The sequence below is a fragment of the Bilophila wadsworthia ATCC 49260 genome (genome assembly GCF_000701705.1).
Classification (GTDB): Bacteria; Desulfobacterota; Desulfovibrionia; order Desulfovibrionales; family Desulfovibrionaceae; genus Bilophila; species Bilophila wadsworthia.
This window is the reverse complement of record NZ_JNJP01000016.1, coordinates 1-57061: the sequence shown is the minus strand read 5'-3', so window position 1 is coordinate 57061 and position 57061 is coordinate 1. Positions and strand designations below refer to the sequence as shown.

At 59.4% G+C, this 57061-nt stretch carries 52 protein-coding genes and 1 rRNA gene (1 of these 53 cut by a window edge); 36 read left to right on the top strand and 17 right to left on the bottom strand.

Going from position 1 to position 57061, the window contains the following annotated elements; all coding sequences use genetic code 11:
* On the bottom strand, positions 1–702 hold the 5' portion of the coding sequence (gene rpsB, locus T370_RS0108615) for a 30S ribosomal protein S2 (protein WP_005025537.1). It extends 84 nt beyond the left edge of the window; only the first 702 of its 786 coding nucleotides appear in the window; the start codon lies at positions 700–702; its stop codon lies beyond the left edge, outside the window.
* Between the two features lie 354 nt (positions 703–1056).
* Here rpsB and T370_RS0108610 point away from each other — a divergent pair, with 354 nt between their 5' ends.
* The 8 genes from T370_RS0108610 (at position 1057) to T370_RS0108570 (ending at position 7440) form a co-directional block, all read left to right on the top strand.
* Positions 1057–2007 carry a prenyltransferase gene (locus tag T370_RS0108610; protein ID WP_005025538.1) on the top strand — a complete coding sequence of 317 codons (951 nt, stop codon included), beginning with the start codon at positions 1057–1059 and terminating at the stop codon, positions 2005–2007.
* A 381-nt stretch (positions 2008–2388) separates the two neighbouring features.
* A complete protein-coding gene (locus T370_RS0108605) occupies positions 2389–2907 on the top strand; it encodes a DUF1269 domain-containing protein (protein WP_005025540.1) in 519 nt (172 codons plus the stop codon).
* A 75-nt stretch (positions 2908–2982) separates the two neighbouring features.
* On the top strand, positions 2983–3933 hold the full coding sequence (locus T370_RS0108600; RefSeq protein WP_029435478.1) for a polysaccharide deacetylase family protein: 951 nt from the start codon (positions 2983–2985) through the stop codon (positions 3931–3933).
* Between the two features lie 132 nt (positions 3934–4065).
* Positions 4066–4365, top strand: a complete 300-nt coding sequence (locus T370_RS24970; RefSeq protein ID WP_156034385.1) for a hypothetical protein — start codon at positions 4066–4068, stop codon at positions 4363–4365.
* Between the two features lie 314 nt (positions 4366–4679).
* Complete coding sequence (locus T370_RS0108590) at positions 4680–5075, top strand: hypothetical protein (RefSeq protein WP_029435476.1); 396 nt, start codon at positions 4680–4682, stop codon at positions 5073–5075.
* 277 nt (positions 5076–5352) lie between these two features.
* Positions 5353–6795, top strand: coding sequence for a putative sulfate exporter family transporter (locus T370_RS0108580; RefSeq protein WP_005025545.1), 1443 nt, complete (start codon positions 5353–5355; stop codon positions 6793–6795).
* A 33-nt stretch (positions 6796–6828) separates the two neighbouring features.
* Positions 6829–7002: a hypothetical protein gene (locus tag T370_RS0108575; RefSeq protein WP_005025547.1), complete on the top strand. Its 174-nt coding sequence runs from the start codon at positions 6829–6831 to the stop codon at positions 7000–7002.
* A gap of 216 nt (positions 7003–7218) precedes the next feature.
* The gene (locus T370_RS0108570) at positions 7219–7440 is read left to right on the top strand and encodes a hypothetical protein (RefSeq protein WP_029435475.1); all 222 of its coding nucleotides are present in this window, start codon (positions 7219–7221) and stop codon (positions 7438–7440) included.
* A gap of 364 nt (positions 7441–7804) precedes the next feature.
* On the opposite strand, the gene gdhA is transcribed toward T370_RS0108570, so the two are convergent.
* Positions 7805–9163: an NADP-specific glutamate dehydrogenase gene (gene gdhA, locus T370_RS0108565; protein WP_005025551.1), complete on the bottom strand. Its 1359-nt coding sequence runs from the start codon at positions 9161–9163 to the stop codon at positions 7805–7807.
* A gap of 459 nt (positions 9164–9622) precedes the next feature.
* On the opposite strand from gdhA, the gene upp reads away from it, so the two are divergent.
* From upp to T370_RS0108545, 4 genes are all read left to right on the top strand, one after another.
* Positions 9623–10249, top strand: coding sequence for a uracil phosphoribosyltransferase (gene upp, locus T370_RS0108560; protein ID WP_005025553.1), 627 nt, complete (start codon positions 9623–9625; stop codon positions 10247–10249).
* A 116-nt stretch (positions 10250–10365) separates the two neighbouring features.
* Positions 10366–11625, top strand: coding sequence for a uracil-xanthine permease family protein (locus T370_RS0108555; protein ID WP_029435474.1), 1260 nt, complete (start codon positions 10366–10368; stop codon positions 11623–11625).
* Between the two features lie 263 nt (positions 11626–11888).
* Positions 11889–13172, top strand: a complete 1284-nt coding sequence (locus tag T370_RS0108550; RefSeq protein ID WP_029435473.1) for a competence/damage-inducible protein A — start codon at positions 11889–11891, stop codon at positions 13170–13172.
* A gap of 13 nt (positions 13173–13185) precedes the next feature.
* Positions 13186–13953: a GGDEF domain-containing protein gene (locus T370_RS0108545; protein ID WP_029435472.1), complete on the top strand. Its 768-nt coding sequence runs from the start codon at positions 13186–13188 to the stop codon at positions 13951–13953.
* Between the two features lie 308 nt (positions 13954–14261).
* On the opposite strand, the gene T370_RS0108540 is transcribed toward T370_RS0108545, so the two are convergent.
* Together T370_RS0108540 and T370_RS0108535 are read right to left on the bottom strand one after the other, a co-directional pair.
* Entirely contained in the window at positions 14262–14684 is a 423-nt protein-coding gene (locus tag T370_RS0108540; protein WP_029435471.1) for a hypothetical protein, read from the bottom strand.
* Positions 14685–14845: 161 nt separating this feature from the next.
* The gene (locus T370_RS0108535) at positions 14846–15814 is read right to left on the bottom strand and encodes a 4Fe-4S binding protein (RefSeq protein ID WP_029435470.1); all 969 of its coding nucleotides are present in this window, start codon (positions 15812–15814) and stop codon (positions 14846–14848) included.
* A gap of 597 nt (positions 15815–16411) precedes the next feature.
* Between T370_RS0108535 and T370_RS0108530 the strand changes: the two genes are divergently transcribed.
* From T370_RS0108530 to T370_RS25680, 6 genes are all read left to right on the top strand, one after another.
* Complete coding sequence (locus T370_RS0108530; RefSeq protein ID WP_005025567.1) at positions 16412–17416, top strand: TRAP transporter substrate-binding protein; 1005 nt, start codon at positions 16412–16414, stop codon at positions 17414–17416.
* Between the two features lie 104 nt (positions 17417–17520).
* A complete protein-coding gene (locus T370_RS0108525) occupies positions 17521–18093 on the top strand; it encodes a TRAP transporter small permease (RefSeq protein WP_029435469.1) in 573 nt (190 codons plus the stop codon).
* A 10-nt stretch (positions 18094–18103) separates the two neighbouring features.
* Entirely contained in the window at positions 18104–19393 is a 1290-nt protein-coding gene (locus tag T370_RS0108520) for a TRAP transporter large permease (RefSeq protein WP_005025570.1), read from the top strand.
* Positions 19394–19697: 304 nt separating this feature from the next.
* Positions 19698–20618 (top strand): DUF1848 domain-containing protein, encoded by a 921-nt coding sequence (locus T370_RS0108515; RefSeq protein ID WP_029435468.1) that lies wholly within the window; start codon positions 19698–19700, stop codon positions 20616–20618.
* A gap of 235 nt (positions 20619–20853) precedes the next feature.
* The gene (locus T370_RS0108510; protein WP_005025575.1) at positions 20854–21324 is read left to right on the top strand and encodes a methylated-DNA--[protein]-cysteine S-methyltransferase; all 471 of its coding nucleotides are present in this window, start codon (positions 20854–20856) and stop codon (positions 21322–21324) included.
* Complete coding sequence (locus tag T370_RS25680; RefSeq protein WP_248604238.1) at positions 21290–22519, top strand: DNA-3-methyladenine glycosylase family protein; 1230 nt, start codon at positions 21290–21292, stop codon at positions 22517–22519. Before T370_RS0108510 ends, T370_RS25680 begins: the two co-directional genes overlap by 35 nt.
* Positions 22520–22723: 204 nt before the next feature.
* Here the strand turns inward: T370_RS25680 and T370_RS0108500 are convergent, their stop codons facing one another.
* Together T370_RS0108500 and T370_RS0108495 are read right to left on the bottom strand one after the other, a co-directional pair.
* A complete protein-coding gene (locus T370_RS0108500; RefSeq protein ID WP_029435466.1) occupies positions 22724–23500 on the bottom strand; it encodes an inositol monophosphatase family protein in 777 nt (258 codons plus the stop codon).
* Positions 23501–23867: 367 nt separating this feature from the next.
* Positions 23868–24152, bottom strand: coding sequence for a sunset domain-containing protein (locus tag T370_RS0108495; protein WP_005025582.1), 285 nt, complete (start codon positions 24150–24152; stop codon positions 23868–23870).
* A 219-nt stretch (positions 24153–24371) separates the two neighbouring features.
* On the opposite strand from T370_RS0108495, the gene T370_RS0108490 reads away from it, so the two are divergent.
* From T370_RS0108490 to T370_RS0108470, 4 genes are all read left to right on the top strand, one after another.
* Positions 24372–25328, top strand: coding sequence for a C40 family peptidase (locus T370_RS0108490; RefSeq protein ID WP_029435465.1), 957 nt, complete (start codon positions 24372–24374; stop codon positions 25326–25328).
* 277 nt (positions 25329–25605) lie between these two features.
* Positions 25606–26718 (top strand): ABC transporter substrate-binding protein, encoded by a 1113-nt coding sequence (locus T370_RS0108485; protein WP_016360748.1) that lies wholly within the window; start codon positions 25606–25608, stop codon positions 26716–26718.
* 687 nt (positions 26719–27405) lie between these two features.
* Positions 27406–28416 carry a TRAP transporter substrate-binding protein gene (locus T370_RS0108475; protein WP_029435463.1) on the top strand — a complete coding sequence of 337 codons (1011 nt, stop codon included), beginning with the start codon at positions 27406–27408 and terminating at the stop codon, positions 28414–28416.
* A 75-nt stretch (positions 28417–28491) separates the two neighbouring features.
* Positions 28492–30357 (top strand): TRAP transporter large permease, encoded by a 1866-nt coding sequence (locus T370_RS0108470; protein WP_005025591.1) that lies wholly within the window; start codon positions 28492–28494, stop codon positions 30355–30357.
* 487 nt (positions 30358–30844) lie between these two features.
* Here the strand turns inward: T370_RS0108470 and T370_RS0108465 are convergent, their stop codons facing one another.
* The gene (locus tag T370_RS0108465) at positions 30845–31669 is read right to left on the bottom strand and encodes an ABC transporter substrate-binding protein (protein ID WP_029435462.1); all 825 of its coding nucleotides are present in this window, start codon (positions 31667–31669) and stop codon (positions 30845–30847) included.
* 228 nt (positions 31670–31897) lie between these two features.
* Here T370_RS0108465 and metA point away from each other — a divergent pair, with 228 nt between their 5' ends.
* From metA to secF, 7 genes are all read left to right on the top strand, one after another.
* On the top strand, positions 31898–32827 hold the full coding sequence (gene metA / locus T370_RS0108460) for a homoserine O-acetyltransferase MetA (protein ID WP_029435461.1): 930 nt from the start codon (positions 31898–31900) through the stop codon (positions 32825–32827).
* A 308-nt stretch (positions 32828–33135) separates the two neighbouring features.
* On the top strand, positions 33136–34413 hold the full coding sequence (locus T370_RS0108455; protein WP_029435460.1) for an O-acetylhomoserine aminocarboxypropyltransferase/cysteine synthase family protein: 1278 nt from the start codon (positions 33136–33138) through the stop codon (positions 34411–34413).
* A 36-nt stretch (positions 34414–34449) separates the two neighbouring features.
* A complete protein-coding gene (locus T370_RS0108450; RefSeq protein WP_029435459.1) occupies positions 34450–34956 on the top strand; it encodes an RrF2 family transcriptional regulator in 507 nt (168 codons plus the stop codon).
* 11 nt (positions 34957–34967) lie between these two features.
* On the top strand, positions 34968–35567 hold the full coding sequence (locus tag T370_RS0108445) for a hypothetical protein (RefSeq protein WP_005025602.1): 600 nt from the start codon (positions 34968–34970) through the stop codon (positions 35565–35567).
* 131 nt (positions 35568–35698) lie between these two features.
* Positions 35699–36040: a preprotein translocase subunit YajC gene (gene yajC, locus T370_RS0108440; RefSeq protein WP_005025604.1), complete on the top strand. Its 342-nt coding sequence runs from the start codon at positions 35699–35701 to the stop codon at positions 36038–36040.
* Between the two features lie 196 nt (positions 36041–36236).
* The gene (gene secD, locus T370_RS0108435) at positions 36237–37823 is read left to right on the top strand and encodes a protein translocase subunit SecD (RefSeq protein ID WP_005025606.1); all 1587 of its coding nucleotides are present in this window, start codon (positions 36237–36239) and stop codon (positions 37821–37823) included.
* A 65-nt stretch (positions 37824–37888) separates the two neighbouring features.
* On the top strand, positions 37889–38995 hold the full coding sequence (secF, locus tag T370_RS0108430; RefSeq protein WP_005025608.1) for a protein translocase subunit SecF: 1107 nt from the start codon (positions 37889–37891) through the stop codon (positions 38993–38995).
* Between the two features lie 189 nt (positions 38996–39184).
* On the opposite strand, the gene T370_RS0108425 is transcribed toward secF, so the two are convergent.
* The 5 genes from T370_RS0108425 to T370_RS0108405 form a co-directional block, all read right to left on the bottom strand.
* On the bottom strand, positions 39185–40639 hold the full coding sequence (locus tag T370_RS0108425; RefSeq protein WP_029435458.1) for a cation diffusion facilitator family transporter: 1455 nt from the start codon (positions 40637–40639) through the stop codon (positions 39185–39187).
* A gap of 61 nt (positions 40640–40700) precedes the next feature.
* On the bottom strand, positions 40701–41276 hold the full coding sequence (locus tag T370_RS0108420; protein WP_029435457.1) for a manganese efflux pump MntP: 576 nt from the start codon (positions 41274–41276) through the stop codon (positions 40701–40703).
* A 277-nt stretch (positions 41277–41553) separates the two neighbouring features.
* Positions 41554–42387 carry a DMT family transporter gene (locus tag T370_RS0108415; protein WP_005025614.1) on the bottom strand — a complete coding sequence of 278 codons (834 nt, stop codon included), beginning with the start codon at positions 42385–42387 and terminating at the stop codon, positions 41554–41556.
* Positions 42388–42585: 198 nt separating this feature from the next.
* A complete protein-coding gene (locus T370_RS0108410) occupies positions 42586–43131 on the bottom strand; it encodes a DUF305 domain-containing protein (protein ID WP_009733651.1) in 546 nt (181 codons plus the stop codon).
* Positions 43132–43451: 320 nt separating this feature from the next.
* Complete coding sequence (locus T370_RS0108405) at positions 43452–44126, bottom strand: carbonic anhydrase (RefSeq protein WP_005025620.1); 675 nt, start codon at positions 44124–44126, stop codon at positions 43452–43454.
* Between the two features lie 111 nt (positions 44127–44237).
* Between T370_RS0108405 and T370_RS0108400 the strand changes: the two genes are divergently transcribed.
* The gene (locus T370_RS0108400; protein WP_029435456.1) at positions 44238–44597 is read left to right on the top strand and encodes a hypothetical protein; all 360 of its coding nucleotides are present in this window, start codon (positions 44238–44240) and stop codon (positions 44595–44597) included.
* Positions 44598–44651: 54 nt separating this feature from the next.
* Positions 44652–45791 (top strand): glycoside hydrolase family 3 protein, encoded by a 1140-nt coding sequence (locus tag T370_RS0108395; RefSeq protein WP_029435455.1) that lies wholly within the window; start codon positions 44652–44654, stop codon positions 45789–45791.
* 137 nt (positions 45792–45928) lie between these two features.
* Here T370_RS0108395 and T370_RS0108390 read toward each other — a convergent pair whose 3' ends face one another.
* On the bottom strand, positions 45929–46312 hold the full coding sequence (locus tag T370_RS0108390; protein ID WP_005025626.1) for a hypothetical protein: 384 nt from the start codon (positions 46310–46312) through the stop codon (positions 45929–45931).
* A 184-nt stretch (positions 46313–46496) separates the two neighbouring features.
* Positions 46497–48635, bottom strand: coding sequence for a Tex family protein (locus T370_RS0108385; protein WP_029435454.1), 2139 nt, complete (start codon positions 48633–48635; stop codon positions 46497–46499).
* Between the two features lie 211 nt (positions 48636–48846).
* On the opposite strand from T370_RS0108385, the gene T370_RS0108375 reads away from it, so the two are divergent.
* Complete coding sequence (locus T370_RS0108375; RefSeq protein ID WP_005025630.1) at positions 48847–49290, top strand: hypothetical protein; 444 nt, start codon at positions 48847–48849, stop codon at positions 49288–49290.
* Between the two features lie 277 nt (positions 49291–49567).
* Here the strand turns inward: T370_RS0108375 and T370_RS0108370 are convergent, their stop codons facing one another.
* The 3 genes from T370_RS0108370 to T370_RS0108360 form a co-directional block, all read right to left on the bottom strand.
* Positions 49568–50248 (bottom strand): DUF3298 and DUF4163 domain-containing protein, encoded by a 681-nt coding sequence (locus T370_RS0108370; protein ID WP_005025633.1) that lies wholly within the window; start codon positions 50246–50248, stop codon positions 49568–49570.
* 71 nt (positions 50249–50319) lie between these two features.
* Entirely contained in the window at positions 50320–51480 is a 1161-nt protein-coding gene (locus T370_RS0108365; RefSeq protein WP_029435453.1) for a polysaccharide deacetylase family protein, read from the bottom strand.
* A 242-nt stretch (positions 51481–51722) separates the two neighbouring features.
* On the bottom strand, positions 51723–52526 hold the full coding sequence (locus T370_RS0108360) for a M23 family metallopeptidase (protein WP_029435452.1): 804 nt from the start codon (positions 52524–52526) through the stop codon (positions 51723–51725).
* Positions 52527–53053: 527 nt separating this feature from the next.
* Between T370_RS0108360 and T370_RS0108350 the strand changes: the two genes are divergently transcribed.
* The 4 genes from T370_RS0108350 to T370_RS0108330 all read left to right on the top strand — a co-directional run.
* Positions 53054–53776 (top strand): septal ring lytic transglycosylase RlpA family protein, encoded by a 723-nt coding sequence (locus T370_RS0108350; RefSeq protein WP_005025640.1) that lies wholly within the window; start codon positions 53054–53056, stop codon positions 53774–53776.
* Positions 53777–54186: 410 nt separating this feature from the next.
* The gene (locus tag T370_RS0108340; RefSeq protein ID WP_005025642.1) at positions 54187–55146 is read left to right on the top strand and encodes a TerC family protein; all 960 of its coding nucleotides are present in this window, start codon (positions 54187–54189) and stop codon (positions 55144–55146) included.
* A 237-nt stretch (positions 55147–55383) separates the two neighbouring features.
* Positions 55384–56262, top strand: a complete 879-nt coding sequence (locus T370_RS0108335) for an AMIN domain-containing protein (RefSeq protein WP_029435451.1) — start codon at positions 55384–55386, stop codon at positions 56260–56262.
* Positions 56263–56876: 614 nt separating this feature from the next.
* Positions 56877–57061: ribosomal RNA gene (locus T370_RS0108330) — 16S ribosomal RNA — on the top strand; the annotation flags it as partial.

The window sequence follows — 57061 nt, the reverse complement described above, 5'->3', positions numbered from 1 at the left end:
CTTGTTCTTGGAATCCTTGCGCATGGCTTCGCCTTCGAGGCAGGCTTCGGCCATGGCGGTGACGAAAAGCTTAATGGCGCGGATGGCGTCGTCGTTGCCGGGGATGATGTAGTCGATGACGTCGGGATCGCAGTTGGTGTCGGTGACGGCCACGATCGGGATGCCGAGCTTGCGGCATTCCTTGACGGCGATTTCTTCACGGTTGGGGTCGATGATGAAGGCGAGCTGCGGGAGGCGATCCATGTCCTTGATACCGCCGAGGGTCAGCTCAAGCTTGGCCATTTCGCGCTGCAGGGTCAGGATTTCCTTCTTCTGGTAGCGGTTCACGGAACCGTCGGCGAACATGGCTTCGAGCTTCTTGAGGCGTTCGATGCTCTTCTGAATGGTGGCGAAGTTGGTGAGGGTGCCGCCCATCCAGCGGTTGGTCACATGGAACTGACCGGCGCGGCCGGCTTCGGCGGCGACGGCTTCCTGAGCCTGACGCTTGGTACCGATGAACAGCACGCGGCCGCCGTTGGCGACGGTTTCCACGATTTTGTCGTGGGCGGTGCGGTACAGCTTCACGGTCTGCTGGAGGTCGATGATATGGATACCGTTACGGGCGCCGAAAATGAACGGGCGCATCTTGGGGTTCCAACGGCGGGTCTGGTGACCGAAATGGACGCCGGTTTCCAGCATCTGCTTCATGCTAACGTATGCCATGGTATGTCTCCTTCGACATGGGGGTTTGCTTCCACCCCGGCCCTGACCCTTCTACCCGTATGCGTTCCGCGGACCCATGCCGCGGGGCGAAACGAGCACCCCAGGCCGCTGCCAGAGTGTGCTTGATAAAAAGCTGCTTATCTTTACGGCAGCAAGGGGTGCCTGTCAAGGGGACATAGGATTTTCCTTGTTTCGCGGCCCGGTTCCGTCTGTGGGGCGGGCGTCCCTCTTTCCGCTTGAGGGGGCGGTTGCGCTTCCGGATTGAACCTCCGGCGTTCCCGGTGTACAACCGCGCCGGTGCGGTACAACGATTCGACGAGGGCGCGGTGCGTCCGATCTTTTTATGGAGGGTTCATGGAAAGCAAGCTGAGCCGTGCGCTGGCTCCGAAACGTCCGGATGCGCCCACGCTGACTTCCCGTCAGCTCGTCAAGGCGTGGTGGCAGGCGTTGCGTCCGCCGTTCTTCATCGTGGATCTCATCCCCGTAGGGCTTGGGGGGGCGCTGGCGGCCCGGGATCTCGGGTATTGGCCCTGGGGGATTTTCGCGGTTGTGATGGTGGGGTGTTTTTGCCTGCATACGGTCGCCAACATAGCCAATGATCTTTTTGATTATCTGGAAGGCGTGGATACCGACGAGACAATCGGGGGCACGAAAGTCATCCAGAACGGCTGGATCAGCCCGCGCCAGATTTGCCTGACCATCATCGGGCTGTTGCTGTCCACGGTACTGATCGGCTGGTGGCTCATCGGGCACAGCGGACAGGAATGGCTGTGGGGGCCTGTGGTCTTTGCCGTGCTCTCCGCCGTCTTTTACGTCGCGCCGCCCATACGCTACGGGTGCCGGGGATACGGCGAGCTGTTCGTATGCCTGAATATGGGATTTATCATGGTTATGGGCTCCTATGCGGTAATGGCGAACGGCTTTTCGGCGCAGAGCCTTGCCCTGGCGCTTCCCGTGGGGCTCATGGTGGCGGGGATTCTCTATTATCAAAGCCTGCCTGAGATCGAGACGGATCTCGCGGCCGGGAAGCGGACGCTGGCGAACATCCTCGGCAAGGCCAAGGCGGAGCTGGTCTTCAAGCTTTGGTGGCCCGCCGTTTGGGTTCTCATGGCGAACCTTTGGGCCTGCGGGCTCGTCGGGTGGCCGGTGTTTCTCGGGCTGCTGACGTTCCCCTTGTACTGGCGGGCCTGCCGCCTTATCCACGAGGCCGTGGAGTGGCTTGATCTCGACCAGCACGGGCACCTTGTGCGCAAGCTGTATCTCATCAACGGCGCGCTGCTGATCGCCGGGGTTGTGTTGAAGTGAAGACGAGATTGGGGAGGGAGGAGGGCGCTTTCTTTAGAAAGCGCCCTCCTCCCTCCCCAAACCCCACCCCTCCACCCGCAAAGACTTTTGATCTTATCGAATCCCTCTTGTTGGGGGTGACGATGTTGTGAAGCCGTTCCTGTGAATGGCTTTTTTGTTTGGAAAAGAGGAGGCAACACTTGGGTAACGTCATGCAACGGTACTTCCGTTGCGTAACCTCCCCACCAGTCGAAGTTTTTGCAGAAGGGGGTCCAGGGGAGGGCGCTTTTTTCAAAAAGCGTCCTCCCCCGGTGCGTATCCCCCATCCCTCAATGATAATCACAGCGCTCTCAGACGGACCCAAGTAGTTTATCCGGAATCAACAAAGTAAGGAGTGTTGCCATGCAGAGCCTCATAGCTGTGATTTTCAAGGAAGACATGGATCGGGCGGAAGCGTACCGGGTGGAGCTGCGGGGCCGGGAAGAACTCGCCGGGCTGGTGGATTGCTCCAAAATGGTAGCCGCGGTCTGCGATAAGGAAGGAAAGGTACACCTCCAATATACGCACGCCCTCGCCAAGGACGGCGCGCTGATCGGCGGCGTGTGGGGCGCGCTGATCGGATTCCTGTTCCTCAACCCGCTGCTCGGCATTGTCGCGGGGGCCGGGCTCGGCGCGGCGACCGGCGAGGTGGGCGATTTCGGCATCAGCCACCGCTTTATGAACGAACTGGCGACGCACCTGAAACCCGGCAGCTCGGCGCTGTTCATCCCTCTGAAGAAGGAAGCCGTCGACGAAACGTTGCGTGCGCTCGGCAATTCCGACGGCGTGGTCCTGAGTACCGACCTCAAGCTGGAGGACGAGTACCAGATGGAAAAGCTCTTTGAGGAAATGACCGCGGAACGTGCCAAGAAAACGTCCTGAGCCCTGCCTATCTTTCGAAACCTGATGCTGTTACTGTGGGGGCCCTTCCAACAGTCAACACATCAGGTTTTTTTCATGCTGCACAAGATCATTGTCTGTTGTCTGGTTGTGGTTGCGCTGGCTTTTCCGGCACGGGCGTCGTCGTTGTGGCATCCCGAACCCGGCTTTCTGCCCGAGGACGCCCGGCACGCCGTTCCCAACAATCCCGCTCCGCCGGAACGCACGGTTCCCGAACAGGTTCTTCCGCCTCTTCCGGTTCAAGATGAAGGCACCATACGCCGCGTGGCCACCAAGGAAAAAGTGGCGGCCTTGACGTTTGATCTGTGCGAACTGTCCACCATGACTACAGGATACGATGCTGAAATCATCGATTTCCTGCGTGAGAAGCGGATCCCCGCCACCCTGTTCATGGGCGGCAAGTGGATGCGGTCCCACAGCGAGCGGGCCATGCAGCTTATGGCCGATCCTCTTTTTGAGATCGGCAATCACGGGTGGTCGCATGGCAATTTCGGCATTATGAGCGAAAAGGCCATGTTGGAGCAGATCCGCTGGACGCAGGCGGAATATGAGCTGTTGCGCGAGGAGATCCTGAAAAGGGCTCGGGCGGAAGGGCGCAGCGTCGAGCTGCCGGAAGCCGTAACGTTGTTCCGCTTGCCTTACGGCAGATGTACGGACAAGGCGCTTGCACTGCTTGCGCGCGAGGGCCTGCAGGTGATCCAGTGGAGCGTGGTTGCGGAAACGCCGCAGGACAACGCGGTCCACGGTATGGGTGCGCGGGTGGCCGGGCAGGTGCGGCCCGGCGCGATTATCCTGTTCCATGCCAATCGGGTGCCCAAGGGATCGGCATTCATGCTCAAGGAAACCGTTGGAGAGCTCCAGCGGAAAGGGTATCGTTTCGTGACCGTCGGAGAACTGCTCAAGCTCGGGGAACCGCAGCGCACGCGGGACGGTTACTTCAACAAACCCGGCGACAACCTGAGCCTTGATACGCATTTTGGAATCGACGGTACGGGACGCAGGAAGTAAGCCCTTACAGGGATGAGAGGGCGGCAGGCACGGCGTTTCCGATACAACGGGGCTCCCGTCACATGTTATTCCGGCCAGCTATAGGAAACCCCCGGCAGGCATCGATGCCGTTCAGCGCAATCAAGGGAAGCTGTGCAAATCCGCCAAGGGGCTCTGCATCTGGCCGTGCCGATGCTCTACATCTCTACTAAAGGTGGCGCACCGTATCGCGGTGAGGGCGGATTACATGGGGCTAACCATAACGAAGTTGAAGGCAATAACGTAACCATAAGTAAAGATGAAATGTTTTCTTTTTGGGAGAAAATGCTCATTGTTCAGCGTAACCCTGAACCTTATCCTTACTTGAGAAAGCCCGCTGAAATGACTTTTTATCCAGCAAGAAAGGACGGTTGGACATTCTATTATGCTTTTTGTCGACATGCGGCGTTATAAAGAGAATCATCTTTTTTTCAGCAACAGTCCGCATTGTCAGGAAAAAGGCTTTCAGCGAGGATGACTGTCGAAAATCCAAGCTCCGGCCAGCTTGAATAAACATCCTCCAACTATTTGTCTCTATTCCTTATTGTGAAAAACAGCAAAAGGGAATGGAACGCTTGTCATGAAAAGGCCTCCGTGCTATTATTCTCACAATGCTAGGTATCCGTAACGGCAATATCGCTTCCGGAGTGGAAGCGGGAATGCAGCGCGCGAGTGTTGTGCCGTCATGGACGCCCCGTCACAATGAAGCTTTTCGTATCGGAAGACGTATGACTCTTTTGGAAAGACAGCGCCGTGAATCCTTCATGAAGGGAATGTTCATTCCTTTCATGTTGCTGGCGCTTGTCTGTTCCCTGTTTGGCGATACGAATATCCTTCACGCGGATGTGCAGAAGGTCGTCGTGTACGATTCGGGCAGTGCCCTTACCGACATGCAGAAGCAGTCTCCGGTCATCCTGGAATCCTTTGAGGAATACATGGAGACGTCTGCTTCGAAGGCCCCTCTGAAGCATCTCGTCCCGTTGATGGCCCTCTTCATGCTCCAGCTTGGGCTTGCCGTTTCTTCCGTAGTGCGGCTGTTCGTGCGGCATTATGTGCCCACGCTCCGAAAGTCCGACTCTTGGGGCCTGCGTCCCTTTTCTCTCGCTCCCCCCTGCTTCGCGTAGCCGTCAGCGGATCGTCTGATCCGTCATGACGCGCGTCCTCACGGCTTCCTTTCTTTTGGAAGCTGCGTTTGTTTGCGCCCGTTCCGTATCGGGCTGGTTCTTCCCAAGCAATTCTTTATAAAAGCAGTTCCTTTTTCAGAGGGATGGTCTTTCACAACGGTTTCCTGTCAGGTTGCGGTTCGGCTAGGGATCGCGTCGCCTGCTCGGATACAGATGGACGCTTTCGCCATGGTGGCGAAGTCAGCCGTCCGGTACAGTTTTACAAGAGGATATGGCTATGGCAAAGACCAATCTGAACGAAGATAAGATAGCCCTGTTGACGGGTTGTTTCATCTTCCTTTTGGCCGCGTTGAATCTGGCGCATCTCGACGTGTTGGGCTGGGTAGTCAGCACTAATATGTGGACCAGCATGGACAAGGCCTTCTCTGCCACCACCGGCGCATACAAGGGAACGATCTCTGGTGTCGTTTCCCTGCTGTGCACGTATGTGGCTCTGACGGCGATCCTGTCGTTCGGCATCAAGCTGCTCGGCGGCAATGTCGCTCGGTTCGTCAAGTCGTTCACGGTCGTCTTTTTCATCAGCGAAATCTGCTACATGTTCGGCGCGAACGCCCATATCGCGGCTACGCCCGACGCGCAGGCCAAGTTCGGTATCGACTGGTCGATCGGCCTGACTACGGAAGCGGGTTTCATTGTGGCGCTTGTCGCCGGTATTTTCATCAGCAACGCGTTCCCGCGCATTGCCGAAAGTTTGCATGACGCCTGCCGTCCCGAATTGTTCGTCAAGATCGCCATCGTGGTCCTCGGCGCCGAACTCGGCGTGAAGGCCGCCGCGGCTTCCGGCATGGCCGGGACGATCATTTTCCGAGGCCTGTGTGCCATCGTGGAAGCCTATCTTCTGTACTGGGCCTTCGTGTATTACGTAGCCCGCAAGTACTTCAAGTTCAGCCGTGAATGGGCTGTCCCGCTGGCTTCCGGCATTTCCATCTGCGGCGTGTCCGCCGCCATCGCTACGGGGAGTTCCATCCGCGCCCGGCCTGTGGTGCCCATCATGGTGTCCTCGCTGATCGTGGTGTTCACCTGCATCGAAATGCTGATCCTGCCCTTCATCGCTTCCCACTTCCTGTACAGCGAGCCCATGGTGGCCGGCGGCTGGATGGGCCTCGCGGTGAAGTCCGACGGCGGCGCCATCGCTTCCGGCGCCATCGCCGACTCCCTGATCCGCGCCCGTGCGCTCGAACTCCTCGGCGTCCACTGGGAAGCCGGGTGGGTCACCATGGTCACCACGACCGTGAAGATCTTCATCGACGTGTTCATCGGCGTGTGGTCCCTGGTTCTCGCCTGGGTGTGGACCGCGAAGTTCGACAAGACCAACAGCGGCCGTACCATGAACTTCGGCGACGTGCTCGCCCGTTTCCCCCGCTTCGTGCTCGGCTATCTGCTGACCTTCGTGATCATGCTGTTCATCTGCGTGAACGTGGAATGGCAGCCCCTCGGCAAGAGCGTGATCAGCACCCTCGGACCCCTGCGCACCATTTTCTTCACCCTGACCTTCTTCACCATCGGTATGGTGTCCAACTTCCATAAGCTTATGGAAGAAGGCATCGGCAGGCTCGCCATTGTGTACGTCGTATGTCTCTTCGGCTTCATCATTTGGCTCGGCCTGTTCATCTCGTGGCTGTTCTTCCACGGCATGACGCCTCCGGTTATCGCTGGCTAACCTCTTCCATTTTCAGCTATAAAGGAGACTGACATGGCAGAAGATACTAAGAACGTGAAGTTTCACGAAGAAGTGCAGAAGATGGAGTATGAGCCGCTGGACGCTACCGAACTGAAGCTCATCCATTGGAGCTGGGCTCTCGGCGTGTTCCTGCTCGTGGCTCTCTATTTCCTCAGCGACTTCATTGCTCCCGGCGCCCACGGCTAAGCCGTCGGCGTAGGGAAGGGCGGACGGAACTTTTTACGGGGGTTCCGAAGGATTCACGGGGCGCGCACACGCCTTTGCGTCTCGCCGTCGCCGCCCATGCAAGGGTAAGCCACTCGGAACGCCTTCCCGGAGACTCCTCCTTCGGGAAGGCGCAAGGAGAACCCGGCCCCCTCCGGGTTCTCCGAATTTCGCCTCACAGGATAAATGGAACGCATCATGGGCCGCTACAGAGTCCACTACATCGAGGGTTCCGGCGAGAATCTCAGGATTCGCAAAGAGCAGACTGTCGAAGCCCCTTCGTTTCAGGACGCGCTGGAACGGTTCACGCATTGGCCTGCCGCCGAGGCCTGCGAGCAGAGCCCGGCCTGTGCCCAACATCTCGGCGCCAACCTTTGCCATATGGAGGCGTGGGAAGTTTTTCCTGTTGGGGAGAGTTGATTTTGGGGAAGGAGGGCTTCAACGCTGTTTGCGGTGTCCCCCCTTTTTTCCCAATACCCCGTATCTCCTGATGCCAACGCTGTGCGTATCCGCCGCCCCTCCCTGCCAAACGGAAGCGGCGGGACCGGTGTTGCATAAGGAGAGAGGGGGAATGGCATGTGGATTGTGGAAAAAACCGGAAAAGAGCCCGGATGCGTTGTGCATCCGGGCTCTTTTCTTTTGCGGAGAGGAGGGAGGGTTTGGGGCAATGGCGTTTCGGAACTGCCGTCGCGCCGCCTCCCCATCAGTCAAAAGCCTTTGGGAAGGGGGCCGGGGGAGGACCTTTCTGAAGAAAGGTCCTCCCCCGGTATTCACGCACTCTCTTTTAATACAGGCCCTGCTCGATCATGGAGTCGGCCACCTTACGGAAGCCGGCGATGTTGCCGCCGAGGACGTAGTTGCCGGGCACGCCGAATTCCTCGGCGGTTTCATGGGCGGCCTTGAAGATGTTGGCCATGATGTTCTTGAGCTTGGCGTCGACTTCTTCAAAGGTCCAGGACTGCATACTGGCGTTTTGAGCCATTTCGAGCTGGCTGGTGGACACGCCGCCCGCGTTGGCGCACTTGCCGGGCCCGAAGGCGAGCCCGGCCTGAAGGAAGGCTTCCACCGCTTCGGGGGTGGAGGGCATGTTGGCGCCTTCGCATACGAGGACACAGCCGTTCTTGATGAGGTTGGCCGCGTCGGCGCCGCTGACTTCGTTCTGCGTGGCGCTCGGGAAGGCGAGCTTGCAGGGCACGTTCCACACGGGATGTTGATCTTTGGGGTATTCCTTCGCGGGGATATACTTGGCGTCTTTGCAGAGCTCGGCGTAGCGGGCGAGGGACGCGCGCTCGACTTCCTTGACCTGCTTGAGGGCGTCGAGGTTGATGCCGCCCGGATGGTAGATGCAGCCGCGCGAGTCGCTGGCGGTCACGGGTTTGGCGCCGAGCTGGTACAGCTTTTCGATGGTGTAGATAGCCACGTTGCCGGAGCCGGACACGGCGCAGGTGGCGCCTTCCAGATCCATGTTGCGGGCCTTGAGCATGTTGGAGGCAAAGTAGACGCTGCCGTACCCGGTGGCTTCCTTGCGGGCCAGCGAGCCGCCCCATTTGAGGCCCTTGCCGGTGAGCACGCCTTCAAAGCTGGAGGTCAGGCGCTTGTACTGGCCGAACATGTAGCCGATTTCGCGGGCTCCCACGCCGATGTCCCCGGCGGGCACGTCGATGGTGCTGCCGATGTAGCGGAAGGCTTCCGTCATGAAGGCCTGGCAGAAACGCATGACTTCGGCGTCGGACTTGCCCTTGGGATCGAAGTCGCTGCCGCCCTTGGCGCCGCCGATGGAGAGGCCGCTCAGGCTGTTCTTGAAGATCTGTTCAAAACCGAGGAATTTCAAGATGCTCAGGTTGACGCTGGGGTGGAAGCGGAAGCCGCCCTTGTAGGGGCCGAGGGCGGAGTTGAACTGGACGCGGTAGCCGCGGTTCACCTGCACGCGGCCCTTGTCGTCCGTCCATGCCACGCGGAACATGATCTGGCGTTCGGGTTCGACGATGCGTTCGAGAATGCCGTTCTGCTGGTACTTGGGGTCCTTCAGAAAAAGCGGTTCCAGCGAGTGGAGGACTTCTTCCAGCGCCTGAATGAACTCCGGCTGGTGGGGGTTGCTCTTCTTCACACTGCGGATAACTTTCTGCACGTAGCTCGAAGCCATGACGTAAGCTCCTTGGCGGGGACCCCTCCCTTTCTCAGAGGGAGAGAACTCCTGTTTTGACAATTTGAGAAACACACAATCCCGTGGCACGCCCTGAAACAGGATTTCAAGGAAATGTGTGCCGTTTTTATGCCTTTTTAGTCCTTCTGGCAAGGCGTTTTTGCCGTTTTTCGCATAACTGTGCCTATCTCAAAGGGAATATTGTTATTTACAAAAATGTTAACTACGATTTTGTAACCCCCCTTCGCAGTGAGCCGGAGGCCTTTGCCCAAATCCGCGGAGGCCGCGCGCGGGGCGTGTCGAGGGCGGCCGTTCGGAGCGTGATTTTGACAAACCCTCGGCCTCGGCATAAGGTCTTCCAATTTATTTGGCCTGTTGGATGGGGTTGGCTTCCCGCTTCGGCGGCCCCATGCGTTTTGGAAGCGTTTCGGGAATCCTTTTATTCAGAGGAGAATGGGTATGGCGGTTCATGTAGTTGATCATCCTCTCGTGCGGCACAAACTGGGCATCCTTAGGAAGGAATCCACCTCCACCAGCGAATTCCGTATGCTGGCCAAGGAAATCGCCCGGTTGCTCATGTATGAAGCCACCAAGCAGTTCAAGACCGAAAAGCGGACCATCAAAGGCTGGGCCGGGCCCGTGGAAGTGGAATCCATTTCCGGCAAGATGGTGACCATCGTTCCCATTCTCCGGGCCGGGCTCGGCCTGATGGACGGCGTGCTGGACATGGTCCCGGGCGCGAAGATCAGCGTCGTCGGCCTGTACCGGAACGAAGAGACGCTGGAGCCCGTAGAGTACTACGTGAAGCTCGCCAAGGAGATCGACCAGCGCATCGCCATTATCCTTGATCCCATGCTGGCGACCGGCGGCTCGCTCATCGCCACGATCGATCTCCTCAAGAAGCGCGGCTGCAAGCGCATCCTCAGCCTCAATCTCGTGTGCGCTCCCGAAGGCATCAAGCGCGTCGAGGAAGCGCATCCCGACGTGGACATTTATACGGCCGCCGTCGACTCCCATCTCGACGAGCACGGCTACATCATCCCCGGCCTCGGCGACGCCGGGGACCGCATCTTCGGAACGCGGTAGCGGGCAGGCGGCGAGGCGCTGCCTCCGATCCGGCTGAGGGGAGCCGTTCCCCTCAAGCCCGGTATGCGGGAGCCGCCAGAGGACAGGGAACATACATTTTTTTCTGAGGAGTGGAGATGGAGTCGGATACGACGTATTCTTTTCGGTTGAAAGATTCCCTGCTCGGTGCGCAGATGCTTTTCGTGGCATTCGGCGCGCTGGTGCTGGTGCCGATCCTGACGGGCATGAGCACCAACGTGGCCTTGTTTACGGCCGGCGTGGGCACGTTGATTTTTCAGATTTGCACACGCGGCAAGGTGCCCGTTTTTCTCGCGTCGTCCTTCGCGTTCATTGCGCCGATCATCTATGGCGTGCAGACTTGGGGGCTTCCCGCGACGCTGGGCGGCATGGTCGTGGCCGGTGCCGTCTATGTGGTGCTGAGCTTCATCATCCGTTGGCGCGGCACGGAGATCATCATGCGCCTGCTGCCGCCCATCGTGACCGGGCCGGTGATCATCGTCATCGGCCTTGTGCTGGCCCCTGTCGGGGTGAACATGGCCCTCGGCAAGGCCGGGGACGGCAGCGCGGTGCTTGTCCCCGAGAACACGGCGCTGATCATTTCGATGGCGGCGCTGGCGACGACGGTGCTCGTTTCTCTGCTCGGGCGCGGCATGATACGCCTTATCCCCATTATGTCGGGCATCGCCGTAGGCTACCTGTGCGCCATCGGGCTCGGCATCCACGATTTCAGCAAGGTGGCCGCCGCGCCGTGGTTCGGCGTTCCGGATTTCGTGTTCCCCGAGTTCCGCTGGGAAGCCATCCTGTTCATCATCCCCATTACCCTCGCCCCGGCCATTGAGCATTTCGGGGACATCATCGCCATCAGCTCGGTGACGGGGAAGGACTTCCTCAAGGACCCCGGCATCAAGAGTACCATGCTCGGCGACGGCATCGCCACGATGCTGGCGAGCTTCATCGGCGGGCCTCCGAATACGACCTACTCGGAAGTGACCGGGGCGGTGGCCCTGACCCGGGCGTTCAACCCCGGCGTCATGACGTGGGCCGCCATTTGGGCCATCGTGCTCTCGTGCGTCAACAAGCTCGGCGCGTTCTTGAGTTCCATCCCCGTCCCGGTCATGGGCGGGATCATGATCCTGCTGTTCGGGGCCATCATGGTGGTGGGCCTGAACACGCTGGTCCGCGCTGGCGAAGACTTGATGGAGCCCCGCAACCTCGCCGTCGTCGCGCTGATCATCATCTTCGGCGTGGGCGGCATGACCTTTAATATCGGCTCGTTCCGCCTCGGCGGCATCGGGCTTGCCGCCGTCACCGGGGTGCTGTTGAATCTCTTCCTTCCCAGAGCGGTTCATGTCCACAAGAAAGTGAAGTCCGAATAGCAAGGATGGAGGCTGGGGAGGGATGTCCGGCAACAGCATTCCTCCCTGTTTTCCTCCATAACCCTTTCGAGCGGCGGGAATGCCCGCCGATTGGCCCCTCATTTCCGATATCCCCCCGGAAACTTTTGTTGTAACCGTGAGGGAAAAGTTTTAGGGGGATGGGGTGGCGCGAGCCGCGCTGGCAGGTTTTGGAAGGGGTTTCTTCCAAAGGGGGCTTTCCCCCAAAAAAGTCATTTCCGCTCATCTCCGCAACCGAGTTTGCCATGAATGCTGAAATCATTTCGGTAGGGACCGAGCTCTTGCTTGGGCATACGATCAACACGGACGCGGCGTTTGTCGCGCGCGAGCTCTCCGCCATCGGGGTCAACCTGCTTTTTGCCTGCACCGTGGGCGATAATCCGGGGAGGCTGCGGGACGCGCTGGAAGAAGCGCTGGGCCGCAGCGATGTGGTTATTACGACGGGCGGCTTGGGCCCCACGGACGACGATCTGACCAAGGAAACCATCGCCAGTGTGGCGGGCGCTCCGCTGAAGATCCATGAGGACAGCCTGCGCCGTCTGGAAAGCTACTTCAAGGGACGCCCGGCGATGGGCGAGAACCAGCGCAAGCAGGCCATGCTGCCCGAGGGCGCGACCGTCTTCCCCAACGACATCGGGACCGCGCCGGGCTGCGGCGTGCGGACGGCGTCCGGCAAGGTGATCGTCATGCTGCCGGGGCCGCCTTCCGAACTGGTCCCCATGTTGCAGCATTATGTCGTCCCGTTCCTGAAAGAAGGGAGCCACGCCGTCATCCACTCGTGCATGATCCGCACGTTCGGTCTCGGCGAGGGGGCGGGCGCGTTGAAGATTGCCGATCTGACCGATGCGGCGAACCCGACGGCGGCGACCTATGCGAAGGAAAACGAGATGTTCGTGCGGGTGACGGCACGGGCTGAGAGCGAAGAAGCCGCCGAGGCGCTGTGCCGTCCGGTGGTCGAAGAGATTTGCCGCCGGTACGGGGATGTGGTCTACGGCGTGGATGTGGACAATCTGGAAAGCGTGGTCGTCCGGCTGCTCAGTGAAAAGGGGCTGCATCTGGCTACCGCAGAATCCTGCACGGGCGGTCTGGTGGCGAAGCTCATCACGGACGTTTCCGGCGCGTCGGAAGTCTTCGGCATGGGCCTTGTGACCTACGCCAACGAAGCCAAGATGAAGCTGCTCGGCGTGCCTGCCGCCATGCTTGAGGAACACGGGGCCGTAAGCGAACCTGTGGCCCGGGCTATGGCCGAAGGCGTGCGCGAAGTATCGGGCAGCGAGCTCGGCATCGGCATCACCGGGGTTGCCGGGCCGACCGGGGGGACGCCGGAAAAGCCTGTGGGGCTCATCTATATTGCGCTCAGTGACGGTACGCGGACGTGGGTCCGCAGGATAACGCCTCCCGGCCGGGTTCATGGCCGCGGCTGGCTTCGGGATCGCGCCGCGGGCACCGCGCTCGATATGGTGCGGCGGTATTTGTCCGACCTGCCGCTGGAACCGGTTCAGAGTGCCGGACCGGCGACAACGCTGTAGCTGCGGGGCCGATGTGAAGCACGATTACGAAGCTTGCCTCAATGACATAACCCGGATCGTCAAAGACATCGTCTGGGGGGATGCCGAACAGGTGCGCGCCTTGTTCCGGTATACGAACGACCCGTCCGTCCCTGCGTCCGTGGGGCGGCTGGCTGAGCAGATCGGCACGCTCATTGTGCAGAAAGAGGTCCGGGAATTCCAGTTGGAAAACCTGATTGAAGACCTGTTTTCAACCAGAACCGCTCTGGCGCAGGCACGCCATGATCCCCTGACCGGGCTGCCGAACCGGGCCATGTTTGAGGAGATGCTCCACAAAGCCTGTGGGAGCGCACTGGAATGCGGCTCGGGGCTGGCCTTGCTGCTGGTCGACTTTGATCGGTTCAAGGAAGTCAACGACTCGCTTGGACATGCCGCGGGCGACGAACTGCTCGTACAGGGTGCGGCCCGGTTGCAGGGATGCGTCGGCGATCGGGGGCTCATCGGGCGCATGGGCGGGGATGAATTTGCCGTGCTGCTCATTGAACAGGCGGAAGGGGATGTACTCCGGACGGCCGAATGCATTCTTGAGGCAATCCGTGCCCCATTTCCGCTGCAAGAGGGAGAGGCCCGCATCAGCTCGTCCGTGGGTGTTGCGTTTCATTCGCTGGAGGCCGCTACCCCCGCTCGCCTGCTCAAGAACGCCGATGTCGCCATGTATCGCGCTAAGGGGGAAGGACGGGATCGGCTGTGGCGCTATCGCCCGTCAACGTTCACCGATAGCGGATATGGCCGAGTGTTTTAGCGGGTAGGCGGTGCCCCTGTCGGTAAAGTCCTTTTTTGATGTCCGGCTATGCTGAAAAAGCCCCGGAGTGACGGCTCCGGGGCTTTTTTCGATTAGGGTAGGTAGCGCTATCGGGAGTAGGCAGCATTGCTTGGCGTCATCCTTCCTTATAGAAGGAGGGCGGCGCTTCTCCATTCCGGCACACCATCCCGGCAGGGAATGGCTTCCCAGCAAAGAGAGAACAGGCTGGCGTTGCGGCCTGCCTCCTTTGTGCGCACTGAGGTCCCGCCCCGATTGGGGAGGGGCTGTTCGACACTCCGTTCCGGGCGTTATTTCGCGGCGGACGCGGCGGCCTCGCCAAGGCGGGCGAGGATATAGTCACGCATGGCGGGATCATCTTCCTCAAGGTTGAGGCAGCAGGCATCCTTCCCCATGAGCCCGGACGGGACGAAGTCGCCCAATTCATCGGGATCGTTGACCATATCTGCGTAAAAGCAGACGGAAAGCCAGCGGGCTTCGGGTTCGTCGTCCACCACGTCCACGAGCACGAACAGCGGGCGTTCGTCGTTCTTGGCATTGGCGGCACGCAGGGAGTAGCTCACGCCGGGGCGGGCCTTGAAATCAAAGCGCACGTCCGGGGTGGTGAGCAGGAAATCCTTGAAGCGGACGAAGGCGTCCTTCGCGTTGTTGGGGTCGGTCGTCCAAGTCTCGAGGAAGGTTGCCAATTCGTTGGGGAGCTGTGCTTGCGACATTGAAAGCATCCTTGTTGCGATCTGAAGGAAAGGGCCGTTTTGTGTGGCAGTGTCGCACAATCCGCCGATAGAATCCAGCGGAACGCCGTTTCCGGTTTGGGATTACGGAAGGGGAGGCCGGATGAAGGCGTTTGTGTGCCTCCTCATGTTGTCCGTACCGGTCAGTTGAGGAACATACGGATCATCTGCGGGGGCAGATCCGCTTCCCAGTGGCCGGTGAAAACGGCGGCGGCATAGCCGATCAGGAGGATGAGCAGCGTCCCGGCGGCGATGCCCCACGCCGGAAGGCGGAGGGCTCCGGTCCCGTAGCCGAACCGTATGTCGAGGCAGCGGGAGGGGCAGGCGCTTACGCATTCCGTACAGCCCACGCACTCGGGGCCGGAGAGTCGTTTGCGCTCGTCGACGGGAATCCGCGACGGGCAGGCCGCGGCGCAGCGCCCGCAGCCGGAGCAGGAGGCGGGGTTACGGTTGACCGCCATCGGTGAGAGCAGCGATAGGAGGCCGAGCAGGGCGCCGTAGGGGCAGAAGCCCCGGCACCAGAAGCCCGGCAGGAAGATCGAGCCCAGAACCATGACGACGATCACTCCGAGGGTCAGCGTCCCGGGGGCAAGGAAATACTGGAGCATCTTGATGTCGGCGACGAGGTTGTAGGGCGACTTGAGGAACCATTCGATGCTGGGGAGGTCCATGCTGACCACGAAGCTGTACAGGATGGCGGCAAGAAGCACGTATTTGGGCGCGGAGAGGAGCCATTCGAGCCGCCTTCCGGGGCGGCAGCTCACGCCAAGCCGTGTCCCCAGACGGGCGAGGAGGCCGGAGAGCCAGCCGACGGGGCAAAGGTAGCCGCAGAACCCCCGGCGGCACAGGATGGCCGTACACAAGGCGACAAGCAGGATGGTCAATCCCGCGGGATGGATGGGATCGTATTGCCCGGTGAGCAGGAGACGCTTGAGGCCGAGCAGGGCGCTCAGGGGGAGGAAGGCTTCCGCGGCGGCGGGGCGGGGGACGAATGCGCCGTTTCCGGATACCCCTTGGGCATACTCATGGAGCCGCCACGCGACCCAGGAGAGAAAGAGGACGAAACCAAGCTGGATAAGGCGGTGCAGGCGCGCCGAAGAGAAAGGATGCATGAAAATACTCCAAAAAAGGGAACGGTCCGAAAGGATGCCGGAATTCCTGTCGATCTTGCGGGCCGCTTTGTCAACAGTCGAAACATCCGGCTGGAGGGGGGAATCCGAGGTCTCGCGGGGCAACATCCCCAAAGATTTTTTCTTTTTTATTATCCACTGAATTATTAAGAAAAATCTTGGAAAGAGCGCGAATGTTACAAAAGAATGACAAAGAAGAGGCCCGTTACTCTATTCCCAACAAAAAGATTTCAGATTAGTATAATTCTCGCTATCGAACGGGGCTTGCCTTTCGCTTCCTGATAGTTTTTATCCTCTTTCGGCTGAGGAATGACGTAAGAGAGACATGGGGGTGTCCGTCAATCCCGGCCGAACTCCGTTTATGCCGTACGCCGTTTTCACAGGGGTGAAACGGAATGGAAATGAACCGGTTCCCAGCATTGTTGTGCGTTTCCGGTTCTCAGAGTGATGTTGCGGAGGAGGGCGCACAGGCGCGAAAGGCAGGAGATCTCCCCATGCGGCACGTCAGGAATGTTTTTCCTCACGAAAACGCAGCCGGGGAGAAATGTTCACATTCGAACCGTAAAAAGGTGGAGAAACATGAAACGTGCATTGGCCTTGCTCATCGCTTGCGGTCTGTTGCTCGGCGTTACCGCGACTTCCAGCTTCGCGGCCGACAAAGTTGTCATCAAAATGGCCGGTATGAAGCCCGACGGGGAACCTGAAACCCTCGGTATGCGTAAATTCGGTGAAATCCTGAAGGAACTGTCCGGCGGCAAATACGACGTGCAGGTGTTCCCGAACAGCCAGCTCGGCAAGGAAGACGCCTACATCGCCAGCACCCGCAAGGGCATCATCCAGATGTGCGCCACCGGAACCCAGACGTCCGCCATCCAGCCTTCCATGGCCATGCTCGAAACGCCCATGCTGTTCGACGACTACGCCCACGCCCGCCGTGCCATGAACGGCGGCAAGACGTTCGAACTGATCACCAACGGCTTCACCGAAAAGTCCGGTATGCGCGTGCTGAACGCCTTCCCCCTGGGCTTCCGCCATTTCTACACCAAAAAGCCGGTGGCGACCATCGACGACATGAAGCACCTGCGTATGCGCGTGCCGAACATCCCCTTGTACATCAACTTTGCCAAGGAATGCGGCATCAGCGGCCAGCCCATGCCTTTCGCCGAAGTGACCGGCGCGCTTGATCAGGGCGTTATCGACGGCGGCGACAGCCCCCTGTCCGATATCGTGAGCATCAAGATGTACGAGACCACGCCTGAGATCACCCTCACCGGCCACCTGCTCGTCATCCACTCCCTGTACATCAACGAAAAGTTCTACCAGTCCCTGCCCGAACAGGACAAGAAGTGGATCGACGAAGCCGCCAAGCGTTCCGCCGACTACGTGTGGGATCTCGTGGAAAAGGTCGATGCGGACGCCGTGAAGACCATCACCGAAGCCGGCGGCCATGTCAGCGAACCTTCCCCCGAACTGCACAAGTTCATGCAGGACGCCGGCAAGCGCAGCTGGAAGCTTTTCTATGACACCGTCCCGAATGCCAAGGAAATCCTTGACAGCGCGGACTCTTATCGTCAGGCGAAGTAACGTTTGCGTTCTCAACAGGGCTTCCGGCGCAGGCCGGAGGCCCTTTTTTTCCCTCAAGCCCATGTCTGTCGCATGGGCCCGACCATCACGCCCAGGGGTACATCATGAGCAGTGAAAACAAACCGGTCATGCCGCCGGAACGTATAGAGGAAACCGAAACCGAGGAGGAAATCCGCCGGGAAGAAGCCGCGAAAGGCAAAGGCGAACGGGCCTTTGAAGTCTTTTGCGCCGCTATTTTCTTGGGGATGATCGGCCTCGTGTTTTTCAATGCCTTCCTGCGGTACGTGTTCCGCTCGAGCTTTGCGCCGAGTGAGGAATGGGCCCGGTTCCTTTTCATCTACATCACGTTCATCGGCGGCATTGAAGCTTTTTACCGGCACAAGCACATCGCGGTGGACATGTTCGTCAACATGATCAGCGGCGCGTCGCGCAAGGCCGTGGACATCGTCGCCTCCCTGTTCATGCTTGCGGCTCTGGTGCTGCTGCTTTTCGGCGGTATTTCCGTGGTGCTCCAGACGCTGGACACCTATTCCGTCGCTACCGACGTGAACATGGCCTTCATCAACGGGACGCTGCCCGTCATGGCCTTTGCCGTGATCATCATCCACCTGCGGGACATCGTGCGGCTGATCCGCACGCCCGCCGGCGAGTTCAACACCGCGCCCAAAACGGAATAGGGGAGAGAACATGGAACTTGTCGTCTTTTTGGTCAGCCTGTTCGGCTTCCTCGCGTTGGGCATTCCGATCGCCATCGTGCTTGTCCTGTGTTCTATGGTCCTGATGTATTACGGCGGCATGTGGGACAGCATGTTCGTCATGATCATCCCGCAGTCCATGCTGGACGGCGCGAACAACTATCCCTTGATGGCCATCCCCTTCTTCGTGTTCGCCGGTGAAATCATGACCGAAGGCGGCCTGTCGAAGCGGGTGGTCAAGCTTGCGCAGCTCATCATCGGCCGCGTCCGCGGCGGCCTCGGCTATGCCGCCATCGTGTCCAGCGTGATTTTCGCGGGTCTGATGGGCAGTTCCGTGGGCGAAGCCGCTGCCCTCGGCAGCCTGCTCCTGCCCATGATGGCGCAGGCTGGGTATAAGCCCGGCCGCGCGGGCGGCGTCATCGCCTCCGGCGCCATCCTCGGCCCCATCATCCCCCCGAGCACCAACTTTATCCTGCTCGGCGCGACCGTGGGCCTCTCCATCACCAAGCTGTTCATGATCGGTCTGGTCCCCGGCCTGATCATCGGCCTCTGCCTGATGGTCACATGGTTCTTTATCGTCCGCATTGACGGCTATAAGGAAAAGATCGAGTTCAAAAAGGGTGAAGCCTCGAAGATCGTCCGGGACGCCATGCCCGCATTCATGATGCCCGTGCTGCTGCTTGGCGGCATCCGGTTCGGCGTCTTCACGCCCACGGAAGGCGGCGCGTTCGCCTGCGTGTATGCCATTGCCGTGTGTACCCTGTATTACCGTGAGCTGACCTTCAAGGGCCTGCTCGCCGTGAGCGCCCGCGCGGCACGTACCACCTCCGTCGTCATGCTGATCGTGGCCACGGCCACGGCGGTGGGCTGGTTCATCACCTCGGCGCAAATCCCCATGCAGGTGGCGGAACTCTTCCAGCCGCTGGTGGATTCCCCGATCCTTCTGCTGCTTTCGATCAACGTCTTCCTGTTCCTTGCGGGCATGGTGATGGACCTGACGCCGAACGTGCTGATTTTCGCGCCGGTGTTCTATCCCCTGATCCAGCAGGCGGGCATCGATCCGTACTTCTTCGGGCTGCTGTTCATCCTGAACCTCGGCATCGGCGTCATCACGCCGCCCGTGGGCACGGTGCTCTATGTGGTCTGCGGCATCGGGAACATCAAGATCGGCAATCTGGTGCGGAACATGGCTCCCTTCCTTATCGTGGAAATGCTGGTGCTGTTCCTGCTTCTGTTCTTCCCCTCGCTGTCCATCGAACCCATGAAGTTCCTCATGAAGTAGCGCCGGGAAACCAGGTAACTAAAGGGCGGGCTTGCGGGCCTGCCCTTTTTTGTACGTGGGTGAGGGGAGCGGAAGAGCGGGGGAGGCCGTGCGGCGGGAGTTCCTGCCGTGCGGAAGGCGGGAGTTGTTTGGGGATGGAGGGCGGGGAGTTGGCTTTCGGGCATGGCCGCATGAAGGCGTTTTCGGTGCGTGGGGGGGAAAGGTGAAGCGTCGCGGCCCGGCGGGGCAGGTCTTCCTTGCATACACGGGATGGGGGGAGCGGTGCCCGTTGCGGAGAACCGGGAAATACGGCAAGGAAAAAGATATGCTTTTCAGCGCGAGCCGTCGTACGGATATTCCCACCTATTACTCTGAGTGGCTTTGCAATCGGCTGGAGGCGGGCAACGTATGCGTGCGCCATGATGCGCGCCGCGTCACCCGGTATGTGTTCTCCCGCGAAGCCGTGGACTGCCTTGTTTTGTGGACGAAGAACCCGCTGCCTTTGCTGGATCGGTTGGCGCTGCTGCGTGGCTGGCCTTGTGTGTTTCAATTCACGCTGACGGGGTATGGGCGTGATGTTGAGCCGGGGCTTCCGGACAAGCTGCAATTGGTCGAAGCTATGAAGCGGCTGTCGGAAGCTTTTGGGAGCGAACGGGTGATCTGGCGGTATGATCCCATCTTTTTCAGCGGGGCCTATTCCCTTTCATGGCATGTGCGCTGTTTTGATGCGCTGACGGAACGGCTTGAAGGCGTTACGCGTACGTGTGTCGTCAGTTTTCTGGATATGTACCCGAAGCTCCGCCGCCGGATACCGGCTCTTGGGCTCTGCGGGGACAGCGGGCAGGCTCGGAAGGGGTTGCTTGCCGCGTTTGCGGCGATGGCGGAGCGCAGGGGGATACGGCTTTCCCTGTGTGCGGAGGACGTGGACGTCCCCGGTGTCGTCCACGCGGGTTGCCTCAGCCGTGAGCTTGTCGAGCGGGTGGCCGGATGCCGCCTTGATGTCCGTCCCTCGCAACAGAGGGCCGGGTGCAAGTGTGTGGCGAGTGTGGATGTCGGCGTGTACGGCACCTGCGGGAACGGATGCCTCTATTGTTACGCCAACCAGGACGGCGTCCCCGTGGGGCGGGGCTCGGCGCTGCACGATCCCGCTTCGCCGCTGCTTGTAGGGAGGCTTTCCGCTGACGATGAAGTGACGGATCAACGTTGCGCCAGCCTGAAGAGCCGCCAGTTCTCCCTGCTGGGATAGAAAGGAAGACAACGGTGGAGACGGGTCTGCCGCTTTTGTTTGTGTTTCGCCAATCCGCTTTTAGTACGGACGGAGCCATTGGTTTTTGCCGGATGCCGACGGATTGAGGAAAGGCTGGAGATGGGGGAACCGGCGGTATGGCACTGGATGAAGCCGTCATTTTTGATAAAAAGGCTTTGAAGAGAGGAGCAAGACAAAGCAATCCATGCTATGTGGAAGTCATAAGGGAGCTTGTATGTTGTGTTTTCGGGAAACTGCCTTTGGGCGGGTGGGCATAGAGGACAAAGAGGGTTCCATCACGCGTCTTTATTTGCCGGGCCGGAGTGATGCCGTTTCGGAAGGTCCTGAAACGGCGCTGCTGGGCGAGGCGTTTGCGCAGTTGGAGGCGTATTTCGCCGGTCGGCGCAAAACGTTTGACCTGCCGCTGCGGTTTGATGAGGGAACGCCTTTCATGAAGCAGGTTTGGCAGGCCCTGTGCACGGTTCCCTATGCCCATACGGCAAGTTATAAAGATATCGCCGAAGCCGTCGGCAATCCGAAGGCCTGCCGGGCCGTGGGCATGGCGAACAACAGGAACCCCATTGCGATCATTGTCCCTTGCCATCGTATCATAGGCAGCACCGGTGCGCTTGTCGGCTACGGCGGCGGATTGGGTATGAAGGAACGTTTGCTTGAGCTGGAGCGTAGATATGGCCCCGCTGACTGAGCCGGCGTTCGCCCGGTTGCGTTCAGTGGACCCGGTGCTGGCCGAAGCCGCTGGTGATGCCGCTTTCGAGTTGGAAACGGATCTGTTCGCGGCGCTGGCAAAGGGGATCATGGAAAAGGGGGCATCCGATGCGTTCCCGTTCGCGTGGGCATCGTTGGCCGCACAGATTGGGGAGGTTTCCCCCGAGCGCGTGCTTGAGGCAGGATCGGCGTTGGAGGCCTTCGGGAAGAAAACGGCGAATGCATTGCTCGGCGCGGCGAAGGCGGTTCGCTCGGGAAAGATCGGCATGGAGCGCCTTGCCGCCCTGCCCGACGACGAGGCGGTGGGTGCCTTGTGTTCGCTGCGGTGCGTGGATGTGCGCCTTGCCGTGCGCGTATTGATCGGAGTGTTGCGGCGTCCCGGCGTCCTGCGGTTCGACGACGAGGCTGTGCGGAGTGGCCTGATGCGGGTACATGGGCCGCGAAGCTGCACGCAGGAAGGTTTTGAGGCGTTTCGGGCCCGCCACGCGCCGTTCGGCTCGGCGGCGACGCTGTGCCTTTGGGAGAGCGAGGAGCGGCTGCGTCCCGTGTTCCCATGCGGCGGGGAGGCGCTCGACGCGCTGAAGCGCCGGGACAAACGGCTTGGGCGGGTGATCGAGCGGCTTGGACCGATACGGCGCGGGGTGGAGCCGGATCTGTTTACGGCTCTCGTCGACAGCGTGATTGCACAGCAGATTTCCGGAAGGGCCGCGCAGACGATTTCCGACCGGCTGCACATTTTGGTGGGGAACTTTACGCCGCAAGGCCTTGCGGAGGCTGACCCCTCACAGATCCAGCAGTGTGGCCTCAGTCAGCGTAAAGTTGGATATATACAGGGGATCGCCCGAGAAGTCGCCTCCGGTGCTCTGGATCTGGAGGCCCTGCGCCATGCCCCCGATGAAGAATTGATCCGGAAGCTTTCGGCCCTCAACGGCATCGGCGTGTGGACGGCGGAAATGCTCATGATTTTTTCGTTGTGCCGTCCGGACGTGCTCAGTTGGGGCGATCTGGGCATCCGGCGGGGCATGGCGTTGCTCTACGGGGACAGGGAGTTGACGCGGGAGCGCTTTGAGCGCCGCCGCAAGCGCTATTCCCCGTACGGGTCGGTCGTTTCGCTGTATCTCTGGTCGATTGCGGGCATGGAGGAAGCCTTGGCGGTAAAGCTCCCCAGAGGCTGATGCGTTCCGCTTTACGGAGAACGGGCACGGGATTGGCGTGGGGAACGTGTCTGGAGTTGTTCCGCGTTTCCTCTCCGCGTCCTGTTGTTTGAGCGCGCGGCCCCGTTGCGCCGTATGAGGTTGGCCGTAGCCACGGAGTGGCTAGGGACGGGAGAGGGGCTCCATTATCTGGCTCGGGCCGCCTCTCCTTGTTCCGTACTTGGATTACCGGATCATTTTTCCGATGAGTTCATGCATGGCCTTGTTTCCGGCGAGGATCGACCAGCGCAGATCAAAGGGCGAGCCGTCCAGATTGGAAATGCTGCCCCCGGCCTCGGTGACGAGCAGCGCGCCTGCGGCCATGTCCCACGGTTTGAGTTCGTCTTCATAAAAAGCGTCGAAGCGCCCGCAGGCCGTCCATGCGAGATCCAGTGCTGCGGCCCCGCAACGCCGTACCCCTTGGCAAGAAGACAGCACAGGACGCATTCGCTCCAGAATTTCATCCACGCGGCTGGCGATTTCATAAGGAAAACCGGTGGCTACAAGGGCATTCTCGCAGGCCGTCACGGATGAGACGCTGATGCGTTCCCCGTTGCGCCATGCCCCTTTCCCCTTTTCCGCAATAAAGCATTCGCGGAGCAGCGGCGCGTTGACGATGCCGAGCACAATTTCCCCGTTCAGGCGGTAGGCCACGGACGTGACGGTCAGGGGCAGGCCGTGGGCAAAATTGGTTGTGCCGTCCACGGGATCGATGATCCAGCAGGTATCCGGCAGGCTCAGATCTTCCGCGCTCTCTTCAGCGAGGAATCCGGCCTGGGGCGCCAGGGTTGCAAGGCGTTCTTTCAGGAATGCCTCCACAGCGATATCGGTTTCCGTTACGAGATCGATGCGCCCCTTATGGCGGATAGTGTGGGGATGGGCATGATTGGCGCCGATGATGGCGCCGCTTTCCTTGACGACGGCAAGGGCCTGCAAGGCCAATGATGAAAGCTGTTCTGTCATGATGCTGAACGATCCGAAAAAAGTTGAAGAGACAGGAGGGAAGGTACGCCGGAACCGTCCGGATCGGAAGGACCTAGAGAGGGGTGGCGGCTCTCAGTGACGGTTTTCCTCAAAGAAACAGGCCGCTGAGGAGAGAGCCCCGCGCCGTGAGCGCGGGGATTTTCCCTATCCGGAGAGAGGAACGGCCAAGGGGTCCGCTTTGAAATGTCGTATCCAAAGGCAAGTTGCGCCGGAAAAGGCCGCGAACAGGGCGATACGCATGAAAGGCTTTGCAGGGAGGGCCCGCGCTGGCAGGTTTGGGGAAGAGGAGAAACGTGGTCTGCCTTTATCCGGACTCCTCCCCAGTACCCCTGCAAACTTCCAAAGCCTATCTGCCCTCGCGGGCCAAACAGCGTTTGCAGGGTTTGTATCCGTTGCTGCGGGCCTCTTCCGCGGATTTGAAACGCACCGTGCAGGCCTTGCAGTTGAAGTAACGGCAGCCGGATACGTGAAAGATCCGCGTCTTGGCGTTGCCGCTGTAGGAAGACGTGGCGGCGGTTTGGACGGGGACAGCCGCTTCTTTTGCTGGTTGGGCCGGAGCGGCGAAGGCCGGAGCCGTGAGCAGGAGTGCGGCGGCCAAAGAAGGAATGATTGCGGATAAGCAGGATCGCATGGAGCCTCCCTGGGTTTGACGATGGCATGTGTGTTCTTTTGTCAGAAAAATAAGAGACAGGGAAGAAGGATTGTGCTTAGTCTCTCGCCGGAGTGGCGTGTGGCCGTGAAAGCGCTGGAAGCGTGCCGGAAAACGAGACCCGAAAACATGTTATTCCGTGGATATCGTTATGAAAAAACGCATATTGACAAGTATTGAAAAATTTTCTAGCCTCGCCCAATGAACATACCTAGTATCAAAATACGCGCTGGCCTGTGGCTTTTGTTGTTGACGGGCCTTATTCTCGTGGGGTGTGCTCCCAAACAGCGGGCGGTCGATGATTCGTTTGCCTTTGGGAACGACTACGAGAATCTGACTGGGCCCGATCGTTCGACCATGACCCCGGAAGAGCGTTTTGCCTACGATTACCGTTCGGCGGCGGTGGCGCGTATGCGGGACGAGGGCGTTCCTCTCTCGAACGTGCATCTTGTCGAGCGCGCCAAGACGGCTATCGGTACGCCGTATGTTCGCGGCGGGACCAGCATGTCGGGGTTCGACTGCTCGGGTTTCGTGCAATGGGCCTATAAAAGCGTCGGGGTTTCGCTCCCGCGTACCGCGCGGGAACAGTCCGTGCTGGGTACGCCTATTGATTCCGATGAAATGGAAGCCGGAGATATCGTGGCTTTCAGGCATCCCCGGCGTGGGTATCATACGGGTATATACGTTGGGGACGGCAAGTTCATCCACAGCCCCCGGCGCGGCAAGAGCGTGGAGATCACCTCGCTCAGCGATCCTTATTTCAGTTCGACGTTCCTCGGCGCCCGCCGTGTGAGCATTTCGGAATCCGATGCCGAAGCCGCGCAGAAACTGATGGCGCTGTATGAATCCCGCTCTTCCCGGCTTCACCGGACGGCTTCCGACGCGGCGCTTTCGCAGAGCAAGGCCAAGCACGTCGTTTCCAAATCGCAGAAAAAGGGCAAGCAGACGCTTTCGTCCAGCCGGTCCAGCTCGAAACACAAGGCTGTTTCCAGCAAAAAGCGGACGACGGTAGCCTCGAAGAAGGCGACGAGTAAGAATTCCGTGGCAAGCAGCAAGAAGCCTTCCTCAAAGAAACAGGTTGCCCAGAAGCGTTCTTCACAGAAGAAAAGCACTTCTGTAGCGCAAAAGAAATCTACCTCCAAGGCAAAGTCCAAATAGTGTTTTGCTGTTGCTGAAGCGATATGTTGAGAAAGCCCCGATTCGTTCGGGGCTTTTTTTTGCTGTCGGGCATGGAGGGGCCCTTGCTGTGGAACCTGTTGAAGAACAGAAAAAAACACGATAGAGCAGGATAAAGCTGAGATACGTTTAGAGTGCCGGAAAAGTCCCCGCAAGGGGCCTGAGAAGGCGCTGAGGCCGCTTTGGCAATGCGGAAAGGGGTACTGGGGCGGCGCGGAGGTGCGTTGCCTGTATGGTATTCATATTGAGGAGGGCATATATGAAACGCTTTTCGAAGATGCTGGGGGCATTTGCCCTTTGTATGGGGTTGTTGGCCAGTCCTGTGCAGGCTGAAAAATTTGTGGTGGGATTTCAGCCGTATGATACGATTTCCTATCAAGCGATCATCAACGCCGAACTGGGGCTTTGGAAGAAATATACGCCCGAAGGGACGGAAATCGAGTTTCACCCCGCTGTGCAGGGGACGGTCGTCGCCAGCAACATGCTGGCTGACAGGGCGCAGATCGGCTATATGAGCATCATGCCGGCCGCCGTGCTGTGCGTGCGCGCCAAGGGCAAGGTCAAGATGGTGTCCACGACGGACATGTCCGAAGGGACCCGCTGCTCGCTCATCTTAGTGCGCAAAGACGCGCCGGACTTCAAGGACAACGAAGCGTTGGCCCGCTGGCTTGACGGGAAGGTCATTGCCGCTCCCAAGGGCAGCGCCTCGGACCAGTATATGCGCCGTTTTTTTGAGAAGTATAAGGTGAAGCCCGCTGAATACCTGAACCAGACCATTGAAGTCATCTCCACGAATTTCCGTGCGGGCAAGCTTGATGCGGCGTCGCTTTGGGAGCCTACGCTTTCCGGGCTGGCTTCCGAGGTCGGCGAAGGCGTGGGGAAGATTGTCGCCGATGGGTCCGCCTGTGACAACGAGGACCTCGGCATAGTGGTCATGCGTTCTGATTTCATGGAGAAACATCCCAAGGTCGCCGAAGGCTATTTGCGTTCGGATCTGGAAGCCCAGTTGTTCATGCTGAACCCCGACAATTGGGAACAGGTCATCAATATGGTTTCCCAGTACGCCACCGGCGTTCCCAAGCGGGTGCTGTGGTATTCCGTATTCGGCAAGGTTCCGGCCAACTCTCCCAACCTTGTCCGCGAGTGGATGAACTTCTACTTTGGGGAGCGCGAGAAGGCGAACATCGATGAAGTGGTGGCTTTCCTCCACCAAGAAGGGATCATCAGTGTCGACAAGCTTCCCGAAGGGACCGTGGACGACAGCCTGACCCGGAAAGTATTTAAGGCATCAGGCCATAAGCCTGTCGCTCCGGGCGCGGCTCTTGGCGTCATTGAGGGAAGGAGCGCGGCGGATTGCCCTTTTAAGGATTAGTTGCTGCTAAGCCCACGAACACTGAAGGCCCATCGGCATTCGCTATGCCGATGGGCCTTTTATTTTGTCCTTATAGGATGTTGCAGGAGGGGAATGCTTTTTGTGATGCGCCGTTTGTTCTTTTTGTTGCAATTAGGGCATGATTTTCCCCCTAAAAAATGAGGGTATCCATGAGGGCGCGGAACCCATGAAGCCCCTGATGAAGACTGTGTTTTTTATATCACGCTGGAATAAAATAGATAATGTGCTTCTGGAACAGCAAAGTGAGAAAAAGGGGATGCCGAAAAGTGTGAAAAAATGCCGTTTCAGGGCGTTTATGGTAGAGAAAAGGCATAATTTCACAATTTTTTTTAAAATATTTTTTTGATATCGTAATATATTGGAATCATAATTTCTTTTAGTGAGTATACTCCCTAAGAGTATAAAGTCGACATTCATTTTTTGAGTACGCATATGAAGTATTTTAATGTTTTCAATATGTTCCGGAATGGTCAGACAATACACCAAAATCACTTATAAACTGTGGAAAGTAGACATTTGAGGTACGCCGGAAAAAACTGATCGCGTACTCAACTCTGGTACATTTTTTGATAAATGAGGGGGGCTTCCCTTTTTTTCTATGGCTGGTGTACAACAAGCATCATACCCGTTGGCGGGAATACTTTTTTTCACGTAAGGAGACGTGTGATGAAAAAAGTACTGTACACCGTAGCTGCCCTTTTGGCTTCCTCATGCATGGTCCTCGGCATGGCCAATAATGCGCGAGCTGAAAAACCGCTTACCCTGCGCCTTGGCCACCCTATGGCTCCGGGCAACAACGTGACTGTCGGCTATGAGAAGTTCAAGGAGCTTGTCGAAAAGAAGAGCAACAAGAAGATCCGCATCCAGCTCTTCCCCAACTGCCAGCTCGGCAGCGACCGCGTGACTACGGAAGCCGCCCAAGCCGGGACGCTGGATATGTCCTCCAGCTCCACGCCGAACCTCGCGAGTTTCTCGAAATCCTACATGGCTATCGACCTTCCCTATGTGACCTCTCCCGCCAATCAGGAAAAGCTTTACAAGGCTCTTGACGACGGCGAACTTGGCAAGGCCCTCGACAAAGTTTCCGAAAGCATCGGCCTGAAGACCATCATGTTCAGCGAATTCGGTTACCGCAACTTCGTGTCCTCCAAGAAGCCCCTCAAGGAAGTCAAGGATCTTATGAACCTGAAGGTTCGTACGACCGACTCGCCCGTAGAAGTGGCCGTGGCCACCGAGCTGGGCATGAACCCCGCTCCCGTGGCGTGGGGTGAAACCTACACCGCCATCCAGCAGGGCACCGTCGACGCCGAAGGCAACACCTTCTCGCTGCTGAACGACGCCAAGCACACCGAAGTCCTCAAGTACGCCATGGACTCCGAGCACAACTATTCCATGCACATCCTGCTGATGAACAAGAAAAAGTGGGACAGCCTGACCCCCGAACAGCAGCAGATCATCACTGAAGCGGCGAAGGAAGCCACCGTATGGCAGCGCGCCGAATCCGTGAAGCTCGAAAAGAAGGCTTGGGACGCGTTCAAGGCCAAGGGCATCGAAATCACGATGCTGACGCCCGAACAGCGCAAGGAACTGTATGACAGGACCGCTCCCGTGCGTGAACAGTTCGCCAAGGAAATCCCGGCCGAATTGCTGCAGCTGATCGCCGATACCCAGAAGTAAGTCCTTTGATGCTCGGCCTGCGGCATGTTCTTGCCGCAGGCCGGCTCTTTTTCTCTTACACCACAGGAATCTCGCATGGAAAAGACCAACGCTTCCAAGCAGGGCGTACTGCACTGGCTCGACGAAAACTTTGAGAAGATGTTCCTCGTCACCGGCCTGCTGTCCATTACCCTGTTCATCACATGGCAGGTTATTTACCGTTACATCATCACGCAGTTCATTGAGCGCGCCGGTGCCGCCGTATGGACTGAAGAGCTTTCCCGCTACATCTTTATTTGGATTTCCTACCTCGCCCTGAGCGTCGCCATCAAAAAGCGTTCGTCCATCCGGGTGGACATGCTCTACGATCATCTGCCCCCGCGCTTGCAGCAGATCAGCTGGATCGTGGTCGAGGTGCTGTTCTTCATCCTGACGGCCACCATCGCCTACTACGGCTGGGGCCAGATCGAACGGCTGCAGGAATACCCGCAGCATACCACGGCCCTGCGCATCCCCTTCCTCATCCCTTATCTGATCCTGCCTTTCGGCTTCGGGCTCATGTGTTTCCGCCTGCTCCAGTCTCTCTACAAGCAAGTCAAGGTTTGCGGGTTGGTGGATACCCTGATCGGCCTCATAGCGGTTTTCGTCATCGCTTCGCCGGTCATTTTCTGTGACTACATCGAACCGCTGCCCGCGTTGTTCGGTTATTTCATCGTGCTGTGCGCCATCGGCGTGCCCGTGGCCATCAGCCTCGGCCTGTCCACGCTGGCGACCATCATCTGCGCGGACACCCTCCCTATCGAATACATGGCTCAGGTGGCCTTTACGTCCATCGACAGCTTCCCCATTATGGCTATCCCGTTCTTTATCGCGGCGGGTGTATTCATGGGCGCGGGCGGGCTTTCCCACCGTCTGCTGTCCCTTGCTGACGAAATCGTCGGCGGCACCTATGGCGGTATCGGCCTCACCGCCATTGTGACCTGCATGTTCTTCGGCGCGATCTCCGGTTCCGGCCCCGCCACCGTGGCGGCCATCGGCGCGCTCACCATCCCCGCGATGGTGGAGCGCGGTTACGACAAGTATTTTTCCGCCGCCCTCGTTGCGGCCGCCGGTTGCGTGGGCGTCATGATCCCTCCGAGCAACCCCTTTGTGGTGTACGGCATTTCCGCGCAGGTCTCCATCGGCGACCTGTTCATGAGCGGTATCGTGCCCGGCATCATGGTGGGCATCGTGCTTATGAGCTACTGTTATTGGTATTCCCGCAAGAAGGGGTGGCGCGGTCAGGAAAAGGTCCGCAATGCACGGACCCTCATGCACGCGGCTTGGGACGCCAAGTGGGCGCTCATGGTTCCGGTCATCGTGCTCGGCGGCATCTACGGCGGCATCATGACCCCGACCGAAGCCGCGGCCATCGCCGCCTTCTACGGTCTGATCGTGGGCCTGTTCCTGTATAAGGAAATGGATTTCAAGTGCCTTATCAACTCGTGCATTGAGTCCTGCGAGACTTCCGCCGTCATTATCGTGCTGATGGCCATGGCGACCCTGTTCGGGAACATCATGACCATCGAAGACGTGCCCGGCACTGTGGCCCGGGCCATCCTGAGCTTCTCCGAGAACAAGATCGTCATCCTGATGCTCATCAACGTGCTTTTGCTCATCGTCGGCACGTTCATGGAAGCGTTGGCGGCTATCGTTATCCTCGTTCCCATCCTGCTGCCCATCGTGACGGGCGTGGGCGTATCGCCGCTGCACTTCGGCGTCATCATTGTGGTCAACCTTGCCATCGGCTTCATCACGCCGCCCGTGGGTGTAAACCTCTTCGTGGCCAGCGGCGTCGCCAAGGCGAAGCTCGAGAACATCGCCAGTCAGGCTCTGCCCATGATCGCCCTGATGCTTATCGTCCTGCTCATTTGTACCTATATCCCTGAAGTTCCGCTGATTCTGGTGGGCGGCCCCCACTAAGCGTTTCTCTGGCAGTTTTACCTGTGGAAAAAGGGAGTCCCTTGCGGGGGCTCCCTTTTTTTGTGCGTGGAGGGGGGAGGAGAGGGAGAGCGGGGGAGGGAAACTTTCTGAGAGAAGCTTCCCTCTTCCCTACCCCGGCCCCCTCCTATCTCCTTTCAAAGGCTTTTGACTGGTGGGGAGGCCGCGCGACGGGAGTTCGGTTCAGCGGAAAGGAAGAAGATCAGGGGGATACACGGAAAATGGAACAGTTCCGTTTTGAAATGTTCCAAGGCCGAGAACCCCGTTCTCCATGAAATGTGTCTTTGAAGAGAAAGGGGCTTCAAGGGATGCGGGGGAAGGGATTCGGTAAGTATAAACGCTTGGCGGAAAGAGAGGGGCGCACTGGCGGAATTGGGGAAGGGAGGGAAAGCGTGGGGGGCTCCCCCCTTCCTTCAGAAGGCTTTTCTCTCCTTTCCCCGATGCTCCGCCCATTCAAAATCAATCGAGGCTATTTTCCGGCCTTGGCGTTGGGGAAGAAGAGTTGCTTGCCTTCAAGCTGGAAGCTGGCGATGGCCTTCTGGGTATTGGGGCTGATCCACCAGTTGATGAACTTCTTGGCGGCTTCCTGCTTGACCTTCGGGCACTTGGCGGGGTTGACCATCATGACGCTGTACTGGTTCAGGAGGGCCTTGTCGCCTTCGACGAGGATCTTCAGGGGCGCATCGCCCTTGGCGGCGGCATTGTACTTGATGTAGGTGCCGCGGTCGGTCACGGTGTAGCCGTCTTTTTCGGCGGCGATGCGGATGGTGGCCATCATGCCCTGGCCGGCGTCAATGTACCACGTGGCGTCCTTGCCGGGCACTTCCATGCCGGCGACTTTCCACAGCTGCTTTTCGGTGTTGTGCGTGCCGAAGTTGTCGCCGCGGCTCACGAAGGGGATCTTCTTTTCGGCGAAGGTCTTCAGGGCGGTGGGGATGTCTTTGCCCTTGACGCCGGCCGGGTCGGCGGCGGGTCCGATCAGCACGAAGTCGTTGTACATCACCTGATGGCGGTCCACGCCGAAGCCGTCGGCCACGAACTTTTCCTCAAGGGCGGGGGCGTGTACGAGCAGCACGTCGACGTCGCAGTCCTTGCCGTGGGCGAGGGCTTTGCCCGTGCCTACGGAAATCCATTTCAGATCGATGCCCGTGTCCTTTTTGAAGATGGGCTGGAGATATTCCAGAAGGCCGGTATCCTGCGTGCTGGTGGTGGTCGCCATCATCAAGGTTTCGGCGTTGGCCATCTGGGGCAGCAGCAGAAGGGAAAGGACGAGGAAAGCTCTGAGCAGACGCATTGAAAAACGCTCCTTACAAAAGGTTGTGCCTTACGGCAGACACGAATTTGAATATAATCGTTCCGAGTATGCTCCGCCTTGCATATAAAATCAAGGAGGGTGCGTAACGGGATTGCCAAGTTTGGCAAATAGGGTAGAAATCGGCGACCGATTGCCCGGCTTGACAGAATCCATATCAATTGAGTAGGGAAGTCGGCGTACCTTTATCGCCGCGAAGGAGTGTTTCCCGTGCCCATTAAGATTCCTGAAGATTTGCCTGCCCGCCCGATACTGGAAGGCGAAAACATTTTTGTCATGACGGAAGGCCGCGCCAACCGTCAGGACATCCGGCCTCTGGAGATTGCCATCGTTAACCTGATGCCGACCAAGATCGCCACGGAAACGCAGTTGCTGCGCCTGCTCGGCAATACGCCCCTGCAAGTGAACGTGACGCTTCTGCGGGCTGAGGGGCACGAATCCAAAAATACCGCGCCGCAGCATCTTGAGCGTTTCTATAAGACGTTTTCTCAGGTGCGCGACAGCTCGTTCGACGGCATGATCATCACCGGCGCGCCGGTGGAACAGCTCGCCTTTGAGGAAGTCGACTACTGGGACGAGCTCGTCGGCATCATGGACTATGCGAAAAAGCACGTGCACGCTACGTTGTATATATGTTGGGGAGCGCAAGCGGGTCTGTACCATCATTACGGCATCCCGAAGTACGGGCTTCCGCGCAAGCTTTCCGGTATTTTCAGCCACACCATCAATGATCCCACGAATCAGCTGTTCCGGGGATTCGACGATGTGTTCCATGCGCCGCATTCCCGGCACACTGAGGTCCGGGGCGAAGACATTGCCAAGATCCCCACGCTGGAGATTCTGGCCGAGTCGGATGAGGCCGGGGTGCTTGTGGCCGGTACGCTCGACGGGCGGAGCATGTTCATCACAGGGCATCTTGAGTACGACCGGGATACGCTGGATGCGGAGTATCGGCGGGATGTGGCCAAGGGGATGGAGATCGCGCCTCCGGCACATTACTACCCCGGTGACGATGCGACACGGCCCCCGCTGGTCAGCTGGCGGGCCCATGCCCATTTGTTCTATTCCAACTGGTTGAACTATTGCGTGTATCAGGCGACGCCATACCGCCTTGACGATATCCCCACAGACAGGGATTAAGTCCGCCCTCGGAAAAAAACGGGGCATTCACGCTGGGGTACGGGATAGGCTTGACGCTTCGGCGTCCCATATGCGGAATCAGTGAAAGGCGCTGCGCGGAGTGTTTCCGAGCCGGGGGCTCCGGGGGCGGCTGGATGCGGAAACGGCTTTCAGGCCGGGACGCATCCGAAGCCATTTGAGGAATAGGTACGGAGATCCTCTCCAAGGGGAGGATGCCGCCCGGTATGCGCGGGGGCCCGGGGAGGGCCGCCTCAGGACATTTTCCCGAAACGACGGTTCCGGCCTTGTGCCGGGTACGGAGGACAATAATGCCTATCCGTTTTGAAACGCTCGCCGTTCATGGCGGGCAACATCCTGATCCTACGACGCTGTCGAGGGGAGTCCCGGTCTACCGGACCAGCAGCTACCTCTTCAAGAGCGCGGAGCACGCCGCCAAACTTTTTGGCCTTGCCGAACAGGGGAATGTCTACGGGCGGCTCGGCAACCCCACGCAGGCCATGCTGGAAGAACGTATGAGCCTGTTGGAGGGCGGTGTCGGGGCGTTGGCTTCGGCGTCGGGTACGTCCGCCATTTTTTCGACGATCGTCAATCTGGCGAAGCAGGGGGACGAAATCGTCTCGGCGAACAACCTGTACGGCGGAACGTTCACCCTGTTCAACGACATCCTGCCCCAGTTCGGGATCACCACACGCTTCGTGAAGCCGCAGGATTTTGACAAGATGGAAGCCGCCGTCAACGGGCGGACGCGCGCCTTGTACGTGGAGGCCATCGGCAACCCCGCGCTGGACGTCGCGGATCTGGATGCGGTATCCGCCATCGCCAAGCGGCATGGGCTGCCCCTGGTTGTGGACGCGACCTTCGCCACGCCGTATCTGCTTCGGCCTTTTGAGCATGGTGCTGATATTGTAGTGCATTCATTGACGAAATGGCTTGGGGGGCACGGCACGGCTCTCGGCGGCATCGTCGTGGACGGCGGTACATTTGACTGGACGGACAGCCGTTTCTCTCTGTACGTCGAGCCCGATGCCAGTTATCATTACTTGCGATGGGGATATGATCTGCCGGAAGGGTATCCGCCGTTCATCACGCGGATGCGGCTGGTCCCCCTGCGGAATCTTGGGGCCTGCATTTCGCCGGACAATGCGTGGATGATCCTGCAGGGGCTGGAAACCCTGCCGCTGCGCATGGAGCGGCACTGCGCCAATGCGCTGAAGGTCGCCTATCATCTCAAGCAGCACCCGAAAGTGGCGTGGGTCCGCTATCCGGGGCTGCCCGACGATCCCGCCCATGCCGCGGCTTGCCGTATGCTGCGCAACGGGTTCGGGGGCATGGTCGTTTTCGGGATTCAGGGAGGCCAGCCTGCTGGCCAGCGGTTCATCGAAAAACTCGGCCTCTTTTCGCATCTCGCCAACGTGGGCGATGCCAAGAGCCTTGCGCTCCATCCAGCGAGCACAAGTCACGCGCAGCTCAGCGAAGAACAGCAGCGTGACGCGGGATTGCCGCCGGAACTGATCCGGTTGTCCATCGGTATCGAACACATCGACGACATTCTTGAGGATCTCGATCAGGCTCTTGGAGAGATCTGAGCCGATCCGGAGGGTGTGGTCCTTTAGGGGGAAAGCATGCGTTATTCGACTCGCACCCGATACGGGCTCCGTTTTTTGATCAATTTGGCGGGACGGCCTGCGGGGTCCTGTGTCCAGTTGGCGGAAATCGCCCGCGAGGAAGGCGTTTCCGTCAAGTATCTCGAGCAGATCGTACGCGTCTTGCGCCCTGCGGGTATTTTGCGTTCCGCACGCGGGGCCAAGGGAGGGTATGCGCTTGCGAAATCCCCGGACGCCATCCGTATGGACGAGGTCTTCGAGCGTTTGGAAGGGCACATTTCTCCGGTGGAATGCCTGCACGGGGCAAAAAGCTGCGAACGGGAAGGCGTCTGCCCCACAAGATGGTTCTGGCGGGAGCTGGATGATCACATGCGGATGTTTCTCAAGGGCATGACGCTCGCCCGTTTTGTCGAGCGGGAACGGGCCCTGAAAACGGAAAAAGGCACTTTTCCTGTGGATATGGATGGTCCGGCGTGCTTTCATGCGTTGCATCGGACGCCGCCGGAGGGCGGGGGGAACGCATGACGGAGCGGAAAATGAAAGACGGATTCTGGATGCTGCTGTGCGCGGCCTGTCTCTTGCTGTCGGCGCGGTCCGTGCAGGCGCGGGAACTGACGGCGTTGGATATTTTTGCCCAGTTGCCGATCACCTTGTTTGAAAATACGCCGGAAGGCCTTTCCGAAGATGAAAAGCTCCGGCTGATCGAGCAGGGGGCAAGCGAATTTTGGGAGGTGGAGCGGTTCGACGCCGATCGCCTCGTACTGGTATCGCGGCCTTTTGGCGAGACGCGGGTGGGGCTGCGTGTCTTCCGGGGAGGGGACAGGCTGCTTGCCGCACTAGGGACGGACGGGGGCGCCATGTGCGCCCTTGAGCTCTGGCAGGAAGACGCCACCGGTGGATTCGTGCCGGCCAATCCGCCGGATGACCCGCAGCTTTCCGATTTTTTGGCCTCAGGGCAGCGGCTTGCGGCGGATGTTTCCCCGGCGTTCATGTTCTGCCTTGAAGATGACGGATTGGATGTACGGCCGCTCTTCTGGGGGCCTGCGGGCCTCGTCGACGTGCCTGTAGCCAAATCTGTGCGTTATATCTGGAAGTCGGGGGCGTTTGAAAAAACGGTGTCCGGCAAGCCCGAATAGCTTGTGCTGCGGGGATTTCCGTACTTGCCAAGCTTGGATAGACGCTATAGTATATGGATTTTGTGGCCCTAGCCGTAATTATGGGCCTTCTTTCACTATGTCTTTAACCCCTTTTTGCCCCAGGAGGCCTCATGTTTGCTTCTGTTGCTCATGCGATGGGTACGGCCGGTGCCGGTCAGGCTGGCGGCGCTGACGCCCTCATGCAGTTTGTTCCTCTTATCGCCATGCTCGCCATCTTCTACTTCCTGCTCATCCGTCCCCAGCAGAAACGCGCCAAGCAGCATAAAGCCATGCTGGAAGCTCTGAAGAAGGGTGATCAGGTCCTGACCACCGGCGGCCTCGTGGGTCGTGTCGTGGACATCGACGGCGACATCCTCTCCATTGATCTCGGCAGCACCACGGTAAGCCTCGGCCGCGCCTATGTCGTGAGCGTGATGGATCCCCGTTCCAAGGCCGTGAAGGAAGAGAAGTAGGTTCTTTTGCTTTGCCGGCAGACATGCGTTCCGTCGATCCCGGCGGGCGTATGTCTGCCTTTCTTCATTTTATGCGCGGAGCGTTCCGCGCCGTATGGCCTCATCGGGGAAAACAGGGGCCGTACGCATAACGACAGTGCAGATCCGGCCGGGGGGCGGGCGGATGGGCCGAATCTGATGCTCTCAGGGGAACACCATGAAATCGTTGAGTTGGCGGATAGTCGTCTCGCTGCTGGTTTTGTTGGCCAGCATCGTTTATGTGTTGCCGAGCCTGCCGGGCGTCGGCGGATCGTCTCTGGGCAATCTGCTGCCGGACGCGCGGATAAGCCTCGGGCTTGACTTGAAGGGCGGGATGCACCTGACCCTTGGCGTGGAAGTGGACAAAGCCGTAAGCAATTCCCTTTCGCTGACCGGGCAGGAGCTGCGCGCTCAGGCTTCCGAAAAGGGGATCACCGTCCTGCGCTCGCGCCTGACCCCGGACAATCGCCTTGAATTTTTGCTGCCCAGAGCCGAACAGCGGACCGAGCTCCAGGAGCTGCTCTCCAAAGATTTTCCGCAGCTTGCCGTTGACTCGCCCACACAGGTGGAAGGCGGAGGGCTGCGTTTTACGGCGGCCTTTACGCCCGCCGCCAAAGCGAAGATCGAGGAAATGGCCCTTGATCAGGCTGTCCGCACCATCCGCAACCGTATCGACCAGTTCGGCGTCGCCGAACCGGATATCCGCAAGCAGGCCGATTTCCGCATTCAGATCCAGTTGCCCGGCCTGACCGATTCCAAGCGCGCCATCCAGCTTGTGGGCCAAACCGCCCAGCTGACGTTCCACCTCGTGCGCGACGACGTGAACCCGCAGGGTATCCTGCCCCCCGGTGTGGCCCTGTTCCCCATGGTGACGGTCCGTCCCGACGGTTCCACCTCCGAAAGCATGATCGCGCTGGACAAGGAACCGCTCATGACCGGCGAGGACGTGGCTGATGCCCGTCCCACCTTCGACAACCGCGACAACAAGCCGAGCGTCGGGCTTTCCTTCAACTCGCGCGGCGCGGCCATGTTCGAGCGCATCACCGGCGAGCACATCCATAAGCGTATGGCCATCGTGCTTGACGGCAAGGTGCACAGCGCCCCCACCATCCAGAGCCGCATCGGCGGCGGCAAGGCCAGCATCACCGGCAGTTTCACGCCCACCGAGGCGCAGGACCTTGCCATCGTGCTGCGTGCTGGCTCGCTTCCCGCGCCCGTGACCGTGCTTGAAGAACGCACGGTCGGCCCTTCCCTCGGGAAGGAATCCATCGAGAGCGGCATTTTGGCCGCCGCGGTGGGCGGCATCGCCGTCATGGTCGTGATGCCGTTGTACTATGGGCTGGCCGGGCTGCTGGCCGACGTCATGCTGGTCTTCACGATCACCATGCTCATGGCCGGGCTCGCCGCCTTCGGCGCGACCCTGACCCTGCCGGGCATTGCGGGCATCGTGCTGACCATCGGCATGTCCGTGGACGCCAACGTGCTTATTTTTGAACGTATCCGCGAAGAGATACGGCAAGGCCTGAAACCGCTTGAGGCCGTGGCCGTGGGGTTTGATCGCGCGACCATTTCCATTGTGGACTCCAACCTGACCACCATCATTGCCGCCGCCATCCTGTATCAGTTTGGCACCGGCCCCGTGCGGGGATTCGCCGTAACCTTGAGCCTCGGTATCGTGGCGTCCATGTTTACGGCCATTTTCGTCTCGCGCACGGCGTTTGGGCTCTGGCTTGGTGGAAACGACGGGAAGAAGCTCAGCATCTAGCCGCCCGGCTGGTGCGTATCCGTCGTTGGATGTATCTCGAGCTTTAAGATACGAGGAGTTCTGGCATGAGTCTTCATATATTCAGCAAGCAGACAAAAATAGATTTCGTAGGTATGCGGCATTATGCCTACGGTCTGTCTGCGCTTCTTATTTTGGTGGGGCTGATCACCATTTTTATGAATGGCGGCCTGCGGTATGGCGTCGACTTTGCCGGCGGCGCGGCGGTCCAGCTTCAATTTGAAAAGCCGGTGGCCGACGAAGATATCAAAAAATCGCTGGCCGAGATGGAACTGCCCGGTCTGGCTATCCAGCAGTACGGCGAGGACGGGCGCGATTATCTGGTCCGTTTTTCCACGCCGAACCTGACCAGCGAAGGCATCCGCAGCAATATCCTTTCCTCGCTGGAAAAGAGTTTTGCCGGCAACCCGGCCAGCATCCAGCGTCTGGAGATGGTGGGACCCAAGGTCGGCGCGGATTTGCGGAATGCGGCGCTTGAGGCCATGTATTTCGCCATCCTGCTGATTACCGTGTACATTTCCGGGCGCTTCGAACAGCGCTGGATGATCGCCGCGCTCATGGCGGCGGTTCTCGGTTCGGCCATGTACGTCATGGGCTTCCTCGGGATGGACATGGTATACCGGGTGATCGGTGCCTTGGCGCTGACCTTGCTCATTTCTTGGAAGCTCAAGTTGAATTATGCCCTCGGCGCCATCGTGGGGCTTTTGCACGACGTCCTGATCACCTTGGGGCTGTTGGCGATGATGGGCAAAGAGATCGACCTGAACATCATCGCGGCGCTGATGACGCTCGTGGGCTACTCGCTCAACGACACCATCATCGTGTATGACCGTATCCGCGAAAACCTCCAGAACCAGCCGGAAGACAACCCCGCCCCGTTGGCCGACATCATCAACCTGAGCGTGAACCAGACCCTTGGCCGTACGATCATGACCTCGGCGACGACCCTGATCGCCGCCCTGAGCCTGACGATCCTTGGCGGCGGTGCGATCCACGACTTTGCGCTGACCATGAGCCTCGGCGTGTTTATCGGTACGTTCTCTTCCGTCTTCGTCTCCAACCCGATCCTGCTCCTGCTCGGCGATACCCGCCAGTATATGGTGGCCCGCAAGAAGGTGGAATACGAGCGCCCCGGCGAACACGGGGTCGTGTAAGTTTTTCAAGAGGAGCGGAGGAGGGCGTTTTGAAAAAGTGCTCCCTCCCCGGACCCCCTCCAGCAACACTTTGGCCTTATTGAATCCCTGCTCCCAGCTTTCCTGAATGAAAAACGGAGGACGTTTCTGCGTCCTCCGTTTTTTGTCGTCTGTCTTTCGTCTTTCCCAAACAGGTTAAGGCAAGCGCCGCTATCTCTCCTCAGACATGACGATAAGGGCGGACGGGTCCGTGTGGATGAGGATGCGGTCGAGCTTGGGTGCGCAGGTGCGGAGGCGGCGTTCCATGTCCGTGGCGACATCGTGGGCGGCGGCAAGGGACAGATCGCCGTCGATGATGCAGTGGAAGCTGACCAGCGGCGTCCCGCCCATATGCGTCAGGCGCAGGTCGTGCACATTGGACACCATCGGAAATTCCGGGAGTATGCTGTCCACGGCGGCGCGCACATAATGGAGATCCGCGTCGAAGGGCAGGGCGTTTTCCGGAGCGCAGAGGCGATCTTCCGGCTCGATGTGCGTTTCGATGCGGGTTGTGTTGAGGCGCTTGCCGAGGGCTTTCTCGAACATCACGACGTATTCGTGGGCTTCGCGCAGCGTCATATCCGGAGACGCCTCCACATGCAGAAACACGAGGAGCCCTCCGCTCTGTTCGGAAAGGATCAGGTTGTGGACGGAAAGCTTGTGCGCGGCGGCAACCGTGCGGACGAGCTGGAGCATACTTTCCGTTTCTTCCTGCGCGGGTTCGACGTGTACGGTAATATCGGCGGAGGGTACGATTTCGTGCGCGATGTCCTCAATCACGCAGGATACGTCGTGTGCGGCGTCGAGGCGCAGGGTGGCGGGGGCTTCGACCGTGATGTCCATAAACACGTCGGCACCGCTTTCGCGCACGCGCAGGCGGCGCACCCGGCAGAGGGGGAGCTGCTTGGCGAGAGCCTGTTCCAGGGCCTCGGAATGTTCCTTGCCGCCCCCGTCAAGCAGCATGGTCACGGCCCGGCGGGAGAGCCGGAAGCCCACAACGACGACGATGCCCGAAACGAACAGCGCGGCGATGGCGTCCGCCATATGCAAAATGCTCCGGAAGGGGCTGTCCGCCGGAAGGTATTCGCTGGCCTGCACGCAAAGCAGGCCGACGAGCACGACTCCGGAGGACCAGATGTCCGTGGTGAAATGCAGGGCGTCGGCTTCCAGCGCCTGGCTTTTGTGCTTTTGGGCGACGCGGCGGAGCATGGCGGCCCGGTTGACGTCCACGAGCAGGGAAATGAGGATGATGATCACGCCCCACCATGACGGGGTGATTTCGGGGGCGTCGAAGAAGAGCCGGTTGACGGCTTCGTGCACGATCCAGCCGCAGGTGACGAGCAGCAGGACCGTTTCCGCCAGCGCGGAAAGGTTTTCGATCTTGCCGTAGCCATAGGGATGGGTTTCGTCCGCGGGGCGGGCCGCGACGCGGACGGCGAAGAAGGTGATGCCCGCGGCTACAAGGTCAAGGCTGCTGTGCAGGGCCTCGGAAAGGATACCGAGGCTGTTGGTGGCGAGCCCGGCTCCGAGTTTGATGAGCGTCAGGAACAGCGCCCAGAACAAAGACGAGAGGGCCGCGTGTTGTTTTTCGGAATGCGCTTCGTGGTGCGTGGTTTCGGTAGTCATGAAAACACTCCGGGGAAATGGCCGCCCCTTTGCGGCCGTTCACGGAAAGAGCGTTAGGGCGTCAGCTCAGTACGCCGTGCTCATAAAGGATTTTCAGGCCGATGCCGATAAGGACGCAGCCGCCCACAAGTTCGGCGCGTCGGCCAAAAATGTCCGCATGTGCGAGCCCTTTTCCCGCCAGCAGGCCAAGGGCCGTGATGACGGCACAGACCACGCCGATCAGGGTGGACGGCCCCCATACGTTTATGTTGAGGAGAGAGAAGGAAAGCCCCACGGCCAGGGCGTCGATACTGGTCGCCACCGCGAGGATGAGCAGCTTGCGTCCTTTGGTGGGATCAACCGAACAGCTTTCCCCGTCTTCGGAATCGTCTCCGCCGCCCCGGATCATGTTGCCGCCGATCCATGCCAGCAGCGCGAAGGCGATCCAGTGATCCCACGATTCGATGAATCCGCGCACGGTCAAGCCAAGGGCCCATCCGATCACGGGCATCAGGAACTGGAAAAAGCCGAACGTCAGCGAAAGGCGCAAAAAATGCACGACCGTCACCCGTTTGAGGGCGCAGCCCGCACAGACCGACACGGCGAAAGCATCCATGGCCAGTGCAACGGCAATGGCGAACAGTTCTGGGAAACTCATAGGGTGTTATGGGGGTTAAGGTTATGGGCGTCAAAACCGATCCGGTTGTTGTGAGGCCTTCGGCTCTTGCTGTCAACCTTTTGCGGAGAGGTGGATAGAATACCGGGGGAGGGAAGGGGGAAACGTTCTTCAGAACGTTTCCCCCTTCCCTCCCCGACCCCCTCCTTTCCCCTTTCAAAGACTTTCGATTGGTGGGGAGGCTGCGCGGTGGGCGTCCCGTTGTGTGGAAGTATTGGCAAGGCCGGTTGGGTGTATGTAGCTGCGGGGAGAATTTATTTTAATGCATGAAGAAAATACCGGTAGCGACGAGGACGACGGCAAGGAGTTTGACCGCGGAAAATTTTTCCCCAAGGAAAAATACGGCGAGGAGCATACCGAAAATGACGGATGTTTCACGCAGGGCCGCGACCATCGCTATGGGGGCCTTGGTCATGGCCCAAAGGGCTACGCCGTAGGAGCCGAGGCTGCACAGGCCGCCGAACAGGCCGTGTTTCCAGCGGTTGCAGAAATAGGGGATGTAGGTTTTGCGCTGTCTCAGCAGCAGGATGACGTTGATGGGGAAAGTGTTGATGACGTAGAGCCAGCATACGTAGCTGATGGGATTCCCGCTGGCCCGGGCGCCGTAGCCGTCGAAAAGGGTGTAGCCCATGATCACGACGGCGGTTCCCACGGCGGCCAGCGCGCCGTTGATGTTGAACTTGCCGTTCTTAATGTTGTCGCGGGTCAGGGTAAGGACGCCGGCGCACAGGCACAGGATGCCGAGCCACCCGGCAAGCGGCATTTCATGGCCGGAAAGGAGCATGAAAACGGACGTCAGGAGCGGGGCCGTGCCGCGCATGATGGTATAGGCGAACGACATGTCCACATTGCGGTAGGCTACGGCGATACAGAGGTAGTAAGCGATATGGACGGTGCAGGAGCCGGCCAGGAACTTGAGGCTTTCCAGCGCCGGAAAGGGGAGGAAAGGGACGATGAACAAAACGCCGACGCCTCCGCCGAAGCAGTTGAGCCCCGTTTCATAGAGCTTGTTGGAGCCGCCCTTGATGACGGCATTCCATGAAGCATGGAGCAAAGCGGCAAGCAGTATGAGAAGAATGATTTCGAAAGACATGAAGCCCCCCCATTTTTTTCGCGGGAAGCTAGCGCGAAAAAAGACGCTTGTACACCGATCCTTTTCTTTTGCTGACCGGTATGCAAGCGTCTTTATGCTGAGATCAAAATGGGTTGTGTTGTGACGTTTTCGTGTCGATTTTTTTGTTGGAGGGGAATGGAAAAGATTCGTTTTCGAAATAAATATTCGTATACGAAACTACTTCTTGTGATGTTCGGCTATCCACGCCTTGAATTGGCGCATTTCCTTGGCCTGGCTGATAATGATGTTCTCAGCGAGGTTGAGGATCTGAGGATTGTTGGAGCCGAGGAGGGCGGGGACGGACATTTCCAGCGCCATCGCGTGGTGCGGCAGCATGAGCTCCACAAAACGCATGTTCGCGCCCAGATTCTTGCCCTCTTCGAGCATGTGCTGCATGGCCTTCTTCATGGGCGCGTAGGCCGATTCTTCGATGCCGCCGAGAGGCTTCAGCAGCTCCTTCATTTCGGCGATTTCTTTTTCCTGCACCTTGATCACGTCGTCGGCCCATGCCGTAACCTGAGGATCTTGATCTTTCTTTGGGGTTGCAAGGAAGACTTTGGCCATATCCACCGCGCCCTCATGGTGCGCGATCATGCCGGAAAGGAAGGCGCGATCCGAATAGTGGGCGGCGCCGGAGCCGTGATCCATAGCGGCCTGAGCGGGCAGGACGGAAAACAAAAACGCCGCAACGAGCGCAAGGACAGTCAACGAGGCGGTACGCATAGTTTTTTCTCCCAGATAGGACGTGAGCCACGGAACGCCGTGGCGGGCCCCCACAATGGGGGCCCGTCCGGAGCATACCGGCAACCTTACATGAGATGTAACTATTTTTTATCGGGCCCGCCCGTGCGTACCTCGGCACCACACCTCGCGCCTCATAATATCGCGGTGACGGGTTACGGCGTTCCCCGGAACCGGGGGCAGGGATTCGATAAAGGAAAAAGCCTCCGGTGGGAGAGGGATGGGTTCCGTTGGCAGGTTTGGAAAAGGAGAGGGCTTCTCATTCAGGAAGAGCCCATCTTCCTTCCCCAATTTCCAATCTTCTACCGCCTCTTCACAGATGAGGTGCCGGAAGCGCAGGCATTGACCATCGGCACATAGGTTTCGCTTTCCGCGTCGAAGTAGAGCAGTTCGCCTGAGCCCATATCGAAGTACAGGCCGTGCAGGAGCAGCTCGCCCCCATCGACGGCGCTCTTGATCCACGGATACCCCATGAGGTTGTCCAGCGAGAAACGCACGCCCCACATTTCGCAGGCCCGTTGCCGTTCGTCAGGATCGGCCCCGGGCAGGGAGCTGTCCACCTCGGCCTTGGCGCGGCAGGCGAGGTTCATCCAGATGTTGAGGAATTCGTCGTCGCTGTGCGAAGCTTCAAGCAGGCTGGTAAAGCCGCCGCATTTCGCGTGCCCCATGACCATGATGTGGCCGATGTGCAGGTGGCGGACCGCGTATTCCAGCGCGGCGCTGACGCCGTGGTGATGGGAGTCCGGTTCGTAGGGAGGGACAAGGTTGGCGACGTTCCGGATGACGAACAGATCGCCGGGCGTCGCGTCAAGGAGCAGGACAGGGTCAACCCGGGAGTCGCTGCAGGCGATGACGAGGGCGTAGGGATGCTGGCCGACGCGGAGGTCTTCATAAATATTGTTTTCAGGACAATACCATGTCTTTTGGAAGCGCTGGAATCCGGCGGAAAAGCGTTTGAGCAGGTCGTGCGATACCATTTGAGGGTCCTTTGCGGCAAAGAGGATCGGAAGGCGGGCTTGTCATTTCGTGGTGGAGGCTTTATCTCCCTAAAACAGAGGAGTCAACGCAACCGATTGGAGTATTCTCCCATGCCTGATTTTTTGAGATGGATCATCGCCGGCGCTACGTCCGTGGTGGTGGCGGGGCTTGTGTTCCTGCTTGCCACCGTGGGGATCGTCGTCGCCTTTTTTGTGTTTTTGGTGCTGTTCGTCGTGTTTGGGCTGGCCATGCGCCGGGCCCGCAAGAACGTGCAGTACGGTGAGGACGGCAGCCGGTTTATCATTTATACCAACATTCCCGGAGCTGGGGCGGGGAATGCCGACCGTGTGCGCCGGGACGATCCCGACACGTATGAGCTGTCCCCTGACGAATATACCGTGGAAGCGGCACCTTCGAAGAAGCCCGGCGACACGGACCCGAAGGCCCTTGGAGATCACGGGAAATCGTGACGGCGTGCCCGGACGGCAGGTCTTTTTCTGGCGTAAATTCACTTGGATAGCAATATGTTTCTGCACGCGTGTCTTAGAGTTGTTCGGCTCTGGCGAATGGGCTGCCTTGTCCTGTGCGGCTTTTTCCTGTGCTTTTGGGGAGGTGCCGCCGCGTTTGCCGCCCCTTCCGTCGAAGAAATGGCGGGGCAGATGCTGCTCGTGGGTTTCAAAGGGCAGGAGCCTGAGGAATGCGGAGCTATCCTTAGAGATATTCAGGCCCGCCACTTGGGCGGGGTGATCCTGTTCAAACGGGATGCGCGCAACGCCAAGCTCCCTCGCAATATCCGCGATGCGGCGCAAGTGAAACGGCTGATCGCCGCGCTGCGAGGGGCCTCTGCGGGGCATCCGCTTTTTGTCGCCGTGGATCAGGAAGGCGGCAAGGTGGCCCGCTTCCAGCCGGGCGACGGTTTTCCGGCGTACCCTTCGGCCGCGGAGCTGGGCCGGGGCACGCCCGATGCCACGCGCCGCACGGCCCTCGGCATGGGCCGCATGTTGCGGGAGCTCGGGGTCAATCTCAATTTCGCGCCCGTACTGGATGTGAATGTGTATCCCGCTTCCCCGGCCATAGGCCGTCTCGGACGCAGTTTTTCGGCTGATCCGCAGGCCGTCGCCGCGCATGGGGCGGCTTTTGCGGACGGCCTGAACGACGCGGGCATCGTAGCGGTTTTCAAGCATTTTCCCGGACACGGCAGTGCGCGTGCGGATTCGCATAAAGGGGTCACGGACATCAGCGCGACATGGAGCGAGCGCGAACTGTCTCCATACCGCTCCGCGCTCGGGCGTCCGGGGCAGCGTATGGTAATGACGGGGCACCTTTTCCACGCCGGGCTCGATCCCGCCTTTCCGGCCACGCTGTCGCCTTCCGTCATCAACGGGCTGCTGCGCGGGCGTCTGGGATATGACGGTGTGGTGGTGACGGATGACCTGCAAATGGATGCCATCGCCGCCGAATACACGCTGGAGGAAGTGGTGCTTCGGGCCATCGGGGCCGGAGCGGACATCCTGCTGTTCGGCAATAATCTGGAGTATGATCCCGCTATCGTCGCCAAGGTTCAGGCCGTCATCGTCCGGGCCGTCGAGGACGGAACCATTTCCCGTGCCCGGCTTGAGGCGTCGTGGAGGCGGATTCTGAAGCTCAAGCAGCAGATGTCCTGATGCTTCGGCGGAGGCCGCCTGCGGAGACGATTTTCTGGAGCCGGTCGCGGTTTCGAAAAGGCTTTGGGCTGTTGCCGCCCGGGAGACGGCCCCCCCATGAAAAAGAAGGGACCTCGTTTGAGGTCCCTTCCGTCGTTTTACTCGTCGTCTTCGTCCATGAGGGAGTCGTGCAGGGCATCGGTGAAGATGTCGAAGGCGACCTGCTCGATGGGCGTGCGGGGTTTGTAGGTGAGGGCCTCTTCGGGGACTTCGCCGTTTTCTTTGCACAATTCGTCGAAACGGTCCGAATAGGCGGCGATCAGGCGTTCCACTTCCAGCACGATGGGATCGTCGGAGGGGATGACGTCGTCATCGCTGTCTTCGCAGCTCCCTTCGTCGTGGCTGCATCCGCAACCGCATTCTTCCTCATCGCCTTTGTTGGCGTAATATTCATCAACCTGTGCTTCATAGGCATCGATGGCGTCGATGACCTGCTCCTCGGTCAGTCCGGCAAATTCCGGTTTGACTACAACGGTCTTCATACGATCTCCTTGGATGGCGGCGGGCGTCGCCGCTGGTGCTGTTTTTGTCTTCATGCCCGTCCGGACCTGTCCCGGAGGAACTTTTTCGGAACGTGTGCCGAGCTGTCCGGCGAGTTCCGTTCTTTGGGATTCATCACGCAAAGGGACAACATCCCGCTGCCCCTCCGCTTCCCTGCCTTTTTTCCTATTCTCCGCGCATCGTCAAGGAAATGCGCTTGCGGGGGATGTCCACGTCGAGCACGGTGACGAGCACTTCCTGATGCACTTTGACGACTTCGTTGGGATCGCGCACGAAGCGGTTCGCCAGCTGGCTGATGTGGACGAGCCCGTCCTGATGCACGCCGATGTCCACAAACGCGCCGAACGCTGTGATATTGGTGACGATGCCCGGCAGCTTCATGCCCTGTTTGAGATCCTGCATCGTGCTCACGCCTTCGGCAAAGGAAAAGGGCTTGAAGGGGCCTCGCGGGTCGCGTCCGGGTTTTTCCAGTTCCTTCATGATGTCGGTGAGCGTGGGCAGGCCGAGCTTGTCCGTGACATAGTCGGAAAGGCGGATGGCTTTGCGGCGTTCGGGGCTTTGCATGAGTTCGCGGACGGTTGTGCCCGTATCCTTGGCCATGCGCTCGACCACGGCGTAGGCTTCCGGGTGCACGGCGCTGGCGTCGAGGGGCTGCTTGCCGTCCCGGATGCGCAGGAAGCCGGAGCACTGCTCAAAGGCCTTGGGGCCGAGGCGGGGCACCTTGAGAAGATCCCGGCGGGTCTGGAAGGGGCCGTTTTCGTGGCGGTGAGCCACGATATTGCGGGCGAGCGTGGGGCCGAGGCCGGAAACGTAGGTGAGGAGCTGCTCGCTGGCAGTGTTCAGATCCACGCCCACGGCGTTGACGCAGCTGACGACCACGTCGTCGAGGCAGCGCTTGAGTTCGGACTGGTTGACGTCGTGCTGGTACTGCCCCACGCCGATGGATTTGGGATCGATCTTGACAAGTTCCGCCAGCGGGTCCGCGAGGCGGCGGCCGATGGACACCGCGCCCCTGTAGGTGAGATCGAGATCCGGGAACTCGGCGCGGGCCGCCTCCGAGGCGGAATAGACCGAAGCCCCGCTTTCGCTGACCATGACCACGGGGATGCTCCAGCCGGGGAGCGCCCGGATGAAGGTTTCGGTTTCGCGCCCGGCGGTGCCGTTGCCCACGGCGGCGACTTCCGCGCCGTGTTTCTTGGCGAGGCGGAGGAGCGTTTCCCCGGCTTCGGTGCGTGCCTTGTCCGATCCGGCGTGCGGGTTGATGGTCGCGTATTCGAGCAGTTTCCCTTCACGGTTGAGGCAGACGATTTTGCAGCCGGTGCGGAAACCGGGGTCCACGGCGAGGATGTTCTGAGCGCCGAGGGGCGGGGCAAGCAGAAGCTGGCGCAGGTTTTCGGCGAACACGCGGATGGATTCGGCGTCGGCGCGCTGTTTGAGCTGGTTGCGGAGTTCGGTCTCCAGCGCGGGCGCGAGAAGCCGCCCGTAGCCGTCCAGCGCGGCTGCGCGCACTTCGCGCCCGCAGGGGCCGTCGTTGCGGACGAAGAGGCGGGCCAAGAGGTCCTGCGCCTGCTCCTCATTGCGGGGGCGCAGGGAGAGGCGCAGGAAGCCTTCCTCTTCGCCCCGGAACATGGCGAGGATGCGGTGGGAAGGGGCTTGCGCGGCGGGTTCGTCCCACGCGAAATAGTCGCGGTACTTGGCGGCGTCGGGAACCTCTTCCTTGCCGGAAACGGCTTTGCTCCGCATGAGCCCTTCGCGCCCGAAGAGTTTACGCAGGCGTTCGCGGGCGGGCTGATCCTCGGCGAAGCGCTCCGCGAGGATGTCACGCGCTCCGGCAAGCGCCGCTTCCGCATTCGGCACGCCCTTTTCGGCGTCTACATAGGCGGCGGCCATCGCTTCGGGGAGGGTGCGATCCTGACGGGCCAGCTGATCGGCCAGCGGTTCGAGGCCGCGCTCCTTCGCCATTGAGGCGCGGGTGCGGCGCTTGGGGCGGTAGGGCAGGTAAATGTCTTCAAGGACGGTCAGCGCATCGGCGGCTTCGACCTTGGCACGCAGTTCGGGCGTGAGGAGGCCGCGTTCCTCCAGCGAGGCGAGGATGGCTTCGCGCCGTTTGTCCAATTCCTTCAGGGCGGCGAGGCGATCACGGATGGCGGTGACCGCCACTTCGTCGAGGCTCCCCGTGGCTTCCTTGCGGTAGCGGGCAATAAAGGGGACCGTGGCGTCCTCGTCGAGCAGGCGGATGACGGCTTCGGTTTGCTGTGGGCGTATATTCAGTTCTTGGGCTATGATGGATGCGTAGTTCTGCACGCGTGTTCCTTATCTGTTTGACGGATTACGGGAAGGTCCGGCACCGTTATGGGTGCCTGGGCGGACATGCCGGATGGAAAAGGAGGCATGGCGCCGAGCGACGGTATGCTTTTTCGCGGAAAAAGAAAACGCCCGCCGGATTCCGGTGAAACCCTTGACCTTGGAGCCCCGGGTGACCATAGTAAAGGATATTTCCCTCTAAGGAGTTTTCATGAACACGCCATCTTCAGCCCTTTCCGATGAAATGAAAGGGGCGATGTCCACTCTGCTCAATGCCGTTATTTTTGAACAATGGCTCCGTTTTTCCTGGATTGAGGAAGACGAGGAAGGGGATTTCTGCATCCAGATCCCCGCGGAGACGGTCAGCGAACTTGTGGAGGATTACCCCGAATACGAGGGGTTGATCGCCCAGCTCAACGGGACCATCGTGGATGCGGACATGGCCTGTTCCGCCGTTCTCGGCTATGCGCGATCCTCGCTTGGGGAACAGAGCCTCGCCGTGCTGGAGCACAACGAATTCCAGAATATGGTGGGGCGTTTCCACCAGTGGCTCAACGACAACGTGGAAGCGCTGGATCAGGACCCGAAGAATTTCGATCAATGGTGCGAGCTGTTCCTCGCCGACTTGCAGCAGGCCAAGGACGGCAACGCGTAAGGCTTTGCCGGGCTTCGGCACCGACGGGTTCCGCTCACGGGAATGGAGTACCTTTGAAACGGTACAGCTTTCAAAGGTCCCCGAGACTATCGAGCGGGCGGTCTGTGCCGTTTTAGAGAAAGGCGGGAGCGATGTTCCCGCCTTTCTCTTTTGGGCTGCAGGAAAAAGTCAGGCCGCCCTTGCGTGGAGCGGCCCTGGCTTGGAAAACATGGCGGGGGGCCCTGTTTCAGCACGATGAGGTGTGGGGTAAGAAAAGGATACGCTTGACGGAACGGTGTTATTTGCCCCAGAGCGAAAGGCGCGGCCCGGCGTCAGCCAGCGCGTCGAGGGGGATGTCCACGACCTGCGACCCGGCGGCCCACGGAGCCACCTGATACGGCTGGAAGAAAATGCGTATGCCCTCGGGCGTGAGCGCAAAGCTGGAAAAGTTTTCGGCTTCGGGGGCGGTGCCGCTGCGGAGCATGTCGTCGTTGTACATGTCGCCGAGGGATTTGGTCAGGGCCTTGGTGCAGTAGCGGCTCATGACGTCGAGCGCCGTATCCAGATTTTCGAATACGTCATACAAATCGATGAGCGCGCCGCTCTTCATATCATAGGTCGTCGTGGTTATTTCCAGGTTGCCGTGCGCGCCGCCGGTATAGCTGGCGGTCTTCCAGACTATCGAAAGGACGGACGGCGTGGAACGGGTCGTGCTGTAGGTCGTTTCGAGTTCGTAGGGCACGCCCAGATCCGGTTCTTCGCCATAGGTATTCTGGAACGTGTCCACCGCCTGATGCGCCCAGTCGGCCACATCGGCATCCACGCGGGCATTGCCGGTTATCGGGTAATGAACCCGAATCTGAAGCTTGCCGGTTTGCCGGGAAACCACGGCGTCGCGCTCGTTCAGGGCGTTGGCGTACGTGGGTATCGCCAGCGCAACGGTACAGCACAGCAGGAGAAAACGGACGAAGTATGACATGGGAAATCCTGTTCCGAATGATTTTGCGGCAGACATGACATCCGGAAGCCGTTTTGTCTAGAGGTTAGAGATCAGATCCGGCACGCCCCGTACAGGCGGGCCAGCCACGGCCTCGAATAGATTTCCAGCCTGAGCCTGAGCCAGCTCCACCCCGCGTCGCGTACTTTGAAGCGGTGCACGGCCTCGGGCGCGGCAGGCGGGTTGGCTCCCATGCGGGTGGTGAAGAATACGGAAAATCCGGCTTTCCTCCCCTCTTCCCGCGCAACCTCGGACCCGCTTCCCCACGGCCAGCACAGCGAGCGCACAGGATGCCCCAGTTCCCGGCGGAGCGTTTCCGCGCAGGCGCCCAGTTCTTCGTGCACACGGCTGCGGCGGGCCGCTTCGCTCTCCAGCGTACCCAATCGATCCGGGGAAAATCCCGCTACAAGCGTTTCCAGCGCGGCTACATTTCCCGCCGATTGAAAGAAAGTACGGGCCTCCGCCGGTTCTTGCGGCACGAGGCGCTGCACGGCGGCGACCAGATCAGGGGAAGGGATGAATGCCCGGCTGTACAGGAAGGGGCGTTCTTTGAAGCGGGGCAGGCCCCAGACTTCGGGGAAGTCGACCGCGTTGAACGTGTTTGCCCGCGTTCCGGGGACGTGGAAGCGTTGCCCGGCGGCTTCCAGTGCGGAGGCGGGCTTCTGGTGCCTGTCGTGGCGGTTCACCGGGCCCCATTCCGGGCCGGCGAAAACGGCGAGGTGGCGGGCGGAGTGCGCGGCCACGGACATGAAGCCGCTGGATTCCATGTGTCGGGCTTCTTCCCAGGAAAAGAACATATCGCGGCGTACCTGATAGCCGAAGGGGGTGTCGTGCATGGGCGCATCCACGGGAGGGAGGCTGGACGGAGGCAACCCCTCCCAGACGTCGGCAAGGGTCGGGCGGCATTTTTTTTCAGCCTCCATCCGTTCGGTGACGGCAAAGACGACGCCTTTGTGCCCGTATTTCCGCAGGATGGGCCATGCGTAGACGTAATTGTCCAGGTACCCGTCGTCAAAGGTGATCAGCAGGGAACGCGGCGGCAGCGGTGCGCCCTTCAGCAGAAAACCCTCCGCTTCATCAAGGCCGATCCCGCGCCAGCCGTATTCGGCCATGCCTCGGCACTGGTCTTCAAAATGTTCCGGGCTGACGGCGATAGCCCCCGGAAATCGGCTGACGTAATGGTACATGAGTACAGGAAGGCTGTATGCGCTCATGGGGCATCCTTGAACTGTTTGGAGGGAATTCGGGGGAATGGTCTGGTCTGCGGAGGGGATGGGGCCTTGCCTGTTGTTCTTCCCCGCCGGAGAGGGATGGGGAAAACGCCGTACACCGTGAGGTGCGCTTCCGAACACCGTGCGTGCCGCTTTTTTATGATGAAGCGCGCAAGGTTTCAACCATGCTCTGATACAGAAAAAGGGGCGGCCCCTTCATCGGAGCCGCCCCCCGGAAGGGTGGATCAAAGGTTGCCGCTGCGTTTGCGCTGTTTGGTTCCTGTGTTTGATGCCCACTGGTGTTCGTGCGTGAGGAACTGCATCGGATTGATCGGCTTATCGCGGAGCCGCACTTCAAAGTGCAGGTGAGGGCCCGTAACCCGCCCGGTCCTGCCGAGATTGCCGATATACTGGCCTTGCTTGACCTTCTGGCCTTTCCGGACTCCGAGTTTGTCCAGATGGGCATAACGCAGGGTGACGCCTTTTCCGGCATCGATGTCGATGGTCAGGCCATAGGAACCTTTGCGGCCGCTGTACACGACTTTGCCGGGCGCGGAAGCAACGACTTTTTCCCCGCGGTTTCCGGCGATATCCACGCCCGCGTGCATGAGCCGCCTGCGTTTGACGGGATGCTTGCGGGGGCCGAAGGACGACGTGACCCGGATAGTTTCCTTGATGGGCTGGATGAGCGAAAGAGCCGGGTAGAGCGACGGTTCCTTGAGCAGTTCCGGCGTGACTTCAATGTCGCCGTCGTCGAATTCTTCATCGGGGATGGGAGTGAAGCGGACGTTGGAACCGTTCTGGCTGACGGCGGCGCCGGCTGTCTGGAGTTCGCGGCGGGCCGTGTAGGAAAGCGCTTCGCGTGTCGGGGGGCGATAGTCATGCAGGGCCGTCAAGGAATCCTGATAGCGGACGATGGAATACTGGTGGTGCTGCAAGCCGGATTGTTGTGGAGCGCAGGCGGTGAGGAGAAGGAGGCAAAGGAGGGGGGAGAAAAGAGCAAGCCTTTTTGCTGCGCTGTAAGACAAATACGAAGGTTTGAGCGTCATGAAGGATTCCTTGTTTACAGGGGCCGTATGCATAGCGGAGGGGAGTTCGCCCCGGTCGTGATGTCATTGCGGAAAGAAGGAAGCACGTTAGCATCCCGGGCAAAAGCTGTCGAGTCGTTGGATTTTTTTGAGGACGCCTCAGCCAATCAGCTACAAAAAGGAGCGGTTACGGTGGGATAGCGGATGGTTTTGTTGTTTTTCCGCTATCAGGTTTAAAAAACTGTACATATTTTTCTCTACATGATTTTTCAATGATCATGGCGGATAAGAACGGCCTGTTGGAAACCGCAAAGGGAGGAATTTTTTTCGGAAAAAGAAAACCCGTATTATCGTAAATAGGAACTTTTCTAAATGAATTAACCGTCCAATGGAGGAGCCCTTCCTGTGGCCTCCTCACCTTCCGAGGGCAGTGCGCTTTCCATGTATGTGTGGAGGACCAAAAGTGCAGAAGGGGGGAGGACGGAACTTGGCGAATGGGCGGAACTATGGCAGAGTAGGGACACGAAACCCAAGAACCAAGAGGTGCTATGCGTACAATATCCTTCACTTTCGCCTCTTTTTGCCGTATTACCGCCCTTGCCGTTTTGTCTTTTTCCTTGGCGGGCTGCGGACTGATGGATTACGGCGGAGGAGGGTCCGGCACGCGGGGGACGAAGACGTACACGGTGCGGGGAAAAACCTACAGGCCCTATCTGTCGGCGGACGGGTATAGGGAAGACGGGGTCGCCTCGTGGTACGGCAGGGATTTTCACGGAAAAACCACGGCCAACGGCGAACGCTATAATATGTATGCGATGACCGCCGCACACAAACTGTTGCCGCTCGGGACCAAGGTGCGGGTCACGCATCTGAGGAACGGAAAGTCCATCGTCGTGCGCGTCAACGACCGGGGACCGTTCGTCGGGGATCGGATCATCGATCTTTCGTATGCGAGCGCGAAGGAACTGGGCATGATCGGCACGGGTACGGCGCGTGTCCGTGTCGAGGCGATCGAAACCTTTGGCGGCGCGTCCCCCGGCGATATGAACGGGAGCTTCTACATCCAGATCGCCGCGCTGAGCAGTCAAGCCTCGGCTCAGGATCTTGTGCGGCGGCTGCAAAACCGGAATCTCGGCGGGCGGGCGTTCTACGCGCCTTCTCTGGGGCTCTGGCGTGTGCAGGCCGGGCCGTTCAACTCGCTGAACCGCGCTGAGGATCTCTCGGACGAGCTGAACAGGCAGTATCCCGGCAACTTTGTGGTCGCGGATTAAAGGCGGAAGCGGAAGGGGAGCCTTTTTTGAAACGGCTTCCCTTCCGCCGTGTTTTCCACGCTTCCCCTTCGGCTTTTGGGCATACGGGCTTCCCGTTCAGGGTGTTTCTCATGGCGGAAGGCCGTGAGAAGGTTTCGGGGCGGGGGTGAAACCGTTGACAACGGTGCTTGGCTGCTGTATGTTTCTTCCCACGTAAAGGGGAGTAACTGGGTTCTTGAGACCCGGGTAACGTCAACAGCATGGCTTCGGCCTGGCGTTACCATCAAGCTTTGACTTGATGAGTGAGACCTTCACGGCACATGTTGCCGGAGGGTCTTTTTTGTTTTCTCCGGCGACCAAACGCAACAAGGAGTAAAACATGATGTTCGCTCTTCTTCCCGTCCTGAAGGGGCGCGCCTGCGGAGGTTCCGATGGTCGTTGAGCATTCCGTGACGGAAGTCGTCCTTTTCTGTGTCCTCATCATCGTCTGTCTGTGGTGCGACCTGCACGCGCATCAGGCCGATAAGCCCGTTTCCGCCCGTAACGCCGCCATCTGGAGCTGTATCTGGGTGGGCCTCGCGCTCGTGTTCGCAGGGTACATCGGATATAGCTTCGGCTCTGAACAGGTTCAGCTCTTCCTGACCGGGTACCTGCTGGAAAAGTCGCTTTCAGTGGACAACCTGTTCGTCATCATGGCCATTTTCAGTTCGTTCGCGGTGAAGGACGCGTTCCAGCACCGGGTTCTGTACTACGGTGTCCTCGGCGCGCTGGTCCTGCGCCTGATCTTCGTGGCGGCGGGCAGTTCCCTGGTGGCGATGTTCGGCCCCTACGCGCTGGCGAGTTTCGGCATCTTCGTGCTCTGGACGGCGTGGAAGATGTGGCAGTCCATGCACAGCGGCGAGAAGGAAGAAATCGTCGACTACTCCGAGCACTGGGCCGTCCGGTACACCAAGCGCTTCATCCCCGTGCACAACCAGCTCAGCGGCCACGATTTCTTCGTGAAGGCCCCCGATACTACCGGCAAGCTGATCTGGAAGGCCACGCCGCTGTTCCTGTGCCTGTTTGTGGTGGAAGTGTCCGACGTGATGTTCGCGTTCGACTCGGTCCCGGCCATCATCGCCGTCACGCACGACCCCTTCCTCGTCTATACCAGCAACGTGTTCGCCATCCTCGGCCTGCGGTCCATGTATTTCCTGCTCGCCGCCGGAAAGCGTTACCTGCGCCACCTGGAAAAGTCCGTAGTGATCATCCTCGCGTACATCGGCGTGAAGATGCTTCTGGACGTGGTGGGCATCGTGCACATTTCCCCGCTGATCAGCCTTGGTGTGGTCATCGGGCTGCTGGCCATAGGCATCCTTGCCTCACTGCTGCCGGAAAAGTCCGCCAAGTAAGTTCTCATGGATGAATGACGCCCGGCCGGAGTATGCTTCTTTACGCGGGCATACTCCGGCTCCCCTTTGGGGACATTGCATTTTGTGTGGAAAAGCGTATCCCTGTTTCCATTCCATAGAGGCCGGAGGCGCAGGCTTTCGGTGATTTTTCCAAGGTTGACGCGGGGAAGGGACGATACGCTCGGATCCGTTTTCCAGAAGCGGGAGCCTTGGTTTTTAATAAGGAGCGTTGGACGCATGAATCGTACAAGAACCCTGCTTATCATTGGGGTTTTTATGCTTTCTCTCGCCGTGCTCGCGGCGTTGGAATTCCGTGTTCAGGATGAACCCCCGAGCGAAGGCCAGATGGTGACGGGCTCCCTTTCGAAGGATATGCCCGCTCTTCCCAAGCTGCCTTCCCTGGGCGATTCGGAAGGGAATAAGGGCGGAGTTCTGGTTCCTCTCGACAACGGGACGCTGCGCGGCAGTGCGGCCCCGCTTGATATGTCCGCGATCCCGCCCGATGAGGAAACTCCGGCGGGTAAGGATACGCCCGAAACGGCGGCTCCCGCAGCCGATCCCGCTGTCTCGGCGGAAAAGCCCGCACCGGCCCCGATGGGTGAAATTGCGCCTGCCGATACGTTTACGGAAAAGCCGAAGCAGCCCGTAGCCGAGGAAAAGGCCCCTCAGCAGGAAAAGAAGGCTGAGAAGGCCGTGGCGGAAAAGCCCGCCGAAAAGCCGCAGCCGAAGGTTTCCGAACCGAAGCAGGAAAAGGAACAGGCGAAGGAAGGCGTGGTGGTGCTGACCACCAAGGCCCCCGCGAAGCTGGCGGCGGGGCAGACCGCGATCACCGCGACCCGGCTTGAGCTGGGCAAGAGCGTGGTCTTCCGCATGACCGGCGCGGCCCCGATCAAGACCAAGACGCTGCTCCTCAAGGACCCGAACCGCTATGTCGTGGACCTTCAAGGCAACTGGGGCATCCAGCTGCCGCGCGTGCCCAAGGAACTCTGGATTTCGGGCATCCGTCTGGGACACCATGAAGAGAGCACCCGCCTTGTATTTGAATTGACCCGCGCCCCGGTGTCGGCCAAGGTCGTCAAAATCAACAACACGACCGTGGAAGTCCGTATCCAGTAACTTGCCGGACACCAGAATGCTTGGAAAGCCCTCCGCCGGATTTGCGGGGGGCTTTTTCATTGTCCGAATGCCGATAAAGCGGCCTTTTGGAGGCAAAGACGGATATTCTTGAGGGGGAATTTCAAGGTACAATTTTTTGGTGCTCTAACCGGAGCGAAAACACGGTAGAAACGGGGATCGTGGGGCAAAAAAATCAGAAAAAAAATAAAAAGTCGTTGACAGAGGCGGCGTGGAGGTGCATAACCCGTTCTCGCCGCTGCGGGACGGAATGTCTCGCTGAGCCGGGCAGGGCCGAGAGGCCGGGCACGGCGGGGCGAACAAGTTTTTTGAAAAAAGCAGAAGAAAGCGGTTGACAGCGAGAGGGGGTCGGGATAAGTTCCCGCTTCTGCGCCGGGGAGAAACCCTCGCGGCGCGCTCCGAAAAAAAACTTCGGGGTTCGAAAAAAAAGTTGTTGACAAGCTGGACCGAGCGGGGTAAATTCCCGCTTCGCCGCTGACGGAAACGCAGCGGCTGAGGCAAAGGCCTCTGGTTCTTTGACAAGTGAAGAGCGAGTTGGGAATAAGAAACTTTGAGTTTTAGCCCATAGAGATATGGGCAAGCTAGTTGTTTTCAATCAACTGGAGAGTTTGATTCTGGCTCAGATTGAACGCTGGCGGCGTGCTTAACACATGCAAGTCGAACGTGAAAGTCCTTCGGGGCGAGTAAAGTGGCGCACGGGTGAGTAACGCGTGGATAATCTACCCTTAAGATGGGGATAACGGCTGGAAACGGTCGCTAATACCGAATACGCTCCCGATTT

Bases quoted from the DNA above. Each gene is read 5' to 3' on its own strand.
- T370_RS0108530 (WP_005025567.1), top strand. From the start codon at position 16,412: ATGAAACGTGCATTGGCCTTGCTCATCGCTTGCGGTCTGTTGCTCGGC.
- yajC (WP_005025604.1), top strand. From the start codon at position 35,699: ATGTTTGCTTCTGTTGCTCATGCGATGGGTACGGCCGGTGCCGGTCAG.
- T370_RS0108410 (WP_009733651.1), bottom strand. From the start codon at position 43,131: ATGCGTACCGCCTCGTTGACTGTCCTTGCGCTCGTTGCGGCGTTTTTG.
- T370_RS0108580 (WP_005025545.1), top strand. From the start codon at position 5,353: ATGGCAAAGACCAATCTGAACGAAGATAAGATAGCCCTGTTGACGGGT.
- T370_RS0108415 (WP_005025614.1), bottom strand. From the start codon at position 42,387: ATGTCTTTCGAAATCATTCTTCTCATACTGCTTGCCGCTTTGCTCCAT.
- T370_RS0108475 (WP_029435463.1), top strand. From the start codon at position 27,406: ATGAAAAAAGTACTGTACACCGTAGCTGCCCTTTTGGCTTCCTCATGC.
- T370_RS0108605 (WP_005025540.1), top strand. From the start codon at position 2,389: ATGCAGAGCCTCATAGCTGTGATTTTCAAGGAAGACATGGATCGGGCG.
- T370_RS0108550 (WP_029435473.1), top strand. From the start codon at position 11,889: ATGAATGCTGAAATCATTTCGGTAGGGACCGAGCTCTTGCTTGGGCAT.
- T370_RS0108420 (WP_029435457.1), bottom strand. From the start codon at position 41,276: ATGAGTTTCCCAGAACTGTTCGCCATTGCCGTTGCACTGGCCATGGAT.
- T370_RS0108405 (WP_005025620.1), bottom strand. From the start codon at position 44,126: ATGGTATCGCACGACCTGCTCAAACGCTTTTCCGCCGGATTCCAGCGC.
- T370_RS0108400 (WP_029435456.1), top strand. From the start codon at position 44,238: ATGCCTGATTTTTTGAGATGGATCATCGCCGGCGCTACGTCCGTGGTG.
- T370_RS0108365 (WP_029435453.1), bottom strand. From the start codon at position 51,480: ATGAGCGCATACAGCCTTCCTGTACTCATGTACCATTACGTCAGCCGA.
- T370_RS0108370 (WP_005025633.1), bottom strand. From the start codon at position 50,248: ATGTCATACTTCGTCCGTTTTCTCCTGCTGTGCTGTACCGTTGCGCTG.
- T370_RS0108525 (WP_029435469.1), top strand. From the start codon at position 17,521: ATGAGCAGTGAAAACAAACCGGTCATGCCGCCGGAACGTATAGAGGAA.
- T370_RS0108470 (WP_005025591.1), top strand. From the start codon at position 28,492: ATGGAAAAGACCAACGCTTCCAAGCAGGGCGTACTGCACTGGCTCGAC.
- T370_RS0108515 (WP_029435468.1), top strand. From the start codon at position 19,698: ATGCTTTTCAGCGCGAGCCGTCGTACGGATATTCCCACCTATTACTCT.
- T370_RS0108555 (WP_029435474.1), top strand. From the start codon at position 10,366: ATGGAGTCGGATACGACGTATTCTTTTCGGTTGAAAGATTCCCTGCTC.
- T370_RS0108490 (WP_029435465.1), top strand. From the start codon at position 24,372: ATGAACATACCTAGTATCAAAATACGCGCTGGCCTGTGGCTTTTGTTG.
- T370_RS0108335 (WP_029435451.1), top strand. From the start codon at position 55,384: ATGAATCGTACAAGAACCCTGCTTATCATTGGGGTTTTTATGCTTTCT.
- gdhA (WP_005025551.1), bottom strand. From the start codon at position 9,163: ATGGCTTCGAGCTACGTGCAGAAAGTTATCCGCAGTGTGAAGAAGAGC.
- T370_RS0108445 (WP_005025602.1), top strand. From the start codon at position 34,968: ATGAAAGACGGATTCTGGATGCTGCTGTGCGCGGCCTGTCTCTTGCTG.
- T370_RS0108425 (WP_029435458.1), bottom strand. From the start codon at position 40,639: ATGACTACCGAAACCACGCACCACGAAGCGCATTCCGAAAAACAACAC.
- T370_RS0108340 (WP_005025642.1), top strand. From the start codon at position 54,187: ATGGTCGTTGAGCATTCCGTGACGGAAGTCGTCCTTTTCTGTGTCCTC.
- T370_RS0108360 (WP_029435452.1), bottom strand. From the start codon at position 52,526: ATGACGCTCAAACCTTCGTATTTGTCTTACAGCGCAGCAAAAAGGCTT.
- T370_RS0108500 (WP_029435466.1), bottom strand. From the start codon at position 23,500: ATGACAGAACAGCTTTCATCATTGGCCTTGCAGGCCCTTGCCGTCGTC.
- T370_RS0108540 (WP_029435471.1), bottom strand. From the start codon at position 14,684: ATGTCGCAAGCACAGCTCCCCAACGAATTGGCAACCTTCCTCGAGACT.
- secF (WP_005025608.1), top strand. From the start codon at position 37,889: ATGAGTCTTCATATATTCAGCAAGCAGACAAAAATAGATTTCGTAGGT.
- upp (WP_005025553.1), top strand. From the start codon at position 9,623: ATGGCGGTTCATGTAGTTGATCATCCTCTCGTGCGGCACAAACTGGGC.
- T370_RS0108395 (WP_029435455.1), top strand. From the start codon at position 44,652: ATGTTTCTGCACGCGTGTCTTAGAGTTGTTCGGCTCTGGCGAATGGGC.
- T370_RS0108610 (WP_005025538.1), top strand. From the start codon at position 1,057: ATGGAAAGCAAGCTGAGCCGTGCGCTGGCTCCGAAACGTCCGGATGCG.
- T370_RS0108590 (WP_029435476.1), top strand. From the start codon at position 4,680: ATGACTCTTTTGGAAAGACAGCGCCGTGAATCCTTCATGAAGGGAATG.
- T370_RS0108575 (WP_005025547.1), top strand. From the start codon at position 6,829: ATGGCAGAAGATACTAAGAACGTGAAGTTTCACGAAGAAGTGCAGAAG.
- T370_RS0108485 (WP_016360748.1), top strand. From the start codon at position 25,606: ATGAAACGCTTTTCGAAGATGCTGGGGGCATTTGCCCTTTGTATGGGG.
- T370_RS0108375 (WP_005025630.1), top strand. From the start codon at position 48,847: ATGAACACGCCATCTTCAGCCCTTTCCGATGAAATGAAAGGGGCGATG.
- T370_RS0108570 (WP_029435475.1), top strand. From the start codon at position 7,219: ATGGGCCGCTACAGAGTCCACTACATCGAGGGTTCCGGCGAGAATCTC.
- T370_RS0108510 (WP_005025575.1), top strand. From the start codon at position 20,854: ATGTTGTGTTTTCGGGAAACTGCCTTTGGGCGGGTGGGCATAGAGGAC.
- T370_RS0108465 (WP_029435462.1), bottom strand. From the start codon at position 31,669: ATGCGTCTGCTCAGAGCTTTCCTCGTCCTTTCCCTTCTGCTGCTGCCC.
- T370_RS0108455 (WP_029435460.1), top strand. From the start codon at position 33,136: ATGCCTATCCGTTTTGAAACGCTCGCCGTTCATGGCGGGCAACATCCT.
- T370_RS0108350 (WP_005025640.1), top strand. From the start codon at position 53,054: ATGCGTACAATATCCTTCACTTTCGCCTCTTTTTGCCGTATTACCGCC.
- T370_RS0108390 (WP_005025626.1), bottom strand. From the start codon at position 46,312: ATGAAGACCGTTGTAGTCAAACCGGAATTTGCCGGACTGACCGAGGAG.
- T370_RS0108535 (WP_029435470.1), bottom strand. From the start codon at position 15,814: ATGCATCCTTTCTCTTCGGCGCGCCTGCACCGCCTTATCCAGCTTGGT.
- T370_RS0108495 (WP_005025582.1), bottom strand. From the start codon at position 24,152: ATGCGATCCTGCTTATCCGCAATCATTCCTTCTTTGGCCGCCGCACTC.
- T370_RS0108520 (WP_005025570.1), top strand. From the start codon at position 18,104: ATGGAACTTGTCGTCTTTTTGGTCAGCCTGTTCGGCTTCCTCGCGTTG.
- T370_RS0108450 (WP_029435459.1), top strand. From the start codon at position 34,450: ATGCGTTATTCGACTCGCACCCGATACGGGCTCCGTTTTTTGATCAAT.
- T370_RS0108600 (WP_029435478.1), top strand. From the start codon at position 2,983: ATGCTGCACAAGATCATTGTCTGTTGTCTGGTTGTGGTTGCGCTGGCT.
- secD (WP_005025606.1), top strand. From the start codon at position 36,237: ATGAAATCGTTGAGTTGGCGGATAGTCGTCTCGCTGCTGGTTTTGTTG.